Source organism: Streptococcus sanguinis SK355 (genome assembly GCF_000212855.1).
Classification (GTDB): Bacteria; Bacillota; Bacilli; order Lactobacillales; family Streptococcaceae; genus Streptococcus; species Streptococcus sanguinis_A.
In genome coordinates, this window is record NZ_GL890993.1 from 170,207 (window position 1) to 214,518 (window position 44,312).

At 41.4% G+C, this 44,312-nt stretch carries 35 protein-coding genes and 1 pseudogene (1 of these 36 cut by a window edge); 8 read left to right on the top strand and 28 right to left on the bottom strand.

The genetic code is table 11. The annotated features are described in order from the left end of the window. The 16 genes from HMPREF9389_RS10390 to HMPREF9389_RS10315 all read right to left on the bottom strand — a co-directional run. Window positions 1-4,779: the 5' portion of an SIALI-17 repeat-containing surface protein gene (locus HMPREF9389_RS10390; RefSeq protein WP_002927770.1), read on the bottom strand. Its footprint begins 1,035 nt before the window's first position; only the first 4,779 of its 5,814 coding nucleotides appear in the window; the start codon lies at window positions 4,777-4,779; the stop codon falls past the left edge of the window. A 320-nt stretch (window positions 4,780-5,099) separates the two neighbouring features. Continuing rightward, window positions 5,100-6,233 (bottom strand): molecular chaperone DnaJ, encoded by a 1,134-nt coding sequence (dnaJ, locus tag HMPREF9389_RS10385; protein ID WP_002905343.1) that lies wholly within the window; start codon window positions 6,231-6,233, stop codon window positions 5,100-5,102. Window positions 6,234-6,370: 137 nt separating this feature from the next. Then, window positions 6,371-7,003 (bottom strand): DJ-1/PfpI family protein, encoded by a 633-nt coding sequence (locus HMPREF9389_RS10380; protein ID WP_002927772.1) that lies wholly within the window; start codon window positions 7,001-7,003, stop codon window positions 6,371-6,373. A 227-nt stretch (window positions 7,004-7,230) separates the two neighbouring features. Further along, entirely contained in the window at window positions 7,231-9,060 is a 1,830-nt protein-coding gene (gene dnaK / locus HMPREF9389_RS10375) for a molecular chaperone DnaK (RefSeq protein WP_002927774.1), read from the bottom strand. A gap of 137 nt (window positions 9,061-9,197) precedes the next feature. Beyond that, on the bottom strand, window positions 9,198-9,734 hold the full coding sequence (gene grpE / locus HMPREF9389_RS10370) for a nucleotide exchange factor GrpE (RefSeq protein ID WP_002927775.1): 537 nt from the start codon (window positions 9,732-9,734) through the stop codon (window positions 9,198-9,200). A gap of 35 nt (window positions 9,735-9,769) precedes the next feature. Continuing rightward, entirely contained in the window at window positions 9,770-10,804 is a 1,035-nt protein-coding gene (hrcA, locus tag HMPREF9389_RS10365; RefSeq protein WP_032906132.1) for a heat-inducible transcriptional repressor HrcA, read from the bottom strand. Between the two features lie 163 nt (window positions 10,805-10,967). Continuing rightward, window positions 10,968-11,696, bottom strand: coding sequence for an ABC transporter permease (locus HMPREF9389_RS10360; RefSeq protein WP_002927777.1), 729 nt, complete (start codon window positions 11,694-11,696; stop codon window positions 10,968-10,970). Then, on the bottom strand, window positions 11,689-12,528 hold the full coding sequence (locus HMPREF9389_RS10355; protein ID WP_032906135.1) for an ABC transporter ATP-binding protein: 840 nt from the start codon (window positions 12,526-12,528) through the stop codon (window positions 11,689-11,691). The genes HMPREF9389_RS10360 and HMPREF9389_RS10355 overlap by 8 nt, the downstream gene beginning before the upstream one ends. 41 nt (window positions 12,529-12,569) lie before the next feature. Continuing rightward, window positions 12,570-13,142: a DUF2812 domain-containing protein gene (locus HMPREF9389_RS10350; protein ID WP_002927779.1), complete on the bottom strand. Its 573-nt coding sequence runs from the start codon at window positions 13,140-13,142 to the stop codon at window positions 12,570-12,572. Next, complete coding sequence (locus tag HMPREF9389_RS10345; RefSeq protein WP_002920200.1) at window positions 13,142-13,465, bottom strand: PadR family transcriptional regulator; 324 nt, start codon at window positions 13,463-13,465, stop codon at window positions 13,142-13,144. The genes HMPREF9389_RS10350 and HMPREF9389_RS10345 overlap by 1 nt, the downstream gene beginning before the upstream one ends. 225 nt (window positions 13,466-13,690) lie before the next feature. Further along, the gene (locus tag HMPREF9389_RS10340; RefSeq protein ID WP_002927780.1) at window positions 13,691-14,479 is read right to left on the bottom strand and encodes a M15 family metallopeptidase; all 789 of its coding nucleotides are present in this window, start codon (window positions 14,477-14,479) and stop codon (window positions 13,691-13,693) included. Continuing rightward, entirely contained in the window at window positions 14,466-15,164 is a 699-nt protein-coding gene (locus HMPREF9389_RS10335) for a histidine phosphatase family protein (RefSeq protein ID WP_002927781.1), read from the bottom strand. Before HMPREF9389_RS10335 ends, HMPREF9389_RS10340 begins: the two co-directional genes overlap by 14 nt. A gap of 99 nt (window positions 15,165-15,263) precedes the next feature. After that, window positions 15,264-15,965, bottom strand: a complete 702-nt coding sequence (locus HMPREF9389_RS10330; protein ID WP_002927782.1) for a histidine phosphatase family protein — start codon at window positions 15,963-15,965, stop codon at window positions 15,264-15,266. Window positions 15,966-16,101: 136 nt separating this feature from the next. Next, window positions 16,102-16,998 carry a hypothetical protein gene (locus HMPREF9389_RS10325; RefSeq protein ID WP_002905354.1) on the bottom strand — a complete coding sequence of 299 codons (897 nt, stop codon included), beginning with the start codon at window positions 16,996-16,998 and terminating at the stop codon, window positions 16,102-16,104. Window positions 16,999-17,130: 132 nt separating this feature from the next. Continuing rightward, the gene (locus HMPREF9389_RS10320; RefSeq protein ID WP_002927783.1) at window positions 17,131-18,468 is read right to left on the bottom strand and encodes a PFL family protein; all 1,338 of its coding nucleotides are present in this window, start codon (window positions 18,466-18,468) and stop codon (window positions 17,131-17,133) included. Window positions 18,469-18,478: 10 nt separating this feature from the next. Further along, window positions 18,479-18,745, bottom strand: coding sequence for an ACT domain-containing protein (locus tag HMPREF9389_RS10315; RefSeq protein WP_002893729.1), 267 nt, complete (start codon window positions 18,743-18,745; stop codon window positions 18,479-18,481). Window positions 18,746-18,999: 254 nt separating this feature from the next. On the opposite strand from HMPREF9389_RS10315, the gene HMPREF9389_RS10310 reads away from it, so the two are divergent. Next, window positions 19,000-22,107: an LPXTG-anchored zinc carboxypeptidase gene (locus tag HMPREF9389_RS10310; RefSeq protein WP_032906140.1), complete on the top strand. Its 3,108-nt coding sequence runs from the start codon at window positions 19,000-19,002 to the stop codon at window positions 22,105-22,107. 58 nt (window positions 22,108-22,165) lie between these two features. Here HMPREF9389_RS10310 and HMPREF9389_RS10305 read toward each other — a convergent pair whose 3' ends face one another. Then, complete coding sequence (locus HMPREF9389_RS10305) at window positions 22,166-23,200, bottom strand: dihydrodipicolinate reductase (RefSeq protein ID WP_032906143.1); 1,035 nt, start codon at window positions 23,198-23,200, stop codon at window positions 22,166-22,168. Between the two features lie 86 nt (window positions 23,201-23,286). Here HMPREF9389_RS10305 and HMPREF9389_RS10300 point away from each other — a divergent pair, with 86 nt between their 5' ends. Continuing rightward, window positions 23,287-24,123: a MerR family transcriptional regulator gene (locus HMPREF9389_RS10300; protein ID WP_002927786.1), complete on the top strand. Its 837-nt coding sequence runs from the start codon at window positions 23,287-23,289 to the stop codon at window positions 24,121-24,123. A 162-nt stretch (window positions 24,124-24,285) separates the two neighbouring features. On the opposite strand, the gene HMPREF9389_RS10295 is transcribed toward HMPREF9389_RS10300, so the two are convergent. Beyond that, a complete protein-coding gene (locus HMPREF9389_RS10295) occupies window positions 24,286-28,506 on the bottom strand; it encodes a GH32 C-terminal domain-containing protein (protein WP_002927787.1) in 4,221 nt (1,406 codons plus the stop codon). Between the two features lie 273 nt (window positions 28,507-28,779). Beyond that, window positions 28,780-29,097 (bottom strand): annotated as a pseudogene (locus tag HMPREF9389_RS12070) (alpha-L-glutamate ligase); the annotation flags it as partial. A 429-nt stretch (window positions 29,098-29,526) separates the two neighbouring features. On the opposite strand from HMPREF9389_RS12070, the gene HMPREF9389_RS10290 reads away from it, so the two are divergent. Beyond that, window positions 29,527-30,663, top strand: coding sequence for a YcjF family protein (locus HMPREF9389_RS10290; RefSeq protein ID WP_002927789.1), 1,137 nt, complete (start codon window positions 29,527-29,529; stop codon window positions 30,661-30,663). A gap of 140 nt (window positions 30,664-30,803) precedes the next feature. Here the strand turns inward: HMPREF9389_RS10290 and HMPREF9389_RS10285 are convergent, their stop codons facing one another. The 9 genes from HMPREF9389_RS10285 to HMPREF9389_RS10245 form a co-directional block, all read right to left on the bottom strand. Next, window positions 30,804-31,316, bottom strand: coding sequence for a GNAT family N-acetyltransferase (locus tag HMPREF9389_RS10285; RefSeq protein ID WP_002927790.1), 513 nt, complete (start codon window positions 31,314-31,316; stop codon window positions 30,804-30,806). Between the two features lie 82 nt (window positions 31,317-31,398). After that, entirely contained in the window at window positions 31,399-32,181 is a 783-nt protein-coding gene (locus HMPREF9389_RS10280; protein WP_002927797.1) for a hypothetical protein, read from the bottom strand. A 514-nt stretch (window positions 32,182-32,695) separates the two neighbouring features. Next, window positions 32,696-33,643 carry an AEC family transporter gene (locus tag HMPREF9389_RS10275; RefSeq protein WP_002927799.1) on the bottom strand — a complete coding sequence of 316 codons (948 nt, stop codon included), beginning with the start codon at window positions 33,641-33,643 and terminating at the stop codon, window positions 32,696-32,698. Between the two features lie 346 nt (window positions 33,644-33,989). Beyond that, window positions 33,990-35,183, bottom strand: a complete 1,194-nt coding sequence (locus HMPREF9389_RS10270; RefSeq protein ID WP_002927801.1) for an oxalate decarboxylase family bicupin — start codon at window positions 35,181-35,183, stop codon at window positions 33,990-33,992. A 115-nt stretch (window positions 35,184-35,298) separates the two neighbouring features. Beyond that, window positions 35,299-36,924: a malolactic enzyme gene (locus tag HMPREF9389_RS10265; protein WP_002927802.1), complete on the bottom strand. Its 1,626-nt coding sequence runs from the start codon at window positions 36,922-36,924 to the stop codon at window positions 35,299-35,301. A 289-nt stretch (window positions 36,925-37,213) separates the two neighbouring features. Next, window positions 37,214-37,771 carry a DUF6036 family nucleotidyltransferase gene (locus HMPREF9389_RS10260; protein ID WP_002927804.1) on the bottom strand — a complete coding sequence of 186 codons (558 nt, stop codon included), beginning with the start codon at window positions 37,769-37,771 and terminating at the stop codon, window positions 37,214-37,216. After that, the gene (locus HMPREF9389_RS10255; protein WP_032906146.1) at window positions 37,764-38,048 is read right to left on the bottom strand and encodes a hypothetical protein; all 285 of its coding nucleotides are present in this window, start codon (window positions 38,046-38,048) and stop codon (window positions 37,764-37,766) included. Before HMPREF9389_RS10255 ends, HMPREF9389_RS10260 begins: the two co-directional genes overlap by 8 nt. 50 nt (window positions 38,049-38,098) lie before the next feature. Further along, complete coding sequence (locus HMPREF9389_RS10250) at window positions 38,099-38,536, bottom strand: hypothetical protein (RefSeq protein ID WP_002927809.1); 438 nt, start codon at window positions 38,534-38,536, stop codon at window positions 38,099-38,101. Next, window positions 38,529-39,443: an IS1595 family transposase gene (locus HMPREF9389_RS10245; protein WP_032906149.1), complete on the bottom strand. Its 915-nt coding sequence runs from the start codon at window positions 39,441-39,443 to the stop codon at window positions 38,529-38,531. Before HMPREF9389_RS10245 ends, HMPREF9389_RS10250 begins: the two co-directional genes overlap by 8 nt. 339 nt (window positions 39,444-39,782) lie before the next feature. Between HMPREF9389_RS10245 and HMPREF9389_RS10240 the strand changes: the two genes are divergently transcribed. The 5 genes from HMPREF9389_RS10240 to HMPREF9389_RS10220 form a co-directional block, all read left to right on the top strand. Continuing rightward, a complete protein-coding gene (locus tag HMPREF9389_RS10240) occupies window positions 39,783-41,747 on the top strand; it encodes an HsdM family class I SAM-dependent methyltransferase (protein ID WP_002927814.1) in 1,965 nt (654 codons plus the stop codon). Continuing rightward, window positions 41,740-42,204 (top strand): restriction endonuclease subunit S, encoded by a 465-nt coding sequence (locus tag HMPREF9389_RS10235; RefSeq protein WP_002927816.1) that lies wholly within the window; start codon window positions 41,740-41,742, stop codon window positions 42,202-42,204. The genes HMPREF9389_RS10240 and HMPREF9389_RS10235 overlap by 8 nt, the downstream gene beginning before the upstream one ends. After that, a complete protein-coding gene (locus HMPREF9389_RS10230) occupies window positions 42,189-42,737 on the top strand; it encodes a restriction endonuclease subunit S (protein ID WP_002927818.1) in 549 nt (182 codons plus the stop codon). The genes HMPREF9389_RS10235 and HMPREF9389_RS10230 overlap by 16 nt, the downstream gene beginning before the upstream one ends. Window positions 42,738-43,054: 317 nt before the next feature. Next, window positions 43,055-43,405, top strand: coding sequence for a helix-turn-helix domain-containing protein (locus tag HMPREF9389_RS10225; protein WP_002927821.1), 351 nt, complete (start codon window positions 43,055-43,057; stop codon window positions 43,403-43,405). 133 nt (window positions 43,406-43,538) lie between these two features. Next, window positions 43,539-44,312: LysR family transcriptional regulator (locus HMPREF9389_RS10220; RefSeq protein WP_002927825.1), on the top strand; the 774-nt coding region annotated here is incomplete at its 3' end.

A 44,312-nucleotide genomic window follows, 5' to 3' on the forward strand; every position in this document is an offset into this window, starting at 1 on the left:
GTCAAAGGCCTCGAAGTTCACACGGATTGAACCAGCAGCATGGGCACCATAGCCATTTGACTTGTACCAGCCACCAGCTCTGCCGCCAACTAGGTTAAAGAACTCGCGGGATGGTGCATAAGGATTGCCCTTATTATCATTTCCGTTGACATCAATCCAGCCACGTCCTTCTACATCAAAACCATCCCATACAGCCGTTACATTTTGCTTGACCATTCTGGACTTGATATCATCTGAGAGAAGCTTGTACCAAGTGTCTACGTGATTTCTATGCTGGGTCGCTACTTCCTTGATGCGCGCATTAAATCGTTCATCAGACCATGACCGGCGTTTATCTCTGTTGACAAAGGCCATCGTGCTATAGTTTGACAGAATAGCTAAACGCGTATTCTTCAAGGTTAGCAGCGGAAGGATATAGTTGCTGAAATATTCAGAATTGAGGTTATCAAAGACGCGATACTTAGCAGACTTGATCTCCTCGACTTCTGACTGGCGTTCTTCAAACTGAATAAAGCCTCGAGTTGCATCCTTGAACCAAGTATCCATGTCCGCAAAGTCAGTCAGCAGGCGTCGGTTGTAATCCAAGTAAGCCACCAAATCACTAGACTTGGACTCAGCCTTCAACTGACGTGCAAACATATTGACATTGTCTGCTCCTTTCAGTTGATTTTCTGTCGAACGACCAATCTTAATCAAGCGATCTAGCAATGGTACTTTTTCACCATAGAAGTCTGGTTTGAAGAGCACCAGCTCCTTGAGGTTGTAATCGCCAAACTTGAGATCGTAATAACGGTTGAGGTAGATCAGACCGAGCATGATAGCGGTCTTGTTCTCTTCGATTTTAGCTTTCAGAGCTTCATTGGCTGCTGGATTGTCAGCATGGAATCTTGTCCATTCATTAGCCAAGAGCTTACCAAGCATATCCTGCAAGTTGGCTTTCACCTCAGCCAGAGATTCATCCAAGAAGAGGCGCTTGACTTTATTGACCTTGTCATTATCATTCGGAAGGCCAACTGAACGATAGACTTCATCGCTATAGAGCTCAAAACTCTTCAAGCTCTCTGTCAGCTGAGTCAGCAAGTCTTCTTTGACTGCGGTTGAGTGATTTGGAGTATAGACTGTACCAAGCTCTGCGATTTGATATTCTGGCAGGGCAGTCTGCTCAAATCGTGCTTGATTTTGAAGATTGTAGATGATCTTGCTTCCGTCTGCAAAGTGGACTAAGATCTTATCTGCATCCGTTCCACCAGCAACAAACTGGTTGCCCTTCAGTGCTTGAACAGATAGAACTTTCTTAGTCAACAGGTCGCCCGCCTTACCAGCGTCCACCAGCTTGTTGGCCTCATGAATCAAGAATTCTTGATTGTAGAAAGGCATAAAGCGTTCTAGGTTCTGATAAAGCTGTTCATTTTCTGCCTTGTACTCTGGCTTATCTTGATAAGTACTTGTTCTCAGGATAGCAGCATTTAGCTTCTCAGTTGTTACTTCATTTGCGCTGGTTTGCTCAAGAGCCGTAATCTGATAGCTCTTGACTTTTTGCTCAGCTTCTGCTTCTGTCAAGCGACGGAACTTGGCATCTTTACCTGTCTTGGTTCCAGAGCTTTGTCCCTGAACACCAAAGAGGTTTTGGAGTTTTTGTCCCATCCAAGCATCGGTAATCTCATTATCTGAGCTAAAGAGCTCTTTTCCGTTCACTACGGTGGCATAGCTGACAGTGTCATTGATAGTTCCATATGGCCAAATGGAAGCAGCGATACCAGCTGAATTTCTTGAGCCTGCATCCTCTAACTTACCTTTGGCAACCGACTGCATCAATCTACCCCAATTACCCCAGCCTGAACCTGAATAGTCAGTGAAGTTTTGAGCGACCAGCATACCTGCATTTTGGCCACTCTTGACCCAAATATCCGCTTCAACGTAGGCTCGTTTCACCAAGGACATGGCGTTGGTTCCTGCGATACCGGCTGTAACAGAATTTCCACCCTTGGACTTAATCTGACCCTTAAAGGAGACATTTTCAACGCGAGATTGGCCTTCTATATTGTTAACCAAACCGGCAATATGGTCTCTTCCTTCCAAATATCCTTGGACATTGACGTTTTCGATTACTCCTTTATTCTTCAAGCGGGCAGCAATTGTCGCAATTGTATCGCCCGCTTGCGAATCTGGATAAACCATATTGACCCGCTTAAAGTCAATATCCTTGACCGTTCCGCCAGTAATCGTATCAAATAGAGGATGCGCCAAGTCTAAAATTGCATGGCGCTCGCCATTTTGACCACCAATCAGCTGGCCTTTGAATTCACCTTGCAGGTAAGACTTGCTGTTGGCAGGTTTGTCAATCAGTTTGGCACTGATACTGCGGCCCAAAATAAAGGTTCCAGAAGGATCTTCCTTGATACCGTCCAAAAGATCTTGGAAGTCATAGTAGACATTTCCTTCCCGCTTCTTAGCCTTTTCCAGATAGAAATCAAAGCTGTTTTGAAGACCAGTTGCGCTTCTTTGCAGCAAGTCTGGCAGCTGAGCCTGAATCTTAAAGACAGGCTGGTTATCAACGACCACTTCCTCAATAGAGGTAACTGGCAGGACAGTGTCCTTGAACTGGTCGGATGTAAAGTGCAGGTAATATTGATCCAGATTTGCTGGTTTTTCAGCCAGAGTAGGCATCAATTTTGTCTGACCATTTTCAACTTTCATCAAGGCGACATTAGTAATGGACTTGAGCTCCACCTTCTTCAGGTCCAGCTGGACTGTTTCTTGAGCTAATTCTTGACTTTCAGGGCCATTTCCTAAGTCATAGGACAGAGTCGTCTCAATCTTATAAGGTGTATAGTAGTCCAAACCAGTGAAGTTGGCTGCTAGTTGGCCTGCAGCCAAGTTCTGCTCTGCTATCAGCTGGCCATCCTTCTTCAGACGAACATGAGCATTAGTAAAGGCTTGATCTCTGTCCGTTAGCTGGTATTGGACCTGAACTGATTTCTGCAATTCATCCTTCTTAACTGCTGAAACAGTCAGAGTCGGGGCTGCTTTAAGGGCCAATAAGTCAGCTAAAGCCTGCTTGAGTTGGTTGACACCCGCATCTACTTCATCTTGACTCGACGAAGTTTGATAAACCGTCGCAGCCATATTCTTAATTGCCTGCAGCTGTTGATAGGATTGATTGGTGTAAACGGCTGGATCCACAGCCGCTGCTAAAGCTAGCTGCTTGCTCAATTCTTCTTTATTGATGCGAGCCTTGCTGCCTCGAGTGACCACTGTATCAACTGCTTCATGCAAGATTCTTTCAGTTGTTCGTGGTTCTGATATGCGATTACCATCTAAGGTTTCATAGCTGGTTACAATTTCTTTTTGGCCTAGAGTTCCTTCGACAGTAGTCTCTTCATCAAGATACTTGCTATCATCTGTCTTGTGAACAACTTGAGGCTCAATCGTTTCTAGCTTGATGTCTGTATGCAGACTAGGCAGTTCTGGCTGAACTGTTGATTCGCCGTTAACGCCACCTGTGTATTCTGGGAGGGCGGGCTGGACCGGAGCTATGTCTCCTGCTGTACCTACCGGAGCAGTGTAGGCTGGAAGTTCTTCTTGAACTGCTGATTCTCCATTAACATCACCTGTATATTCTGGTAAAGCGGGCTCGACCGTTGCTGTATCGCTAACTACACTTATCGGGGCTGTGTAGACCGGATTTTCTGCTTGAACTGCTGATTCCCCATTAACGCCGCCCGTGTATTCTGGCAAAGCGGGCTCGACTGGAGCCACGTCGCTAACTGTAGCTATTGGAGCATCATAGACTGGATTGTCCGCTTGAACTAGCGATTCACCATTAACACCGCCCGTGTATTCTGGCAAAGCTGGCTCTACCGGGGCTGTATCTCCTGCCGTTCCTTCCGAAATTGTATAGCTAGGATTTTCTGCTTGCACAGTTGATTGTCCATTAACGCCGCCGCTATACTCTGGCAAAGCTGGCTCTTGTAAGCTTTCCCCTTTTGCCGTCTCTGTAGTTGGATTTGGTGGCTGAGGAGCTGGAAGCTTCCCTGATTGCCCTGAATCATTTGCAGCAGGGTTCAGCTGATACAGCAACCCTGCCTGAGCAGCTCGATCAATAGAGTCAGAGTCCTCTTTTGAAGCTTCTGATAATTCTGCTTGCCCTTGAGCTTCTTGACTAGCTGACAGGGAGGCCGGCTTGCTTCCTGTCAAAGCCAGCAAATCAGAAGCGGTAAAGTAACCGATATAGTTATAGCCTGCAATGGTCACATCCGCTTCAGAGACTGCTGACGAAACCGCAACTTGACGATTATAAGAAAGCAATTCCCGATTTTCTAGCGCAAACGCTTGAGGAGACTGTAACACAGTTTGTCCCAAGCTACCTAGCAAAAGCACTCCTAGTAACTTACCAGATTTCTTACGTGAGAATACCAAGACAGCCAAAATAGCAGTTCCCGCAAATAAGCCGAGAAGCGGCTGACCGTTATTTCCTGTACTCGGCAAGACAGTTTGCCCATCTTGCTTCCGATAAATCAAGTAATAATTTTCCCCTGTTTGCAGATTTTCAGGCAGACCTTTCTTAATCAGCCCTTTTTCCTGCTCTGTTAGCTCTTGCTCTTCGACATAGCTATAGTGAGCAGTCGCACCGCCTCCTACTTCATCTGCAGCAACTGTCGAACTGGACAAAGAGCTCCCAAAAATCAGAGCTGCAATGGCAACTGAGCCCACACCGACAGACAATTTGCGAATCGAATATTTCTGAATTCGCTCCTGTACTTTTTCAAAACGTTTCACTTTATAAATCCCCTTTTTCCTAAAATGTATAAAGTTAATCTCCCATTATCTTCCTAACCAACTCCCCAGCAGGCTAAAAAGATGCGTTTTATACATATAGTATTATCATATATCTTTTAGGAAATTTTTACAATAGATTTTACTTAAAAAAACAATTAATTTTTGTAAGAGTAAATAGAGAAAATCTCTTTACGCTTTTTATTGTGAATTTCTTTTAATTAAAAGGCTGATTAGAGCTGCTCTCTTACTTGACTACATTTGCCAAATGTCCTTCTAGAAAACATAAAAAGAACAGCATTAGGCTGCTCCTTTTTATATGATTACAAATCTTCCAAGGCATCTTTCATTTTGTCGAAGAAGCCTTTTTTCTTAGGATTGACCGAGATATTGCCAGCTTCCGCAAATTCTTTGAGGGCCGCTTTTTGACGGTCGTTGAGGCCAGTCGGTGTCACGACATTGACAGTAACATACTGGTCACCCATGCTTCCACCACGCAGACTCGGTGCTCCCTTGCCACGCAGACGGAAACGCTTGCCAGTCTGTGTTCCTTCTGGGATATTCAGCTCCACATCCCCGTGAACAGTTGGAATATCCACACTGTCACCAAGAGCTGCTTGGACAAAGTTGAGATTGAGCTTGTAGTAAATGGTAGAGCCATCTCGCTCAAACTTATCGCTCGGCTCAACTTGGACCACAACATAAAGATCACCATAAGGGCCGCCATTAAAGCCTGCTTCACCTTGACCAGACAGACGGACCTGCTGACCAGTTTCCACACCAGCTGGGATTTTCACCTTAACGCTGTGAGCCTGTTTTTCATGACCCGTTCCGTGACAGGTTTCACAAGGACTTTTGATTTCTTTTCCTCGGCCATGACAGACATCACAGGTCACTTGCCGACGCATCATGCCAAGCGGTGTCTGGGTATCAACATTGATGACACCTGAGCCATGGCAGCGACCACAGGTAACAGGGCTAGTTCCTGGCTTAGCACCAGACCCGTCACAGGTACGACAAGTCGCTTCGCGGTTATACTTGATTTCCTTCTCAGCTCCGAAAATGGCTTCTTCAAAGCGGAGATTTACACGATACTGAAGATCATCCCCTTGGCGCGGAGCATTAGGATTACGCGAAGCGCCACCACCAAAGAAGCTGGAGAAGATATCTTCAAAGCCGCCAAAGCCGGAGCCATCAAAGCCACCGAAGCCGCCTGCACCACCGCCAAAGCCACCATTAGCTCCCGCTGCACCGTATTGATCATAGGCTGCCCGCTTTTGCTCGTCGCTCAGCGTTTCATAAGCCTCTTGGACTTCTTTATATTTGTCCTCCGCCCCAGCTTCCTTATTAATGTCGGGGTGGTACTTTTTAGATAATTTCCGATAGGCTCTCTTGATCTCATCCTGAGAAGCATTCTTAGAGACACCTAGACGGTCGTAATATTCTGTATTGTTCATGTAAGATACCAAGACCGTAAAATTCGACTGAAAAATAGGAAATCGGGCGACGGAGCGATGCTCCTAGGCTGATTTCTCTTTTTTCCGAGAATTTAGGTCGGGTTCAGTTCCTTTCTTTAAATTTTAGAAAATATTGATCAGAGGGTATTTTCAAATTCATGCTTCATTTCAGCAAACTCTTCTTCTGATAAAGTGAATATCAAGTCCTCTTCCGAATACTGATTCCGTTCTTTAAAATAGTTGTCAGCATTATCTACCAAATCTAGACTAAGAATCACTTTTCTTGCAAACGCTTGATATGCAAAGCCAACAGCTGTAATGATGTTTTGATCTTGCAGAACAGCTTGAGCTTTGAAATTTTCACGCGGAAGAAATTCAAAATAGTCAAAGAAATTTTGCCAAATCCCACCAGTAAATTTAGTATCCTTCAATAAACCTGCTTTCGCCAATAAAATGGGCGCTGATGAAATAGCTGCAATTAAAACTTCTTGCTGCTTCAAACTTCTTAGGAAAGAAATCAATTTTTCATCATGCAAAGCAGGGACAATAGTTATCATTCCTGGCAAAATCACACAAAAATAGTCTTCGATAACTACTTCATCCAGTGTTCTAGTAGGTTGACAGGGAAGTCCATCTTCCGACGTTATAATATTTCTATCTGAACCAGCATAATCAACCTCAACACCAAAAGATAGAGCTAAAGTACTGGTCAGACTAACTACTTCACAAAGTGAAAAATTAGGATAAATTAAACAGAGCACTTTCTTCATAAGCGTCACCCTCTAGTTTAGCGAAAAACAGAGGCTGGGTTGCAACCTCTGGATTTCTTCCTATCATTACGACGTGAAATTTTCAAAACAATATTTTTCGAAAAATTTTTGACGCGGTAGCTGATTGGATTTTAGGTTCGTCTTTCAGACTCCTAAAAATCCTAATCATCCTCGCGGGGGTTCGACTACGAACTAAAAACTTTCAATTTTTAGTTCTGTCTCACCGCCTATTTCTCCGTAAACTCTCCGTCTACGACATCATCATCCGCCTTGGTTGAGCCTGTGTTTTCAGCTCCTTCTGCTCCCGCTTGGGCTTGTTGAGCAGCTGCAGCTTGCTCGTAGAGTTTCACTGCCAGTGCTTGAGCTTTTTCGTTAAGAGCTTCCAATTTCGCTTTCATGTCGTCCAAGTTATTAGCTTCTTGCGCTTTCTTAAGTTCATCAAGAGCAGCTTGGGCAGCGTCACGCTCTGTGTCGAAGCCTTTTCCTTCAGTTTCCTTGATAGTCTTTTCAGTCGCAAAGATAGCTTGGTCAACTTCGTTACGAAGGTCAACTTCTTCCTTACGTTTCTTATCTGCTTCAGCGTTCGCTTCTGCATCCTTCATCATGCGGTCGATTTCTTCGTCAGTCAGGCCGCTGTTAGATTGGATAACAATGTGTTGTTCTTTTTGAGTTCCAAGGTCTTTAGCCTTAACAGACACGATACCGTTCTTATCGATGTCAAAGGTTACTTCGATTTGAGGGATTCCACGAGGAGCAGCTGGAATATCTGTCAATTGGAAACGTCCCAGAGTCTTGTTATCTGCTGCCATTGGGCGTTCACCTTGAAGAACATGGATATCAACGGCTGGTTGGTTGTCTGCTGCTGTAGAGAAGACTTGTGATTTAGAAGTTGGAATTGTTGTGTTACGGTCGATTAGCTTAGTGAAGACGCCACCCATTGTTTCGATACCAAGTGACAATGGTGTTACGTCAAGAAGGACAACATCCTTAACATCACCAGTGATAACACCACCTTGGATAGCAGCACCCATGGCAACTACTTCGTCAGGGTTTACTGATTTGTTTGGCTCTTTACCAGTTTCAGCTTTAACAGCTTCTACAACAGCTGGAATACGAGTTGAACCACCAACCAAGATTACTTCGTCGATTTCTGACAAGCTCAAGCCTGCGTCAGAAAGAGCACGGCGAACTGGTTCTTTAGTGCGCTCTACCAAGTCACGAGTCAAATCGTCGAATTTAGCACGAGTCAAAGTCATTTCCAAGTGGAGAGGTCCAGCGTCGCCAGCTGTGATAAACGGCAAGCTGATTTGAGTTGAAGTTACACCTGAAAGATCTTTTTTAGCCTTTTCAGCTGCATCTTTCAACCGTTGAAGCGCCATCTTGTCATTTGACAAGTCGATGCCGTTCTCTTTCTTGAACTCAGCCACCATGTGGTCGATAATCTTTTGGTCAAAGTCATCACCACCGAGTTTGTTGTCACCAGCAGTTGCCAATACATCAAAGACACCATCACCCAACTCAAGGATTGAAACGTCGAAGGTACCACCACCCAAGTCAAAGACCAAGATTTTTTCTTCTTTATCTTGTTTGTCAAGACCGTAAGCAAGTGCTGCTGCAGTTGGTTCGTTGACGATACGTTCTACTTCAAGACCAGCGATTTTACCAGCATCTTTAGTCGCTTGACGTTGTGCATCGTTAAAGTAAGCTGGTACTGTGATAACCGCTTTGCTTACTTTTTCACCAAGGTACTCTTCTGCATAGCCTTTCAAGTATTGCAGAATCATAGCTGAGATTTCTTGCGGAGTATATTCTTTACCGTTAGCAGCTACTTTTTCAGATGTTCCCATTTTTGATTTGATGGAAATGATTGTATCTGGGTTTGTCACTGCTTGACGTTTTGCCGCATCACCAACAATGATTTCACCATTTTTGAATGACACTACAGATGGTGTTGTGCGATTTCCTTCTGGGTTTGCGATGATTTTGCTTTCAGTTCCTTCAAGAACTGCAACTGCTGAGTTTGTTGTACCTAAGTCAATACCAATAATTTTAGACATATTTTTACCTCTTTTTACTTTAATTTTATTTTTGATACTCTTTGGTTCGCTTCGCTCACTATTGCAAAGCTGAACAATTTCTTATCTTTCTTCATAGTTTATTGTCGTTTCGGACAAGATTTTTCAAGTTTTCTAGCCTAGTTATAGACCACTACCATTGCTGGGCGCAGGATACGGTCATGAAGTTTGTAGCCTTTTTGGAAGACCTGCGCGATAGTGTCAGCTGGGTGCTCATCGTCAGCTGGAACTGTTTGAATGGCCATATGATAGTTATGGTCAAAAGCTCCGTCAGCTGGGATTTCTTCGATACCCTCTTCTTTGAGAGCATGAATCAAGCTTTCCTGCACCATTTCCAGTCCTTTTTTGACATCATCTGTCAGACCTTCAACGGCAAGTGCGCGCTCCAGATTATCTATCGAAGGCAAAATAGCTTTTGCCAAGTCCTGGCTGCGGTATCTTTGCAGCTGCTGGCGTTCTTCATTTGCTCGGCGCTGGATGTTCTGCATTTCTGCATGAGCACGGAGATATTTGTTTTCAAAATCTTCTGCCCGCTCATTAGCTAGTTCTAATTCTGATTTTTCAGGGCTTGCTGATTCAGCTTGTTCAGCTGTTTCTACAACTTCCTCTTTTACTTCCACATCTTCTGGATGTTCTTCTTGTTTATGTTTTGCCACAAGGCACCTCCTTTTTAGGAATATTTATATTATGTTTAATGGACTTCGTAGTGATTGCTGCTCAGATAGCGATAGAAGTCGGTCAGTTTCATGGTCAGCACGCGGTTGACGACATTCATCTGACTGACCAGTCGTTGGTAGTCAAGATTGACCGGACCGACAACTGCCAGCACTCCAAATCCTCGATAAGGAATCAGGAATTTGCTGGAAATTAGTGTCAAATCAGCCAAACAGTTTTCTCTACTGTCTGCCACGCGCACGCTTTGCATCTGATCTTCGGCCAAGCTGTCGCGAATTTCAAAGGCTACTTTCTGCGGGTCATCAAAAAACTGATAAGCCGTCAGGTCTGAGAATTCCAAGAGCTGAACCTTGCCAGACAGAATCACATTTTCCTTGAAAATATCACCAAAGATATGCTCAAAGAGCTGGATGACATTGTCCGTCGTAGTGAAATAGCGCTGGATAATCTGCGGAATTTCCGTCCGAATCTTGTAATGGATGTCCAGCACTGTCTGTCCCAAGAACCGCTCCCTTACTAGGCCTTTAAGCCTATCCAGGTCTTCTCTTAGGAAGTTGCGCGGAATCATAAACTGACTGGTAATGGTATTGGACTCATCCAAGGTGAAGACCGCCAGAGCCGTGTGCTGACTGAGCACAACGATGTCAAAAGCTGTCAAACGCTGCCGACTGGGTTCTACATCCAGTGCAACAACCGTGCATCCACTGAGCTTGGTTAAAAGGTCCGCTGCCTGTTGAAGAATGTCCTCCAAGTTGAAAAACTCATGATCAAAGGCTTTGATAACCTCATAAAGTTCATTCTCAGCGAGACGATCAAAGGACAGAGAATGCTTGACAAAGTACTGAAAACCAGCCACGCTAGGCTTACGGCCGCTGGACGTATGCGCCTTTTCCAGAAGTCCCTGCTTTTCCAAAGCCGCCATATCGTTTCGGATGGTGGCACTACTGGAATTGATAGAATCCTGCAGGGCTTTGGAGCTGACCGGCTCGTGAGTCTTGGTAAAGATATCAATAATCAAATTCAAAATCTCATTTTGACGCTCCGTGACCACGGCATCACCTCCAATCAAGATTCTGCTATCAATTAGCACTCAAGCACCTCGAGTGCTAACTCATGATTCTATTATACACTCTTCTACTCCAAAGTCAAGACAAAAACTCAAAAAATTAGCACTCTTTTTACAAGAGTGCTAAAAATCGGTCTAGCGACCTAGATTAGTCGTCCAAGATTTGCAAATTGCGCATCAAATAGAAAGAAATTCCTGCAAAAAGAAGCAACCAAACTAGAAGAGCCAAAAATTCTCCGCTCCATAAATGGAAATGAGACCAATCTTTCATATAACTACTAAAGAGGCCCATAAAGCTATAACGCAGCACCTTAAATAAATCCTCGCTCATATTTGAAAACATAGGAATAAATGCTGCCAAGAGCATAGCCGGAACGCTAAGAGATTGTGCCATGACCTGATTTTTACAAAACAGACCAACCATTAAAAAGAAGAAAATTAAGACCAGCATGGTCAATAAGAGAACCAAACTATAGCTGAATACATGATTAGAAAGCTTAGCTCCTACCAAAATTGGGGTAATGACGATATAAAAAATCCCAATAATCGCAGGCCAGATTAAAGCAGAGAGAATGTATTGACCAGCTGTCACACCAGCCAAGCGCAAACTTTGCAAATTACGTTTTTCTCTTTCCTCAGCTAGGATGATAATAATAGGTGTTCCAACAGACATGGCTAGAGAGAAAGGCAGAGAGATCGTAAGCAACATAGTAGCTAGTTTATCCGCTCCAATTTCCTTACCAGCTCCATTCAAAGAAAAAATAAATTTATAGAGAAAAATAAGGAAAATCGGCATGAAAACCTGCAATAGAATACTTTTATTAGCTAGTGTCACTTGACCTCTTAGCCAAATCATACCTTTTAATTTATTAGACATTTAAGGTACCTCCTGTCAAAGTGATGAAAACATCTTCCAAAGTTGGTTCGCAGGAATGAATACTGATAACATTGGACAAATCCAAACCACCTTGCAGTTCATCAAAGGTAACTGTCTTCGTCGTCAAATCTTCATATTCTAAACGAACCCTCTTATCTGTATTATACTTTTGGATTATCTCATGCGGACTGCCTACTTCGACTAGTTTTCCTTTACTTAGCAAGGCCAAGCGATCACACAAGAGGGTAGCTTCCTGCATATCATGGGTCGTCAGAAAAATAGTTGCCCCCTGCGTTTTTAGTTCCAGCAGCAATTCGTGAATGGTGCGAGAGGTTGACGGATCCAAACCACTGGTTGGCTCATCCAAAAAGAGCAATTTGGGCTGATTAATCAGGGCGCGAACCAGTAGCATCCGTTGTTTCATACCCGTAGATAGTTTTTCAGCCACCTTGTTGCGACTATCATAAAGCCCCACTTTTCGGAGAAGTTCATCTACTTCTGTCATCTTAACACCAAAGAGCATAGCATAAGCCTTGAGATTCTTATAAAGTGATATCTTTTCATAAAAACCGCTGCCATCGCTGACAATCCCAATCTGCTCCAGGACTTCTGCCTTTAAATCCTCAACCGGTGCAGACAGCACATGAGCTGTCCCAGCATCTGCGGACAACTGTCCAGTCAAGATATTGATAGTCGTCGTTTTACCAGATCCAGATGGTCCTAGAAAGCCAAAAATCTCTCCCTCTCGGATGGAAAAATCGATTCCTGCTAGGGCTTCTTGTTCCTTGAATTTCTTTTTCAAGCCTTGCACTTCAATAATAGTCTTTTTCATTGTTTTCCTCGCTTTCACAAGAGTATTTAACAAAACTGCAATCAGTCTTTCAGTTCCTGCCTCATTTTCCAAAAACACAAGGCAATATGGACCAGTTGGCAGAATAGAATGAGCAATATAACACAATCTATTGCTAAGATTGATTTGAATAATAGACTTGCTTTCAAACTTTTCTGGGAAATATCTAGAATGAGATAGGTAGTGACACACAAAACCATGATGGCCGGCAAAAACCGCCATACAAGTAAACGCTTGACCATTTCTAGCTTAGACCAAGCATCATTATAGATTTCAAGATCGCTGTCTGCATCAAGCTGAGAAACTGGCTTGCGGAAATAAGAAAATTGATTAAAGTTTGTAATATGCTCCCAGCCACAATCCATAAACAGTTGATAATAGGATTCTTGCTCCGCCTTCTTCATGGGGCGAAAATCCAATTGATAGGCCACTTCCTGAGGCGGACAGGCTTCAAAAGTATAACGAACCGCAACAAGAAAGGGAGAATAACTTACTTTCTTCAATTTCCAGCCCTGGATGTGCATTTTTTTAAAATAAGCTGCTTCTCTGTCATAGTCTGCAATGGTAAAGATTTTATAGACAATTTTCTTTTCCATCAAACTTCCTCCTTACTATTGCGGTAAAGGCGCTCAATCCGCTGGATTTCCAACTCTAAAATCTGTCTTCCAAGCTCTGTGATAGAATAGAGTTTTCTCTTTTCTTCCTCACGAACAAAGGCAATCAGACCATCTTTTTCCATCTTTGCCAAGGTTCCATACATGGTTCCAGGGCTGATAGATAGCTGTCCTTCTGTCAGATCCTTGACTTTTTGAGTAATACTGTAGCCATGCCTTTCTTTCTGAAGACAGAAGAGGATATAAAAACCTGTCTCTGTCATTGGCACATAGACTCTCCTAAGCTTTTCTGTCAATCCACTCATCTTCTCATCTCACTTTCACCTCGATATATCGAACCTTGATATAAAAAATTATATCGCAGTTCGATATAGTTGTCAAGGATTTATAAATTTTTTTTACAAAAAGTGATTCATTTTTATCTATCAATGCTTCAGCTAAAGCTGCTTTAAGTCAGAAGCATAAGTGATTATAGACCTACATCCTGATAAATCAGCATAAAAAAAGCCAGGAACACCTGACTTACTTTTTTATTTTCCTGCTTCCTTGAGCAGGGCGATGTATTCTTCCAGAACCAGATTGTGCTTCTGCATATACTGGGCATTCTCCACACCGACATAGCGGTAATGCCAATTCTCAAAGTCAACTCCGGTAATATCACTCTTGCCATCCGGATAGCGAAGGACAAAACCATACTGGGGAGCTAGCTCCGCAATCTTGGCAGCCAATTCATCCTCCTGACCTTCTGGTGCGCTCATATCAATAGCCAAGCCCGTTTGATGCTCGCTGGCTCCTGGAAGCTGCACCTGCTTCAGCACGATGCTGACTGCTTCTTCATTTGACAAGCCTTTGGCGACTTCCCCAGCAACTTTTTCGTTATAGAGCTCCTCCTGCTCTGCTCGGCTGCGATAGCCAGAGATTAGAGTTTCTTCAGGAGCTATCGCCTGAGCTGCTGCTAGGAATTGCCGAGTATTTTCAGCAATGCGGCTGTCGACCTGGATCTCTCCGATCTGAGTCAGATCAGGTGTTTTTTCTTCTTGCTGGTTGTCTCGATTGACCAATATCAAATTCCAGTCAGTAGAAGAAACCTTGGGCAAATCAGACTGCGAACTCTCTGAGCTAGAAGAGCCCTTCGTAGCAGAACTACTAGACGAACCCGAAAACTGAATCTTTGCAAGCAGATCTTGTAACAAGGACGGACGGAAATAAATCGCCGTTCCTCCAGCTGCCAGACACAAGACGATTAACAGCAAAAGTGTCAACCCAATCTTCTTAGACTTCGATTTTCTCTTTTCTTTGCGATGTTTAGCGCGTTTCAACTTCTTCCTCCATTACTTTGGCACCGGCCTCTCGATAAGACATGTCTCCGACGCAAGCTACTGTGAATTTACCGTCTTCATAGTCTACAACCGTCACACTACCATTGTCCAAACCATGAGGCCGAGTTCGATTGATTAGATAGACAAAGGTTCCGATGGTCATGCCGTGGCTGACGACCAGAGCATTGCCACCACCAGCAGCTTCCAGCTCCTCAGCTATGGCTGAAAAGCCTTCCCAGATTCGGCCGCTGAGCTTTTCCCAGTTTTCCGCCCAGCCAGCTGTATCGACTTCTACAAGACCTTCTGCCAACTCAGCATAGCTAAGCTGATGAACATGCTCAATATTGAAAACCCGGGGCATCACACCCATAAAGAGTTCTCCATCATAACCACCATCAAAGCTACCAAAGCACCATTCGCGAATCCGTTTGTCAAAGGTATAAGGAATCTGATCTGTCAGGCCCAGTTCCTCTAGAATAATTCCCATGGTCTGAATAGTTCGGCCGCTGTCGCTGGAACGGGCCAATTTGAAATCAAGCCCAGCTTCTCTCAGGCCGATGCCCAACTCATGAATGCCACGTTCCCCGACTTCAGTCAATGGGGTATCGGACCAACCTTGAGCTCGGCCGATAGTATTAAACATGGTTTTGCCATGACGAACCAAGTATAATCTTGTTTTTGCCATTTCATTTCCTCCGTTATTCTTTTCATATTATACCATTTTATGAAGAAATTGGCTCCATCTGGCTTTCAAAGCAAAAAGCAGGAGTCTCAAAACTCCTGCTCATTCTTGATTTTCTCGATCCAATATAGCTGCACCAACCTGACGGTAAGACACATCACCCAAGGCCTGGATGCTAAAGCGACCATCTTCATACTCCAGCACTGTGACACTGCCATTGTCGACATTAGGATTTTTCGTGATATTCTCATCAACCAGATAAGCCAAAGTACCAATGGTCATACTGTGGCTGACGACCAGAGTATTGCCGCCGCCTGAGGACTCCACCTCTCTAGCAATGGCTTCAAATCCTTCTAAAATCCGACCGCTAAGCTTGTCCCAAGGCTCAGCCCAGCCAGCCGAATCCACTTCTACCAGGCCATTCGCCAAATCCGGCCAACTGAGTTCTTTGTAATTATCCGTCTTAAGAACTCGTGGGATAACGCCATGAAAGAGCTCACCACCATAAGCACCATCAAAACTGCCGAAACACCACTCCCGGATGCGCTTGTCATAGCGATAGGGAATCTGACCAGTCAGGCCCAGCTCCTCTAGGATAATCCCCATGGTCTGAATGGTCCGACCACTATCACTGGAAAAAGCCTTGACAAAAGGCAAACCAGACTCTCGCAATCCGATACCCAGCTCGCGAATACCGCGCTCCCCCTTAGCAGTCAGCGGGGTATCAGACCAACCTTGAGCCCGGCCGATAGTATTGAACATGGTCTTGCCATGACGGATAACATAGAGTCTTGTTTTTGACATAGTTTACCTCTTTTATTTTTGTTTGTTATAGTATATTTTGAAAAAGGCCTTCGAATTCTTTATGATAAAGAAGAGGGAGAACCCGGTTTCCCACTATGATAGACAGCGGCTCACCGTGAAATCAGCATCTAATCAACTATAGAGACTTAATATGAACTTTGACGGCACTGACACACCCAAGAATAATGTACAGATAATGGAGCCAATAATTAAGACCAAACTGTCCGGATAAAGCAGCTTTATTAATAGCGATAATGGCTTGCAAAATATTGCCTTCCCCTTGGTAAAAAGAATTGGCATAACCAATTTGAACAGCTACAAAGCTCATCGCTAAAGTAAAAAAGAAACTTGCCACAATTCCTAAAACAGAAATACCTTTGACAAACTTTTCATAGCAAGCAATGCTAAATAGCAGTGTAAAACCTGATATGAAGCCCATGGCCAAGGATGCACCTGTCAGAAAGAAGACAAGACATGCACCAAGTAAGCTCGTCAAGAATGCTCCGAGAACACCCAGAAAATAATGTATTTTCTGCGGACTTTGATGAGGAAGGGAGCGCTTTGTCACCTTATCCTGCGAGATGGAAACCATCCGCTCATAGCTAGATGGCGTGAGAAAGAGCCAATCTCCTTTGATCTGATACAAGTCCACATCTCCGGTTTCACCAGTTTTTTCACAGGCGCTAACCAGCCCTTGCTCCTCAAAGTAGCGGGTGCAGTCTTCGATAGCCTCCTCCAAAATATCCGGCAGCAGATCCCGATCCTGATTAGCTAAAATCTGACAGGCCAGGTTATAGCCAGCTCTCTCAAAATCAATCAAAACCTCAGAATCATTGATCAAAGCTTCCAAGGCATCTCGACCGATATAGCCCTGCTCACATCTGACTGAAAAGAAAATCGCAAATTCATCGCCATCTGTTATGGTCTCTAGATAAAAAGCATAATCCCTTCTACGGCCATATATAATGCCGCTCTCCTTATCAAAATCCAAACCTAAATCAAGGGCCAGCTCAGCTAGCTCTCTTTTATTCATAACCTAAACAATCTCCTTATAATCCCCTATCTTTCAAGCATCCAGCTAGACTCAATCCCGCAAACTCCTAATCAGAAACTGAATAGCTGTCCTTGACGATGCTTTCTTAAAAGCTGTTTCAAATCTAACTTTTTAGTTTTTAAAGCTGTGAATGGGCGCTGGAATCTGACCGCCCCGCGCGATAAAGGCAGCAGACGAAGCTTGATTGACCTTCATGACCGGAGCTGTTCCCAAGAGCCCGCCAAATTCAATCATATCGCCTTCCTTGCCTTTCGGAATAATCCGCACAGCTGTTGTCTTCTGATTGATAACTCCAATCGCCGCTTCATCCGCAATCATGGCTGCGATGGTTTCAGCCGGTGTCGCTTCTGGAATGGCAATCATATCCAAACCGACCGAGCAGATAGCTGTCATCGCTTCTAACTTTTCTAGATTGAGCGAGCCATTTTGGACAGCCGCAATCATACCCTCGTCTTCTGAAACAGGGATGAAAGCACCAGATAGACCGCCAACCTGATTGCAGGCCATAACACCGCCTTTTTTAACTTGGTCATTGAGCAGGGCGAGTGCCGCTGTCGTGCCATGAGTACCGACTGTTTCCAAGCCCATTTCTTCCAAGACTCGGGCTACTGAGTCCCCGACTGCCGGTGTCGGAGCCAGACTCAAGTCAACAATCCCGAACTTGACACCTAGGCGCTCGCTGGCCATCTGACCGACTAACTGACCGATACGAGTGATTTTGAAGGCTGTTTTCTTGACCGTTTCAGCCACCACGTCGAAGCTCTCACCACGGACCTTTTCCAAGGCCCGCTTGACAACACCTGGCCCAGAAACACCGACATTGATGACCACATCTGCTTCACCGACACCATGAAAAGCGCCCGCCATGAAAGGATTGTCCTCTACCGCATTGGCAAAGACGACCAGCTTGGCCGCACCCATGTCAGAAAGCTGGGCCGTTTCCTTAATAATCCTCCCCATATCCGCCACTGCCGTCATATTGATACCGGTCTTGGTTGAGCCGATATTGACAGAGGAGCAGACCTTGTCCGTCTCAGCCAAAGCACGTGGAATAGAATTAATAAGAATTTCATCCCCTTTTTGATAACCCTTTTGGACCAAGGCCGAGAAGCCACCGATAAAGTCAACACCGATCTCTTTAGCCGCCTTGTCTAAAGCCTTGGCTAGCGGCACATAATCTCTGCTGTCTGTCGCTGCCCCAATCAGAGAAATCGGAGTCACTGAGACCCGCTTGTTGACGATGGGAATCCCGAGCTCGGCAGCAATTTCATCCCCAACTGCTACCAGGTCTTTCGCTTTGGTCGAGATTTTTTGGTAAATCTTTTCCGCCGCTCGATTAATATCTGTGTCAATGCAATCTAAGAGTGAAATGCCCATGGTGATGGTCCGAATATCAAAATTCTGCTCCTCAATCATGGCAATGGTTTCTGTTACTTGTCTAATATCCATCCTTCACTCCTTAGATATTGTACATGGCATCAAAAATGGCTGCGCTTTGAATATTGATTTTAACGTTGAGCTCTTGGCCGAAAGCTTCAAACTCATTGCGAAGGGCCGTAAAATCTTGCTTTTCATCGCTTGACACCAAGGCCATCATGGTGAAATATTCCTCCAAAACGGTTTGGGAAATATCGTCAATATTCAGCCCCAGCTCCGCAATCTTAGTGGAAACTCCGGCTACAATCCCTGTTTTATCTTTTCCGACAACGGTAATAATTGCTTTCATGCTTGGCTCCAATCATTTTCAGTTTGTCTCATTGTAGCATAAATTCGAGGATTTTGTATACTATTTCAGAAAATAAAGGCAGAAGGTTCGGATATTGCAAATAGCACTCGGAACAAGGAATATCCCCCTATGCTCAGCAATTCATCTGAGAAATCATTTTGGGCAACTTTGTATGTTTTTTCTATTTTTTATTGAAAGCGCTTTCTATATTTGTTATACTCAATACAGAACATTTTACAAAAGGAGATTTCCTAATGAACGATTCATACAAAAAGCGTCTCTATACTCAGGCCTTGAGTTTATCAGCCGCAGTATTGATGGCTGTCTTAGCTCAGGGTAAGGCCGCAGCTGACCAGCAGAACAGCACCGACTCACAGCCAGCTGCCAATCAGGTAGAGGCTGTCACTCCTGCAACAGAAGCAGCTCAAGCTGCTCCAAATCAGACAGGAGAAAAAGAACAGACTCCTGCTCCTGCAGCGGACAATCCAGCTGTCTCTGCAGCAGGTCAACCAAGAGCAGCTGCTTCTGAAGAAGCCAAGACCCAGCTGGCCGACAGTACCGTTTATATGTCTGAGCCTGCAGAGCTCAAGGAAACAGTCCAAGGACAGGCTTCTCAGGCGGGCAAGCTGACCTGGACTCTGGACAATAAACCGATTCCTGACTGGAAAACCTGGAACATGGACACTGGCACCTTTACTGGGCAACCCTTTCTCACTATCGAGGAAAAAGCCGACGGAAATGACCTTCATCTGAATCTGCAGTTTAAGGAACTTTTCGGACAAGATCTCAGCCTGCGCTCTCCCAACAATATCCGCCGCACTTATCGGAACTTCATCGGGAGCCATGAACTGGTTGGTACGAGCCAGGACTTGAGCCTGACTATTCGTAAAAATATCGTCTTGCGCCCTTATGAAGACTTCCACAGCCATGAGGAGATGCTGGCGTCTATTGAAAAGAGCAGACAGGATGCCAAGACCGATCGCTTGGTACAGATTGAGGATATCGGAAAGAGCGCTCAGGGTCGTGATATCAAGCTGGGTATCATCAGTTCTGACCAAAAGAGCATTGACGACTACCTCAGCACAACTAATCCGCAGGCCTTGACCAAACCAGCAGAAATGCTGGCAGCGCTCAAAAATGGCAACCTAGACTATAAACTGCCTGTGCTCATTAACAACACCCACGCTGATGAACAGCCTGCTATTGATATTATCACAGGTCTATTTAAGACCTTTGCAACCAAAGACCAAGTCAGATTCAAAACAACCGCTGCCGATGGTTCTGAAAAACTTGTCACTCTCAAAATCCAAGATTTACTGAAGAAGTTTATCTTCCTCTTTGACTTTACGGAGAACCCTGACGGCGATGTCCTCAACACTCGGGCTCTGGCCAATGGCCTTGACCCTAACCGTGATACTGGCTACCAAACCAATCCCGAAACCCGCACCGTTGCTGGATTGATTAACAAATGGAACCCAATTGCCCTCTATGATATCCACGGCTTTGTCAAGGAATTCCTGATTGAGCCGGCAACCCCGCCGCATGATCCTAACTTTGAATATGACCTTTTGGCAGACCTCATGCTGGACAATGCCCACCACATGGGGCGGGCCGGCGTTGCCAACTCTGGCTACGACAAATACATCATTCCAAAACTGGACTGGGGAGACGGATGGGACGATTCCTTCTCCGGCTACACAGCGGTTTATTCTATGTACCATGGCATCCTGGGACATACCATTGAAATTCCCGAGGGCAATCAAGAGTCCTACAAGGCTGGATATTATGCAGTTCTAGGAGGTCTTGACTATCTAGTCCAAAACCCCGACAAGCTCATGGAGATGCGTCTCAACTTCTACCTGCGCGGCATCAATAAAGTCGAAGATCCTAAGGCAGAAAATGAACTCGTCGGACCTGATGGTCAGGTCGTAGGCCGGATTAAAAAAGGCCAGGAAAAATTCTTCCCAGACTACTATGTCATCCCGATGGGAGTGGACAAGGACAACGATACCCAAGAAGCCTTTAATATGATTAACTATTTCAAGCGCAACGGTGTCCTTGTCAAAGAACTCAAGGAAGACAGCGGCAACTATAAAAAAGGTGATTTGGTTGTCGATATGGCGCAGGCCAAGCGTGGCTATGCCAACCATGTCCTCTACAAAGGCTCAAATGAATCCAAGTGGGCAGCCATGTACGCGGAATTGGTCGTCAATTTTCCTGATATGAAAGGCTTCAAAGCCCAGCCAGTCTTCGGCGACAAGCTCTTTGAAGGCAAGCTAGGCGACGTGACAGCCCTCCGTGCTGCACGTACTAGTCAAGTTGACGAGAAAGCGCCGTATTATGTCATTGCCAATACGTCCGAAAGTGCCGTTAAGGCCATCAATCAAGCTCTTGCAGAGGGCAAAAAGGTTTATCTGACAGAAGATGGCTACATCGTTGATACACCGACCTTTACCAGCCTCCTAGATCGTTATGCTATTTACGGTGACGCCCTTTATAAGATTCCACAAGGACCGACTCTGAAGCCTCTCAAGGTCTATGCACCGCCACATCAATTTTCATGGGCAGGCGTGGACGCACCAGCTCATACTGCCTTAGCTCTGAAGAATATGGGCTTTGACATCGTCGATCACCCAGAAGATGCAGATGTCATCGTCCTTGAAAGCAACAACTATGACAAGTCTCTTGTCGGACTCAAGCCAACTATCGTTGTCGGAGGCTCTGCTATGCAGCGCCTGGAAAAACTAGGAATCCTAGACGGCTTTGATGCTGAGCGCTTCAAGAACGGCAGTGATTATGAAGGACTGATGAAGGCCGTTATACAAGAACAAGACCCGCTGACCAGCGGTTACAAGAAGGATGGACTCTTTTACTCCAACTCTGGTAACTGGATTGCTAAGATTCCTGCCAACTTTAGGACTCTTGCCAGCATTGCTGGCAGTGACTTCTACATCGCTGGCTGGTGGCCTGGCAATGAGCAGCTGGCCAACAAAGTTGTAGCCATTGCTGGTACCTATAACGAGAAGCCTCTCTTTGTCTACGCCGGCAATCCGACTAACCGCCTTCACCCTGTTCATTTCTATCGCTGGATTTCCAATGCTATCTTTGGCGGCCAGTTAGCTGAGCTGACAGACTTATCAAGTCCTGCGACACCTGACCCAACCTACCAAGCTCCAAGTCAGACTGTCCTTGACTGGAAGCCTGCTACAGTGAATCCACCGGCTCAAGAGGTAGTCCTGACCTACAAGAGTCGAAGCCTTCCGCAGACCGGCAGCCAAGAAAAACCTGCTAGCTTCGCTCTAGCTGGACTTCTAATTGCAGGAGCAGCTGGACTCTTCCTCCTAAAGAAGAAGGAAGACTAATACTTAAAAACACACCTCCCAATTGATACGGGAGGTGTATTTTTAGTTATAAGCTCTGCTATTTTTCCACATAGGTATGAAGCGGATAGGTCGGATAAGCCAACTCACGCGCTAATTCTGAAGTCACATAACCTGCTGGTGCATCTAGCACAGAAGGGATTCGATTGACGATAGTGGCACAGGTCAAGGCTACAGTATCAGGCTTGCTGACTGAGAAGACTAGATTTGGCTCGCCAGTAATTTCCCAATCACACATATCTCCGTCATTTTCACGATAGACCTTGCCAATACATTCTACTTCCAACTCAATTCCCTGATGGGTATGAATGGTCGTCACAGCTGACATACCCGTTACTTGCCCCGCTGGAACCGTTCGTCCTAGCGTTTCAGAATAAACATCTTCATCCAAAATATAAGGCACGCTCTTTTGCGAAATATCCTGAATAGTCCAGTTCATCTTAGAGCAAATAGCTTCAGCAGCATTCCACATATAGGACGGCAGGCTCTCAGCACTGGCAATTTCCTTTTCAAATCGCTCTGAATCGTAACCAGCACCATGCGCTTCTGCCAAAGCCAGACCATAATCTTCCACATTATAGCTGACAACCCCTTTCACCTTTTGAATGCGATTAAGGCCAGCCATAGCCAAGCAAGGCATATTAATCCAGTAAATATCCTGCATACCAGATCCCATTACAGTGACACCATATTCTTTCGCCAGCTTGTCCAAGCGGTTTGTTTCAGATGGCGACGTCGTCCAAGGGTAGATAGCTTCCTCACAGGTCGTGATGATATTCACCCCATGCTTGATAGCTGTTTCAAAAAAATCATACATTTCCGGCATATAGGAAGCAATGGTGACAATGGCAATGTCTGCGTCACACTCTCCAAAGACATGTTCAGCATTATCAGAAATCAGGACACCAGTCTTATGGCCTAGCTCTGCAAAATCACCAACATCCTGTCCTACTACAGCAGGATTGTTATCAATAGCTCCGACGATTTCCACACCGTGATCCAGTAGGTACTTGAAAATCACTTTAGACATCTTGCCGCAGCCATACTGGACAGCACGAATTTTTGTATTTCTCATGGCAAACCCTCCATTAATTGTTATTATTTTCACAATTATAGTATAATATCTCTAGTAACTAGAGAGTCAATAGAGAGTTTAAAAAAATGAAAAAAATTTTGCGTATCGGAGAGTTTTCCCAAATAAATCAAATTTCCATCCAAACTCTAAGATTCTATGACCAAATCGGTCTTTTAAAACCCTATAAAGTCGATCCAGAAACCAACTATCGCTACTACCACATCAATCAATCTTCTCTGGTTGACTCCATTCAGTACCTGCGTCAACTGAATTTTTCTCTAGAAGACATCAAAGAAATCCTATCTGACAAGGACCATTTTCAACTGCACCAGCTTATCGAGGAGCGCTATCAGCGCCTTCTAGAGGAAAAAGAAAATTTAGAAAAACAAATCCAAGAAATCGAAATCTTTCGGTCTGGTGCCCGTATCTATGGCGAAAAACAGAGCGAGCAAGAACTGGAAATCCTAACTTTTCCTGAACGGCAGCTGCTTACTTTTGAAATCGATCAAAATATTTATCAAATGAAAAGTGAGGAATACGAACTTGCTCTCCGCTACTTCAAGCAAGAAATCCTGCGTTACAGTCCTTTTTTCACTCATTTCAGCCGTGTTGGCTCCATTATGAAACAAGAAGATTTCCAAAAAGAAAGATGGATTTCCAAGCAACTCTGTCTCTTCCATCATACTCCCAATGAACTCCCTCACTTAAATCGAATATTGCTGCCAGCAGGAAATTATGCTGTTGCTTACTGCTCTTCCTTCGCAGATGAACTTAGAGCTCTGCCGCATTTTCACCAAGCTCTAATCCAAGCTGGATATACTCCTGTGGGTGATTATATCTGCGAGGTCATCCATGAACAGCCACAACTCCAGGAGCAGCACCGCGATATGTTCATCCGGATGCAAGTTCAGATAGAGGGATAAAAAGCAAGCAGATGCATGTAGCGAAATTTCTTGCCAAATACTGGAGCATGCTCAGCTAAAAACCAATTATTTCACAAGCTGTATCTACAAGCCGTATCTATATCAAAAAAAGATGGGAAAACACCCATCCTTTTTATGTGCAAGTAATCATTGCTTAGCACCTTAGCCTTCTTGTTTCTTCCTTCCAGCTAGAAGACCTATTCCCAGAAAAGCTAAACCAGCCAGAGGCAGAAACTTATCTTCTTGAGTGCCAGTCTTAGGCAGAGCTGAGTCGGGAGCTGGCTGCAATCTTGGCGTTGGAATAACTTTTCCTTCCTCACCTTGCTTCAGAGCTTGAGGCTGGGCTATTGTCAAAGGCTGTTTAGCACTTTCAGCCACCACCACCTTGCTGCCAACTTCTACTAGTTCGTCAACTGCTAGAGAGAGCACTTCCTGACCGAGGACGGTTCGCTGACCGTTCAAGACTTCTACAAAGACTCGCTTTTGACCCTTTTGGCCAGCTACAAGTATCCGCCGCTGCCCTTGTTCCAGTTCTGGATTTTCCTGTTCTAGAGTCTGATATGCAATTTCTTCCATTACGATTTCTAAGAACGGCTTTTCTTCCACTAGGTCCTTTATTCCTTCTTCCGGAGTGACCTGATGACTTGGTTTCAGAGCCAGGGCAGCTAGAGCTGTCTTCAGTTCCTGCTCTGCTTTATCTAAATTCGTCTGCTCCGCTTTTTCATCTGCCAAAAGAGACTGAGCTCGAGCCAAGGCTGCCTGGTAAGCCTGAACTGTCTCATCTGTGTAGAGGCTCGGATCTAGACTAGCCGTACTGTCTACCACTTTCTGCAGAGAAGCCTTATTAACTGCTGGGTCATGAAGATTGGTCAAAAAGAAATTGCGCGCTTCCAAATCCCCATCCCAGAGTCCCAGACCGACGTAGGCATCATTATAATAAGGCTCAACCGTATCAAATTGGTGGTTCAGGTATTCTACACCGTCAACAGATACACTGACACCATTTTTAGTTTTCACTAGCTTAACATGGTAGAACTGGCCGTCATTAAGATGCTTGCCATTCATGCTACTTTCTGCAATCGTCTCTCCCATAAAGCGGTAAAGTCGAATCTTATCATTATCACCAAATTGAATAGAATAAGCATTGCGAGGGTCAACATTTTCAGACGCATAGAAAATATTAATCAAGCCTTTTTGATACTTGAGATCCACATCCAAGTTATATTCAGGGAAAGGAATCTTCTGACCTCCCATATAATAATCATTGGCGCTGGTATTATGATTATAGAGACTTTCACAGTCGACATACCACTTACCGGAAACAGCTTTTAAATCTGGAACATTGGTCTTAAAGTCATTACGGCTGATATTGATGGTGAAGACCTTGGAAAGACTTGGATTTTCCTTAGAGGTCGCCGTTACCTTGACCACACCCCTTTGCAGAGCAGTCACTCGCAGCTTATTGCCATCTTCCGTGACAGAGACCAGGTTTGGCTGATCCACACTCCAGCTGACCGCTTGAGAAACACTTGCTGGCATGACATATGCTTTCAAATCCAAGGTATCTCCGACATAAATATTATTTGTTACAGGAGAAGCCTGCACTAGTTCCAGTGGTTTGCTCACTGCCTGTTTGTCTTTCCAGATGCCCTTCAGCGGATAAAGAGCAATGTCAGCCTTAGCAGCACCACCTTCTACAAACACACTAGCCGCAAGGCTATTTGGCGCAGGGAAAATCTGATTGGCACCCGCCACAGTATATCCTTTGGCAAAGACTTCTAGACTAGAACGATCTACGTAGAGATGCAGATCTATGCTGCCATCCGCATTGCGTTTGACGGACTGACTATCCACCTGAGCAAATTTATTACTGAGAAGAATGCCGGACTGGCTGCGGTCAATAGAGAGAGTTTCCTTTTCTAGATCATAGATAACTCTAGTCACTTCTCCATCTCCAACCCGCAGGTTAAAACCGACTTTCTTAGTCGTTTCACTCGGCCGGAAAGTAGAGACAATTTCATACTGATCACCGGAAAAATCTTTCAACAGCTCATTCTTCTCACTAACTTCCACGTCTTTATACAATACAGCCTTGTCTTCCTGACGCAGAGACTGATAGGCTGCTATTGGCGTCTGAGTCAGCCGATAGCTACCGTCTTGTTTGATAAGACCTAGTTTGAGGTTAAGATTGAAGGTGCCGTTGAACTTCTGACCGACGGTATCGGCTACTAGATTACAGTAGTCCTCCCAGGTATTCATCCAGTTAGACTCGATAATGTCAGGTAGGGTTGGATTAGCCTTGCTGCCAAAGTCCTGAACGTAGTAAGTCATGGCCGCATAAGAGTCTTTACCAAAGTTCATAACCTGATCAGCCTGAGCAAACTCAGCATCTGGGACGAAGGTCCACTTGCCCTCCACCTGTCTAAAATCACCGACCTTATAGGAGCGCCCGCCACGAGACAGGACCCATTTTAGGCCACCATCATCTGCCAGTAGAGGATAGAGATCTGGGCACTCCGTATGGAGATCCGCATAAGTCGACTCCACCTTCCAATTACGCAGATTATCAGACGAATAAATTCTCAGCGGTCCGCCTGCAACGACCATGAACCATTTGCCCTCCCAACGGAAGACCTTGGGGTCACGGAAATCCTGAGATTGCAGTGGATCATCCGTCCAGTCAGCTGCAATTTGATCAAGCTTCGTCCAAGTCCGACCCTCATCTTTACTGTAGGCTAACTTGATGCGCTGACCATTTCCGTCGGCAGTAATCAGTGCGACTAAACCGCCCTGGTCATTGTCAAATAAACCAGAGGAATTGGTAGTATCTGCTACGATAGAGCCTGAGAACATAGCCCCATTAGCATCCGGATAAAAGGCAATCGGCTGTTCTTCCCAATGAATCAAATCCTTGCTGGTCGCATGGCCCCAGTGCATAGGTCCCCACTTGGTATCGTCGTAAAACTGATAGAAGAAATGATAGACTCCCTTATAATAAACCAGCCCGTTGGGATCATTGGCCCAACCGTCCTTGACCGAATAATGATACTGACCGCGATAGAGCTCATTGTAGTATACCTCATCTGCCTGCCGACGATGGACATTGAGCCGGTAAGTCAGGCTGACCTCCTGCCCATCCGCATCCGTCACAGTGCTGGTCACAGTCAGATAGTTTGCCCCCACTACCAGCGGAATATTCTTCAAATCACTATAAACCCTACCTGCAGCATCGGTCACGCTTACCTTGGCAGCAAGATTTTTCGCTACGACAGTCAAGTCTACATTCTCAGCATCATGTTTGACATACTGGATAGTAATAGGGGCACTAAACTGACCTTTCTGCTCCACTTTCCCAACCGAAGAAGTCACCCTTATATCCTCCAACTCGGGATTAGACTGAGGAGTGATTTCTTTGTAAAAGGTGTTTTGAAAAAGCAGCTCGCTATTCCAGTTTAGTAAGCCAAAATAACCTTCTGACAGATAAGTATTCTGCCCCTTATCATCTCTCTGAAGCGTGTAATCTCCTGAGCTGGCCACTAGAATATCATTGACATAGTAGGATACCCAAGAGCCGATAGAAAGAACCTTGAGCCGATATTTATTATCATCCGTTGGCTCGATATGCTTTTCATTGATAAACTGATAATCACGCCCGCCTTGCCAACGCCAAAACTTCACATTGTTGCTTCCACCATCAATATTAACTGCATAGCTGCTCTTGTCATCTGGATTATTATTACTGCGGAAAATGAGGGCTGCCGCCCCTTCCTTACTGAGGAAAGTTACATCCGTTGAGTAAACAAAATCTTTGCCCTGACTTTGAGAGTAAAGGAAACTATCACCTTTGCCTCTGGCATCACTATAAAGTCCTTGCTCTCGGACTTCCCAAACTCCATTTTTGTCTCCCTTGGCTTCTGCCAAATTAGTATTGAAGCCTGGTTGCTTATCTACAGTCTCTACGGCAGGGAGTTTTTCCGCAGCAACTTCCTTCGCTGCTGGCTGTTCGTCTTCTTCCTGTTTGATCTCTTTGGCATTTGCTGTGACTTGTTCTTCCTTATCGGCCTTTTGATTGGCTGACTCTACTGCTGCATCCTGACTACCTGCTTCCGTCGCTGCAGTCTCCCCGGCTACAAGGTTCTCTGTCTTATCAGCATTCCTTGTAGAAGCAGCTATTTGTCCGCTCTCAGGCTCCGAGACAGCTGATGAATCAGCCTGCAAGACCTGCGCAGGAGCTGGATTAGCCTTACCCTCATCTGCATAAACAACTCCACCGCCATCTAACAAGAAAGCTCCAAAAGCCAGCAAGGCACACCCAAAAACCCAACGCTTTCCGCTTTTTCTCATAAACCAATTTTTACACACTTTTTCCTGATGATTTTTCATGACACACCTCAATATTCTAAAAATAAAGTCAGACTCCTCACAACCAAATTTACTTCTACATAATGCACTCCTTTCACCTTTTCTTGTTCAAAATGAACACTTTGTTCAGCACCTAACTCCTTTATAAAAAAGGAGCAATCTCAATAATCTAAATATAACAAATTTTTGTAAGCGCTTCATCTAACGTTTGTCACAAAAACAAAATGACAGATGTCATATTTTGGAAACGAAGTAAAAACAAAAAGCCTCCAAAACAGAAAGCTTTTGTTTGTTTTAAATTTGTTCTGGATAGGATGCTGCTAGCTCGTTCTTTAGATATTCTGCCAGATGCTGATGAGCAAAAATTCCTGCTTTTTCTTCTGCTGTCGGATTATAGTTGGTATTGGTGTTCACGTCATAGACATAGATCTGACCTGTCTCCGACTCTACCCACTCAATAGCTGCCACATCAATACCAGCTTGAGCTAGAAATGTCTCGTAAGCCTGTCTTTGACTAGCAAGCAGCGGCTCCGTGATTTGAAACTTATCTGAGGTCTCTAGCTGAGCAGGCCTTTGTCCAATCTGACACCCATCTGCCGGACAAAGCTGAAACTCACATAACTACTTTTATATCTTCAATATCTTTGCCCCCTCTTCATTACAGCTAATAGATCACTGCTAACATTACTTCAATTTCTATCGAAGAATTTATTCTAAAATCTTTAAAACAAAGAGATAAACAAAATCATTAAATTGACTCTTTTAATTTCTTATATGATATAATTATTTAAAATATCATATTAGCGAGAAATATTATGTCAAAGACAAAAGGTAATAAAAAAGAAATTCTTCTAAAGTGAAATATATCTTAGGAAGCGGCGTTTTAATTTTAACCTCTACAGTTCTTCTGCCTAGAGTGTTGAAAAAAACTAGAAATTATGTATATAAAAAACAAGTAACACTAACCAATCATCTAAAAGACCGTCTTGATTGGAAGGACACGTTAGTTAAAAAATCTGACTATAACAAAGGTAGAAGATAATGCAAATCAATACAGATAATATTGCGCAGCAATGTCTCAACGCGATTAATGATAAAATTAATAATTTAAAAAGATTAAACATCATCGTCATTGGCAAATCAGGTGTTGGCAAAAGCACACTAATTAATAGTTTGTTTAGAGGTAATTTTGCTGATACTGGACTAGGCCGACCAGTAACTCAGGAAATTCGCAAAATTGAAAAAACCGGATATCCTTTGGCTATTTACGATACACCTGGCTTTGAATTGTCATATACCCAACAGGAGAGTGTCAAAGATGAAGTGATAAAACTAATTAATGACGGTTACGCTTCTAATGACATCAATGAGGTGATTCACTGCATTTGGTATTGTATTAATGTCGGTTCAAACCGTACCTTTGATAGCTCGGAAGTGGAATGGCTCAGAGAATTTTCTGAGAAAAATAAACAGTCTAAGGTACCAATCATCGTTGTCCTTACTCAATCTGTACCTAAGAGAAAAGCACTAGAAATGAAAGCTCATGTTGAGCAGGAAAACTTAGACGTCTGTAAAGTTGTGCCAATTTTAGCTCAGGATATGGATTTTGATGAGGAATATGTCGCTAAAGCTTTTGGATTAGATACTTTGATTGATGTAATGTCTGAAGTCTTGCCAACTGAACTACAGGATACACTGCAAAATATCCAAAAAGTATCTCTGGAATCTAAAAAAAAACATGCTAGGGCAGTCATTGCAACTGCAGTAGCAGCAAGTTTTGGCGAAGGTTTCGCTCCGGTTCCATTCGCAGATGCCTTCATGCTTGTGCCGACTCAGATAAGCATGATTACTGGCATCACAGTAATATTTGGGCTTGATATAAATAAAACTTTTCTAACCGCCTTTGTATCCTCAACTTTAGGATCTGGGGGAGCAACATTCCTTGGAAAAACAATTGTTTCTAATATACTCAAATTTATTCCCGGAGTAGGAACGGCAGTTGGTGGAACAATTTCCGGCACTACTGCTGGATTAATTACAACTGCTTTAGGCGAGGCTTACCTATTTTTAATGGAACAAATATTTAAAGGAGAAATAAGCAAAGAAGCGCTAGGTACTCCCGCCGGACAAAAACAAATGACAAAACTTTTTAGAGAACAATTGTCTAAAAAAAGATAATACACCAAGATTTTGAATCTTGGTGTATTTTTAGGTTAAATGACTTTTTACATCAAAAAAGACATCCAAGAGAAAACTTTTGAATGTTAGTAAAGTTTGATAACTCCATTGATTCTACCAGTAAACTGGGAATGATAATACTATAGATTCCTTATCTCAAATACTGCTGTATCCACCCACCCATTATTCATTTGTAAGTCATTTTCTATAATCCTAATAAAAGTGAAACCATTTTTCAAAAGCACTCTCTTAGAGGCCAGATTATCCGTTGCTGTTCCCGCAATGATTCTATTTAAACCATAAGTATGAAACGCCTTGTCTAAAACGAGTTTAACCGCTTCGCTTGCATAGCCTAAATTGGTGTAATTTTCTCCAATCCTATATCCAAGTTCTGCTGTTTTTCTATCATTCCCTAAAACACTTAAATTGATTCTTCCGACCATAGCACCTTGCACATCTCTAATAATATGCATGTAGGCGTCATGATTATCTTGTTCCATTAACAATTCCCTTGTAATTTCCTTAAAACCTTCTGGATCAAAATAGTTACCTGGTCTAGGAGGTAAATTTCGCTCAAAATACTCTTGATTTTCTTTTTCAAAAGTATATACATCTATACTATTTTCTTCAGACATCAGCTCTAAACTTATCATTGTAAAACATCTCTCACCATTATCTACATTCAAATTTTCTCAAGTTTACACAAAGTGAAATTTACAGAATTTAAACCAATTATTACTGTTCTCTTTTTTCTTTTAAAATAATTTCCTGAGCCTCTTTATATAAATAATGATAGCTAGTACGACTAATTTCTGATTCATCTATCAAATCAATAAGAAAATCAATTTCTTCCCTTGCTTCTTGACTTAATTTGAATCTTATATCAACTAGATTCTTTCGTAACTTTTTAAATAATCTGCCATACCCCTCAATTTCATCTTTCTCTTTCTTTTCTTTCAGTTCTATTTCTTTATTTTTTTCTCTATTGTTCTCTGCCATTGATTGGATTATTTCATAGTTGAATCCATCTCTTTCAATATCATTTTTCACTAATTCCATAAATTTTGGTGAAATACGAATGCGATTATATGCTTCTTTTACCACTGAAGTTATATTTGACCAACGAGGAACCTCTGTATACTCTTCGAAAATTAATATTTCAGAATCCGTTATAACAAGTTTCTTTTCTTCGACTATGAAGTATCCTTTTTCTTTATAATTTTTTATATCAGAAACATATTTCTCTAATCCCCATTGTCTCATAATCTTCTTACTATCATCAGATAAAACACTGTCATATACATAATTATATAACCAGTCAGGAAAACCAGCTTCACCTATAGTCCACCTTTGTTTTTCGTGAGAATATATTTGATTTCTCAATTCACGATCAGGAAATTTAACTTTATTATAAACATACTTAATGACTTCATCGCCATCTTGAACATACTCGTTCCAATATTTATCATACTTCGCGTAGGGAGTAAATTGTCTAGTTCTGTAAATAACTATACTCATCCTGTAAACTCCTTCATTTAACAAAATTCACAATTATCAATTTTTATTAGATAGTTTTATAGTACCATATTAAATTGATTAATACTGTCTATTTAATACAAATAAAATACATATTTTGAAAAATATCTATTATTAGGATTTTTTCTTTACATTTTCTACAAGGATATTTTACATTATATTAAAACAAGATGGTTTTTCTATAGCATATGGTAGACACTATTATAGTATTCTCAATAACAGCATAGCATAGTTTAAACGAAAAAGCATCCCGTATATTCGATACGAAATGCTTTCAATAAATGTAAATAAGTTTTAACGTTTACTAAATTGTGATGCTTTACGAGCTTTCTTAAGACCTGGTTTGGAAAGTATGGGTTTTAGTTAGACTAAAAATAGCGTAATATCAAGGCTTTTCAGAACGATATCTACTTATTAATTTCATAAAATTTGAATCAATATTTTTTAAATAGGAGAATTTCTTAATTCAGAACCTTCACTCATACCATAACCCTAATTATCCTAATAAAGTTTGGAGTATTGGAATAACAATGATAAAGAGCACTGTACTTAGAGTCACCACATTCGTTGAAAACTCAACATCTCCTTTTCCTTGATTGGCAAGGATTGGAAGAACTGCTAGAGCTGGTGTAGCGGACTGAATCATAAAGGTCTTAAATTCTGCTGTTGCCATATTTGGGGCAAAGAACTTCAATACAAGAAGCATGATCAGAGGAGCTAGGATAAAGCGTCCAACCAAAGTTACAATTGTATCTTTATCAAAAGCAATCGTATTCAAGCCTGCCTTTGCAAGAACAATACCGATATAGACAAGAGATAATGGCGTTGTTAAACTACCAATATAAGTCAAGGTACTTTCCGCAAAACTTGGGACAGGAAGACGGAGCACTAAAAATACGAGGGCTACGAGAAATCCCAATAAAGGTGCTGGGAAGAGCTTCTTCCAATTGAATTTTTGAGCTTGCTTTGAAGCCCCTTCTTTGCTATCCGAGGTCATTAGATAGACACCTAATGTCCAAGTAGATACCGTATTTGTAATATAATACACCAAGAAGTAGGGAAGAGCTTGATTTCCAAACAGAGCTATGTTTAAAGGCAAACCAATAAAAATGGTATTGGCATTAACAAAGGTATTAGTCATGGTTCCTCGACGGCCTGGGCGTACTTTAAAAAGTTTCACTGCTATAAAGGCCATTAGGTAACCGAGAATGAAGGCGATAAACGTATACAATAAACCGCCAGACAGGCTAATCAATTTATCTAAAGTTAAATATTTAAGAACAGAGGTAAAAATTGCCACTGGCATGGCCACATTCATAATGAGTTTAGATAAATCATTTCCAAAACTCTCTTGAAACCAACCACGAACTTGTAAGAAGTAACCTAGAATGATAATGACGATAATAGGTACAATACTCTGAATTGAAGTTAAAAAGATTTCCATAGTTTCCCTTTCTACATGATATAGCGTATATTTAAAGGCGTACGGAACATCTAGTCGTACTCGTACACCCCATTTCCATTTACTTATTTATATGTTGAATACCATTTCAAATCACGAACTGCTTTAGCCATATCTGTTTCCTTAGCGCGTGCAAGACCTTTCTCTTGCGTTTTTTTAGCTGTTGCACCCCGATTTATGCTCGTTCCTCACCAATCCCTCGCTTCCACAATGGCCACCTTTCCCCCTGCAAAAGCGAAATTACTAGTCACCGTTAGTCCAGCAACACCTCCACTAATCACCAGTAAATCATAGTCATAGCTCGATGGAACAAGCCGATTTTCAGGCTTTAAAAAGGATTTTTTTCATTTTTATTAAATGTGGTTTTATCTGGGTCGAACCAAACAACTGGCTGGGCTTCTTGAGGGAAACTCTTCACCACTTCTTCGGAAAGGTTCAAGTGTTCTGCTACTGTTTTTGTTGGAGTTGTCGCCAACCATTTATTCAAGGAGATATCTGAGTAATCTGGATTTGGAAAGACCTCTACAAAGACCAGTTTTTCTGTTCCCGTATTTTGTACATAGTGACCAGCCACATTTGGAACATAGCCAACATCACCAGCTTTAAAGTCAAATGTTCTTGCCAGGCCATTGGAGTTGAAGACACCCATACGTGCTTGTCCTTTGATATAGTATTGCCATTCGGATGATTTTGGATGCCAGTGAAGTTCACGCATACCACCAGGTTCTACTTCTACAATAGCTCCTGCGATACTCTTTGCTGCGGGGAAAACATGTTGATCAATAATCCAAACTCGTCCAGCTTCAGTTTCAATTGGATCGATATCATCCAAGTGGAAGGTTAACGGATGAACAGTTTCCCCATTTTTGTTAGGACGTTTTTCTTCTTCAACCGATTTTGGAAGGGTCCCATTAAAGATATATTTTTCTTTTTTAGGAAGGCTTTCAAGTACTTCAGCTGTTTGCTTGAAGTTAGCTTGAACCACTTCATTAGGTGTGTGCACCAACCAGTCACTCAAGAGAAGCGTTTCATTCTCAGAGAATGTTGCTTCATTAAATACTAGTAGAAACTCACAACCCTCATCCAATGCTTGGATAGAGTGGGCAACCCCTGATTCAAAATTCCACAGATCTCCTGCCTTAACATCATCGATAAAGGTTTGACCATGTTCGTCGATACCTGTAACACGTGCGCTTCCGTAAAGCATGAGGCCCCACTCGGCTTCTTTATGCCAGTGCATTTCACGATAAGCCCCAGGGGCCAGGGCCATGTTAACACCTGCCAATTCATCCGAAACAGGTAATTCGCGAATAGTCACTTCACGAGCCCAACCACCTTCTTCAAGACGGTTATGTGCGTCTGAATAGCTATAACGCATGTTTGGAAGAGTCCCATGGTCAGTTACAGGAGGGACGAGAATATCAGGATTTTCTGCATCACGACCAAGGTTACGAGGGCCAAAATCAAGCCAGCCTTTGTTGTCTGATTTACGTTCTGGTTGAATCTTATTTTCGTTCGTCATGTTAATTTTTCCTTTTCTATATTGATTATGTAATAGTGTACAATTTTTAAAGGAAGCTCCCTTCCTTACCGAGCGATGAGTGTTTTCATTTCTATCGATAAACAGCAAAAATGAATTATTTATACTCTGGATACCATTTCAAATCACGCACTGCTTTGGCCATATCTGTTTCCTTGGCGCGTGCAAGACCTTGCTCTTGTGCTTTTTTAGCGACTGCTTCGGCTACTTTAATAGAAACATCTGCTACATACTTGAATGGTGGCAAGACAGGAGCTCCTGGTTGGCCTGGATTGACAATACCACTCAATGAATGAGCTGCTGCTCCAATCATTTCATCCGTCAAAAGACTTGCTTCAGAAGCCAGCATACCTAGACCAAGACCTGGGTAAATCAATGCATTATTTGCTTGACCAATCACATAGTCTACACCTTTATAAGAAACCGTATCAGCAGGAATTCCTGTTGCGACAAAAGCTTTGCCATCTGACCATTCAATCAAATCTTTGGCACTTGCTTCGGCTAGCTTGGTTGGATTTGATAATGGGAAAATCATTGGACGTTCAGTATTTTCACACATAGCTTCTACAATTTCTTTAGTGAAGGTATTTGGCTGAGTTGAAGTTCCTACAAGAATGGTTGGCTTCACAGTCTTCACTACTTCAAGCAGGTCAGTCAACTTGTCTGCGTTGCTAAAGTCAGCACGTTTCTTAGCAAACGGTTTTTGTTCAGGAGTTAGGTCATCCATGTCATCAAAGAGAAGACCTTGTTTATCAACCATAAAGAAACGTTTATAGGCTTCTTCTTCAGAAAGACCTTCACTCACCATTTCACGAAGAACACGAGAGGCAATTCCTGCACCCGCAGTACCACCACCATAGCAGAGATAAACTTGATCTGTTAATTTTTCACCACTAATATCTAGTGAACCAAAGATACCACCCAAGGTAACGATTCCTGTACCTTGAATATCATCATTAAAGGTCGGAATTTGTTTCCGATATTTTTCAAGAATATTGGCAGCATTCAAGCGGCCAAAATCTTCCCAGTGAAGGTAGAGTTTAGGAAAGAGACGTTCTGCTGTTTGAACAAATTGGTCAATGAAGTCGTAGTAACGATCTCCGCGGACCCGTTCGTGACGATTTCCCAAGTAATTAGGATTGTTCCGAAGTTCTTCACGGTTAGTTCCTGCATCAATGACTAAAGGAAGGACCATAGAAGGATCGATTCCAGCAGCACCCGTATAGACCATCAATTTCCCAACGGAAATATCGACACCATTTGTTCCCCAGTCTCCAATCCCAAGGATTCCTTCTGCATCTGTTACAACTATGAGTCGAATCTCGCGATCCCCGGCAGCATTTTTCAAAGTGGCTTCAATATTTTCAGGATGATTAATATCAAGATATCCCGCATATTGTGGATCTACAAAGAGGTCACTATAGCCTTCAATCGTATCTGCAATGGTTGGGTCATATACAATTGGATTGAATTCTTCCAAATGTTGAGAAAAAAGGTAATAGAATAAAGTTCTATTTGTATTAAAGATTTCCATTAAGAACAAACGTTTTTCCAGATCATTGACCTTTGTTTGCATTTGTGCATAAGTTTGCGCTGCTTGCTCTTCAATGGTTTGAACGTAAGGTGGTAATAAACCAATAAGGCCTAGTTCCTTTCGCTCCTCTAAGGTAAAGGCAGTCCCCTTATTAAGGAAAGGATTGTTTAAAATATCATGTGCAGTCATAGTGCAACCTCCTTTTTAAATATTGTATCACGTATAATGAATTATTTAAACAACTTTGTTAATTAAATAATACACAATTTAGCATTTATGCTATAATGAAGCTACAAATCATAGTTTATAGAAAACTATTTTATTCTATAGCCCCTACTTAAAACACTATTAATGATGATCCTTTGAGATGTTTTATTTTAGGGAACTATATACCTGTTTACACTAACCACAAGGTGTAGTATTTCACAAAACATAAAAAAGACGACTTCCGAATCGGAAATCGTCTTTTAATGTGATGTCAATAATATTTTTTAAGTTTATCTTGATTTTCTTTGAAAAAATCTTCTAACCAATCCATGCCATAAGCATGGCTAAAACCTTCTAGGAGAACAGAGAAGTCAATACTATCAAATCCCATTTTCTTCAAACCATCAAAGGTGTTGAATGGTGAACGAAAATGCTTGTATTTGATAATCGCACCAATATCTTTCAAATCCTGCTCTCTGGTACTGACCATTTTCATCCCTAACACATATTCAATTGGAGCAACTAAAACCGTTAGATTTTCAAATGAGTACAAGGTTTCACATAAACTTAACGGTGGCTGTGTGTTCATATTTGCCACATTATTGTTGAGCCATAGCTCTTCGTGAGTGTTAAGATTAAACTCTTGTCCGACACGAGCGATAATCTCATTGATTTTCTGGCTTTCCTCATAAAAAGCATCCACATCTTGCGTCGCACGTAAACCATGATATTCCAAGACATAGCCACCAACGCAGATAATGGTCAAAGTAAGATTTTCCTGAACCAATTCCTTATTCAAGGCTTCGAAAACAGGTTTCATTTTATCCATGTTTGTATTTCTCCATCATTTTTTGAACATTGGTTAATTTAGCTGGCTTATTTAACGAAATCACATATTCATGAGTTGGTGTGTGCTCTTGAATGGCATACTTTAAGCTAACCTTTTGAAAATCAGTTAATTCTTTGGAGACTAGTAATTTCTCAACATCCTCATTTGTTAAATAAGAATGGTCTTCAAAAATGACTTTTCGCAAATAACGAAACCAATGACTTGCATTGAAACGTGATTGCTTGGATGCATTTATCATATAATCATACCAATCCATCATCTTCCTCCTATAAGATTTAGTTCATGTGATTGTCTATATTCAAAAGTCTAGCTTTTTCTCTTTCTTAACTGTTTATCTTCTTTAGGATTATAATTCAAAGCCTGTTGTAGTTTCAAATCAAAATCAGAAAGTTCTAGTTTTTCCTCCTCAAAAGGAATATCAGGCAATTCAAACTGAAACTTTTTATAAAAGAAAGTGTCGAACTCCTCTTTGTTATCTGAAATATCTACTAGAGTATCTAGTTCAGAAAGTCGATTCTGTATGCTGATTTTTGTAATATCTCCTAGCTTTTGGTAAATCGCGTAATACGATAAATCTTGGAAAAATTTCCGATGTGATTTAACAATCGCCTGAGTATAAGGGCAATTATAATAACTGAGATATTTTTTGTAAAAATTATCAGAAAGAGAAATTTGGTAATCCACTAACTTATTGTCAATCGTTTTGGAAACTGTTCGCTCCATTTCTGCATGTAGTTTATCCATGGATTAGCTCCTTGTATTTTGTACGAACTCCTGAAGATGCTAATAGAAGATTGAAGCGGTCATTATCCGCCATACTACGAGTATTGTAGCGGAATACAAATTCATCCACATAGTCCTGCAAATGTTTCTTAGACCATGAATGGTAAATCCCTAATACCCCTCGTTTAAGTCCTGCCCAGAAACCTTCAATCGTGTTTGTATAAATATCATCAATGACATATTCACGAGCACCATGGTTTACAAAAGCGTGGTCGTACATCTTCGCAACTTTATTATAACCCAACCATTCATCAGTGTAAAGTTGAGCGGTATCTTTAACAAATTTAACGACTTGTTCTGTCAGAGTTTTTATACCTGTATCACTTACTTTATGAGCATTTAATTTTCCTTCTCGTGCAACCATACCGACAACTGGAGTTTTATCTTTTAGAGAACGACCCTGTGCATTTTTGACCTTTTTAGAATTATGGCGATTCTTATTTTTACCACCAATATAGGTTTCATCTACTTCGACAGTTCCGTCCAATTCATTGTTATTTTCTGAGCCAAAGCATCTACGAATACGCTCTAACATAAACCAAGCGGTTTTCTGAGTAACGTGAATATCTTTTGAAAGTTGAAGCGAGGAGATGCCTTTTTTATGAGAAGTCACCATCCAAATAGCAATAAACCATTTTTGAAGAGAAACCTTAGTATTATCAAACATTGTACCAGTTTTAACGCTAAAATATTTGCCAGTATTCTTGCACCTGTATTTTCCATTCTTGCACTTATAAACCTTAGATGTTTCATCAAAAGGACTGACTACATAGCCATTCCAGCGAATTTTTTCTAAATGTTGTTCACAATGATAATCACTTGGGAAAGCATTCATCAAATCATACAATGACTTAAACTCACCTAACATCTCTCTGCTCCTTTTATATTCTAAAATCATTATATCATTTAAAACACAAAAGTCAATAATTAGTGTAAAATTGGGTATAATTCTTTTCAAAACTAGTATTTTGTGATATAATAGTATTGTTGTATAAGCAAGGAGAAAAATATGACAGAAATCAAATCAAATCAAATCAAATCAAATCAAATCAAATCAAATCAAATCAAATCAAATCAAATCAAATCAAATCAAATCAAATCAAGCTGATTATGTAGCTATTCAGTCTTTTTGTCAACCCCTTTTTAGGACTTTTTCACTTTTTTGTGAGGAGGTCTTTTATCATATAATCTCTAAATTGGAGGTTGTATGTTAGTAAGAAAAACAAACGAAAGTGATAGCACAGGTAAATTAGTTTATCAGCTTTTTTCAGAAGCTAATTTTTCGAACAAAGACTTCTATGTAGAAAACGCTGGTGAAGCAACATGGATAGAAGCATTAAAAGGAGCTTCTAAATCTCTAAAAGGAAAACAAGGAATTCCTGACTTCAATTTTCAATCTGGCAGATTTCACATACTTATAGAAAACAAAAAAGATTTTTCTAAATTGGAGACTTTCGACGAAAATGGTAATCTATTGATGGATGTTCATTCAATAAAAGAATATGCTGTAAATGGAGCCGTTCATTATGCAAAATGGATTGTTGAGCATTCTTCTATTTATGATAAAATCTTTGCATTAGGAATAGTTGGTTCTCCTAGACGATATAAAATACAACCTTATTATATTGAAAATAGGGAAGATGGTCTTGTTATAAAAAGACTTAGTGATGTATTAAGTTTTGAAAATTTTAAAGAAGAGAATATTGAAGAATATTATAAAGTTTCAGTTCTTGGTGAGCTATCTCTTTATCAAGAAGAACTGAAAAATATCAATGAAATTGCATATAGTATTCACGAAGATTTGAGAAATTATGGAAATTTAGGAGCAGATAATAAAGCAACTGTAGTATCAGCTATTTTGTTAGCACTACGACATGGATTGACAGCAAATCAACTAACTGGAGGTGTTGATAGTAGTTCAGATGGTAATACTATTTTTAGAGCTATCGAAGATGAGTTGAATAATTTGTATCAAGTTAGAAGCAAAAAAATTGGTTCTCTTTTAGATACTTTTCGATTTATTACTACTGATGTGCGATTGAATACTAAGTTAACAGAATTAGGCAATAGAACACCTTTATGGTATTTTACAGACCGTTTAAGCAATGAAGTCTATCATAGGGTAGTTGGTGGTACTCCATTTGATATATTAGGTTCATTCTATAGCGAATTTGTTAAGTATGGTGGCAATGATGGTTCGGATTTAGGTATTGTATTAACACCGTTGAATATTACTTCCCTAATGGCTGACCTAATTGAAATAAGCCCTACCGACACGGTGATTGACCCTGCTACTGGTACAGGTGCTTTTCTAATTGCTTCAATGCAAAAGATGATTGAGCAGGTTGAAAAAGATGATGTCAATTATAAAACTAGTGAAGCTAAAAAACAAGCAATCAAAAAAATAAAGTCAGATAGGTTATATGGAATAGAGTTGAAGTCCAAACTATATGCAATATCAGCTACTAATATGATATTGCGAAATGACGGTCGTGCGCATTTAGAAGAAGGGGATATGTTTCATCTTTCTTTAGAGAACGATGGGAATTTCGATAAACTATTGATGAATCCACCGTATAGTCAAGCCAAAACAAAAGTTACTTCTCATTTATCTGAGATGAACTTTATGATAAAGGCTTTAGGTAGATTAAAATGCGGAGGTCGAGCAGCATTTATCGTCCCCCAATCAACAATGACCAGTGGTCCAAAAGCTATAAAAGATGCTGATTATAGAGAATTAAAACAAGAGCTGTTAGATAATAACAGAATAATTGCAGTGATTACAATGAATCCTAAGACATTTTATCCTTATGGGACAAGTCCGGTTGTTATCGTATTGGAACATGGTGTACCACAAAAGGATAGTAGAAGCATTTTGTATGATTTTAGAGATGACGGGAATATTCTTAATCCTCATCTTGGGATGTTAGAAGATGCTACAGCAACAGAAAAGAGGAAAAGACTGCTAGATACTATTAAAGATAAGATAGATATAGATGGTGTTAACTCAATAAAAACAACTCTGACAGCAGATGATGAATGGTTGCACAGTTATTTCTATTTTGATGATTCAATTCCAACTCCAAAGGACTTTTTATCTGCATTAAGAGACTATGCAACGTTTGAATACAGCATGAAAATTAGCGATAGAGGAGATATTTTTGATGACTGAAACTTTGAAATATCTACCTTTTGAATTATCAGATACCAGATACTTTAAGTTACACTCGACAAGCTCTGGTATTGATAAAGTGAGATTAAAGATTACAAATGACCAAGAATATTTTCCATACATTACTCGGACAGATAAAAATAACGGCTGTGATATGTTTGTGGGAAAGCAGGATAAACCACTTGATAAAGGAAATTCCATTACAATTGGTTTAGATACTCAAACAGTTTTCTATCAACCTACGGATTTTTATACTGGTCAAAATGTTCAAATATTAGAATCTAAGTTTATGACTAAAAATATCGCCCTATTTTTAATTCCACTAATAAAAAAACAACTAGTGTTACTTAACTGGGGAGGAAACGGAGCAACTTTAGGACGATTGCGTGTCAAGAAAATTGTTTTGCCAGTTGATGAAAAAATGAACCTAATTGGGAATACATGGATAGTTTTATAAATAGTCAAATTAAGCCGTTAAAAGAACTAGCTAATAACTCTCTCTTGACTCCTCCGCTCATAGATTTGAATAGTGTTCCTTGGTCAGATTTTTATATATCAGATTTTTTTGAAGCTGAAAGAGGTAAATCTGGAGCAAAAGGAAAGCTCCAGAGCGGAGAAATCCCTCTTATTTCTGCCCGTAAGCAATTCAATGCTTTTGATAGTTTCGTTACAGTTGACGAAAGCAAAGTCTTCAAAGAATCAATATCAATAAACAATAACGGCGATGGTGGAGCAGGTTTAGCATTTTTTCACAACTATAAGTACGTTGCAACTCAAGATGTGACAGCGCTAATGGAGAGGAAGTTTATGAGTAAAGAAGCTAAACTGTTTATATCTGTTTGCATAACTAAACAAGCTAACAAATTTGGGCACGGAAACAAACTGAACTCTAAACGTCTTCTTCATCAGAAGATAATGTTACCTGTAACGATTGAAGGAGAACCTGATTTCGAATTCATGGAAATGTATATATCATCAATAATAAGTTGATAGCAATTCCGCTTTTTATAAGTTGTTTAATATCTATACCAAAAGCGACCTCTAATATAGAAGTCGCTTTTTTGTATATTATCGGAAGCACTACATATTGTGGTTAGTGTAAACAGGTATATAGTTCCCTTATTTTATACATTTCCGTGCACATAGACAATCTGCTATCATTCTTTAGCAAACTGTCAAGTAAAAGCCAAAGCAACATTCAAATTTTCCAACCTAATTAAAAATATAAATCTAATTAAAGTTTGTTATAAAATACTTTGTATTTTATAAGGTGTTTTTTTGTCATACAAAACTTGTATTCTATTTATATGACAACTAAAAACTATTTACAACAATATATTTCCCAAAAAGTGAAATATTTTCGTACAAAAAACAAAATGAGCCAGGAAGAACTTTCGGAACAGGCGGGACTTGGTCTTAAGTATATCAATCAACTAGAAAACCAAAATGTGAATCTGACCATTCACAGTTTAGAAAAAGTGATTAATGCCTTACAGATGACCTCAGAGGAGTTTTTCAATTTTAGTAGCCTTGAATCCACCTCTGATAAGACTGAAAATCTTTCACTAAAGAGATTTAACATGAAGATTAAACAACTTCCTGTTGATAAACGCGAAAAGATGTTAAGCATTTTCGAAAGTATCTTAGATAACCTCTGATATCCCTGACTCACCCACATTATAACTGGTACAAAAACGTATAGTCAAATGAAGTGATACGGATAAATATTATTTATCTGGTTACTTCTCTTAACTTATATTTTATTTCCCTAGATGTTGAAAGTGAGCCCATATGAATTTAAAAGATCTACAATATTTTTATGACCTCTGCCAGCTTCAATCCTATACGGAAGTAGCAAAACAACACAACATCAGCCAGCCTTCTATTTCTTATGCCATCAAGCGCTTAGAGGAGGCTTTTAATTGTAAGTTGATTCACCACGATCCCTCACACCGATCCTTCAAACTGACTAATCAAGGAGAAATCCTTCTGAAACACACAAAGCTGATCTTACCTGAGGTCAGTTCTGCTCACAAAGAAATAAATCGGTCTTTGGCCCATTACTCTACTGTAGGATTTCCTCCTATTATCATACAGTATCTCTTTGCTTCTCTAAATGAAGAAAAGGAATTTGATTTTTTAAAAAAGGTACGCCCTATCCGCGGTGGCTCCGTAGAGTTATTAAACCTTCTCCTCAAGGGAGACCTTGATGCAAGCCTACTCGGTTTGATTGAACCATTCAATCATCCTTCAATAGAGACGCATGAACTATTTCATAAAGAACTGTATGTCGTTTTATCTAAGAACCATCCTCTTGCTACTGCTTCTTCCCTCACTTTTGAAGATTTAGTAGATCAATCCTTCATCCTTTTAGATGAACACTTTGTTCACCTGAAAGCTTTTGAACTACTTAATCAGAAGTATCAAAACAGGGCAGAAATATTCTTTAAGAGTGACGACATTGTCATTCTTAAAGAACTTTTAAAGAAAGGAATTGGAGTTAGTTTACTAGCTGATATCGCACTTTCTGATGAAGATGATGATTTAATAAAAATCCCTCTAATA

Coding starts and splice junctions, on each gene's coding strand:
- dnaJ (WP_002905343.1), bottom strand. CDS start 6,233: ATGAACAATACAGAATATTACGACCGTCTAGGTGTCTCTAAGAATGCT.
- HMPREF9389_RS10380 (WP_002927772.1), bottom strand. CDS start 7,003: ATGAAGAAAGTGCTCTGTTTAATTTATCCTAATTTTTCACTTTGTGAA.
- dnaK (WP_002927774.1), bottom strand. CDS start 9,060: ATGTCTAAAATTATTGGTATTGACTTAGGTACAACAAACTCAGCAGTT.
- HMPREF9389_RS10360 (WP_002927777.1), bottom strand. CDS start 11,696: ATGTCTAATAAATTAAAAGGTATGATTTGGCTAAGAGGTCAAGTGACA.
- HMPREF9389_RS10355 (WP_032906135.1), bottom strand. CDS start 12,528: ATGAAAAAGACTATTATTGAAGTGCAAGGCTTGAAAAAGAAATTCAAG.
- HMPREF9389_RS10350 (WP_002927779.1), bottom strand. CDS start 13,142: ATGGAAAAGAAAATTGTCTATAAAATCTTTACCATTGCAGACTATGAC.
- HMPREF9389_RS10345 (WP_002920200.1), bottom strand. CDS start 13,465: ATGAGTGGATTGACAGAAAAGCTTAGGAGAGTCTATGTGCCAATGACA.
- HMPREF9389_RS10335 (WP_002927781.1), bottom strand. CDS start 15,164: ATGGCAAAAACAAGATTATACTTGGTTCGTCATGGCAAAACCATGTTT.
- HMPREF9389_RS10330 (WP_002927782.1), bottom strand. CDS start 15,965: ATGTCAAAAACAAGACTCTATGTTATCCGTCATGGCAAGACCATGTTC.
- HMPREF9389_RS10325 (WP_002905354.1), bottom strand. CDS start 16,998: ATGAATAAAAGAGAGCTAGCTGAGCTGGCCCTTGATTTAGGTTTGGAT.
- HMPREF9389_RS10320 (WP_002927783.1), bottom strand. CDS start 18,468: ATGGATATTAGACAAGTAACAGAAACCATTGCCATGATTGAGGAGCAG.
- HMPREF9389_RS10315 (WP_002893729.1), bottom strand. CDS start 18,745: ATGAAAGCAATTATTACCGTTGTCGGAAAAGATAAAACAGGGATTGTA.
- HMPREF9389_RS10310 (WP_032906140.1), top strand. CDS start 19,000: ATGAACGATTCATACAAAAAGCGTCTCTATACTCAGGCCTTGAGTTTA.
- HMPREF9389_RS10305 (WP_032906143.1), bottom strand. CDS start 23,200: ATGAGAAATACAAAAATTCGTGCTGTCCAGTATGGCTGCGGCAAGATG.
- HMPREF9389_RS10300 (WP_002927786.1), top strand. CDS start 23,287: ATGAAAAAAATTTTGCGTATCGGAGAGTTTTCCCAAATAAATCAAATT.
- HMPREF9389_RS10295 (WP_002927787.1), bottom strand. CDS start 28,506: ATGAAAAATCATCAGGAAAAAGTGTGTAAAAATTGGTTTATGAGAAAA.
- HMPREF9389_RS10290 (WP_002927789.1), top strand. CDS start 29,527: ATGCAAATCAATACAGATAATATTGCGCAGCAATGTCTCAACGCGATT.
- HMPREF9389_RS10285 (WP_002927790.1), bottom strand. CDS start 31,316: ATGATAAGTTTAGAGCTGATGTCTGAAGAAAATAGTATAGATGTATAT.
- HMPREF9389_RS10280 (WP_002927797.1), bottom strand. CDS start 32,181: ATGAGTATAGTTATTTACAGAACTAGACAATTTACTCCCTACGCGAAG.
- HMPREF9389_RS10275 (WP_002927799.1), bottom strand. CDS start 33,643: ATGGAAATCTTTTTAACTTCAATTCAGAGTATTGTACCTATTATCGTC.
- HMPREF9389_RS10270 (WP_002927801.1), bottom strand. CDS start 35,183: ATGACGAACGAAAATAAGATTCAACCAGAACGTAAATCAGACAACAAA.
- HMPREF9389_RS10265 (WP_002927802.1), bottom strand. CDS start 36,924: ATGACTGCACATGATATTTTAAACAATCCTTTCCTTAATAAGGGGACT.
- HMPREF9389_RS10260 (WP_002927804.1), bottom strand. CDS start 37,771: ATGGATAAAATGAAACCTGTTTTCGAAGCCTTGAATAAGGAATTGGTT.
- HMPREF9389_RS10255 (WP_032906146.1), bottom strand. CDS start 38,048: ATGGATTGGTATGATTATATGATAAATGCATCCAAGCAATCACGTTTC.
- HMPREF9389_RS10250 (WP_002927809.1), bottom strand. CDS start 38,536: ATGGATAAACTACATGCAGAAATGGAGCGAACAGTTTCCAAAACGATT.
- HMPREF9389_RS10245 (WP_032906149.1), bottom strand. CDS start 39,443: ATGTTAGGTGAGTTTAAGTCATTGTATGATTTGATGAATGCTTTCCCA.
- HMPREF9389_RS10240 (WP_002927814.1), top strand. CDS start 39,783: ATGTTAGTAAGAAAAACAAACGAAAGTGATAGCACAGGTAAATTAGTT.
- HMPREF9389_RS10235 (WP_002927816.1), top strand. CDS start 41,740: ATGACTGAAACTTTGAAATATCTACCTTTTGAATTATCAGATACCAGA.
- HMPREF9389_RS10230 (WP_002927818.1), top strand. CDS start 42,189: ATGGATAGTTTTATAAATAGTCAAATTAAGCCGTTAAAAGAACTAGCT.
- HMPREF9389_RS10225 (WP_002927821.1), top strand. CDS start 43,055: ATGACAACTAAAAACTATTTACAACAATATATTTCCCAAAAAGTGAAA.